At 69.6% G+C, this 57406-nt stretch carries 46 protein-coding genes, 1 tRNA gene and 2 pseudogenes; 19 read left to right on the top strand and 30 right to left on the bottom strand.

All coding sequences use genetic code 11. The features are described from left to right. Positions 1-384: 384 nt before the first annotated feature. Positions 385-534, top strand: a pseudogene (tnpB, locus tag ACTIGN_RS11000) (IS66 family insertion sequence element accessory protein TnpB); the annotation flags it as partial. Positions 535-790: 256 nt separating this feature from the next. On the opposite strand, the gene ACTIGN_RS10995 reads toward tnpB, so the two are convergent. The 3 genes from ACTIGN_RS10995 to ACTIGN_RS10985 all read right to left on the bottom strand — a co-directional run bounded on the left by ACTIGN_RS10995 (position 791) and on the right by ACTIGN_RS10985 (position 1993). Next, positions 791-1156, bottom strand: coding sequence for a hypothetical protein (locus tag ACTIGN_RS10995; RefSeq protein ID WP_439623760.1), 366 nt, complete (start codon positions 1154-1156; stop codon positions 791-793). A gap of 139 nt (positions 1157-1295) precedes the next feature. After that, positions 1296-1679 (bottom strand): SET domain-containing protein, encoded by a 384-nt coding sequence (locus tag ACTIGN_RS10990; RefSeq protein WP_439623725.1) that lies wholly within the window; start codon positions 1677-1679, stop codon positions 1296-1298. A gap of 243 nt (positions 1680-1922) precedes the next feature. Beyond that, positions 1923-1993: transfer RNA gene (locus ACTIGN_RS10985), tRNA-Gln, on the bottom strand. 502 nt (positions 1994-2495) lie between these two features. Between ACTIGN_RS10985 and ACTIGN_RS10980 the strand changes: the two genes are divergently transcribed. Both ACTIGN_RS10980 and ACTIGN_RS10975 read left to right on the top strand, forming a co-directional pair. After that, entirely contained in the window at positions 2496-3854 is a 1359-nt protein-coding gene (locus tag ACTIGN_RS10980) for a DUF1501 domain-containing protein (RefSeq protein ID WP_439623723.1), read from the top strand. 161 nt (positions 3855-4015) lie between these two features. Then, complete coding sequence (locus ACTIGN_RS10975) at positions 4016-4996, top strand: peroxiredoxin family protein (RefSeq protein ID WP_439623721.1); 981 nt, start codon at positions 4016-4018, stop codon at positions 4994-4996. 126 nt (positions 4997-5122) lie between these two features. Here the strand turns inward: ACTIGN_RS10975 and ACTIGN_RS10970 are convergent, their stop codons facing one another. From ACTIGN_RS10970 to ACTIGN_RS10950, 5 genes and pseudogenes are all read right to left on the bottom strand, one after another. Then, complete coding sequence (locus ACTIGN_RS10970) at positions 5123-5641, bottom strand: opioid growth factor receptor-related protein (RefSeq protein ID WP_439623719.1); 519 nt, start codon at positions 5639-5641, stop codon at positions 5123-5125. Between the two features lie 86 nt (positions 5642-5727). Further along, positions 5728-6531 (bottom strand): annotated as a pseudogene (gene ypfJ / locus ACTIGN_RS10965) (KPN_02809 family neutral zinc metallopeptidase); the annotation flags it as partial. A gap of 104 nt (positions 6532-6635) precedes the next feature. Then, positions 6636-7016, bottom strand: a complete 381-nt coding sequence (locus ACTIGN_RS10960) for a DUF2237 family protein (protein ID WP_439623717.1) — start codon at positions 7014-7016, stop codon at positions 6636-6638. Between the two features lie 59 nt (positions 7017-7075). Beyond that, positions 7076-7903, bottom strand: coding sequence for a hypothetical protein (locus ACTIGN_RS10955; RefSeq protein WP_439623715.1), 828 nt, complete (start codon positions 7901-7903; stop codon positions 7076-7078). A 706-nt stretch (positions 7904-8609) separates the two neighbouring features. Continuing rightward, positions 8610-9614 carry a malate dehydrogenase gene (locus tag ACTIGN_RS10950; RefSeq protein ID WP_439623713.1) on the bottom strand — a complete coding sequence of 335 codons (1005 nt, stop codon included), beginning with the start codon at positions 9612-9614 and terminating at the stop codon, positions 8610-8612. Positions 9615-9746: 132 nt separating this feature from the next. Between ACTIGN_RS10950 and ACTIGN_RS10945 the strand changes: the two genes are divergently transcribed. The 4 genes from ACTIGN_RS10945 (at position 9747) to ACTIGN_RS10930 (ending at position 11961) form a co-directional block, all read left to right on the top strand. After that, the gene (locus tag ACTIGN_RS10945; RefSeq protein WP_439623711.1) at positions 9747-10538 is read left to right on the top strand and encodes a DUF6655 family protein; all 792 of its coding nucleotides are present in this window, start codon (positions 9747-9749) and stop codon (positions 10536-10538) included. A 196-nt stretch (positions 10539-10734) separates the two neighbouring features. Next, entirely contained in the window at positions 10735-10926 is a 192-nt protein-coding gene (locus ACTIGN_RS10940; protein WP_439623709.1) for a hypothetical protein, read from the top strand. A 159-nt stretch (positions 10927-11085) separates the two neighbouring features. Then, positions 11086-11262 carry a hypothetical protein gene (locus ACTIGN_RS10935; RefSeq protein WP_439623707.1) on the top strand — a complete coding sequence of 59 codons (177 nt, stop codon included), beginning with the start codon at positions 11086-11088 and terminating at the stop codon, positions 11260-11262. Further along, entirely contained in the window at positions 11263-11961 is a 699-nt protein-coding gene (locus ACTIGN_RS10930; protein ID WP_439623705.1) for an RsmE family RNA methyltransferase, read from the top strand. It begins immediately after the preceding gene. Here ACTIGN_RS10930 and ACTIGN_RS10925 read toward each other — a convergent pair. The 5 genes from ACTIGN_RS10925 to gap form a co-directional block, all read right to left on the bottom strand. Further along, positions 11955-12848: a serine/threonine protein kinase gene (locus ACTIGN_RS10925; protein ID WP_439623703.1), complete on the bottom strand. Its 894-nt coding sequence runs from the start codon at positions 12846-12848 to the stop codon at positions 11955-11957. The two genes, ACTIGN_RS10930 and ACTIGN_RS10925, sit on opposite strands and share 7 nt — an antisense overlap. Before the next feature lie 106 nt (positions 12849-12954). Beyond that, a complete protein-coding gene (gene accD / locus ACTIGN_RS10920; protein WP_439623701.1) occupies positions 12955-13776 on the bottom strand; it encodes an acetyl-CoA carboxylase, carboxyltransferase subunit beta in 822 nt (273 codons plus the stop codon). 107 nt (positions 13777-13883) lie between these two features. Then, on the bottom strand, positions 13884-15092 hold the full coding sequence (locus ACTIGN_RS10915) for a phosphoglycerate kinase (protein WP_439623699.1): 1209 nt from the start codon (positions 15090-15092) through the stop codon (positions 13884-13886). A gap of 143 nt (positions 15093-15235) precedes the next feature. Continuing rightward, on the bottom strand, positions 15236-16192 hold the full coding sequence (locus ACTIGN_RS10910) for a DUF1559 family PulG-like putative transporter (protein ID WP_439623697.1): 957 nt from the start codon (positions 16190-16192) through the stop codon (positions 15236-15238). A gap of 107 nt (positions 16193-16299) precedes the next feature. After that, on the bottom strand, positions 16300-17394 hold the full coding sequence (gene gap / locus ACTIGN_RS10905; protein ID WP_439623695.1) for a type I glyceraldehyde-3-phosphate dehydrogenase: 1095 nt from the start codon (positions 17392-17394) through the stop codon (positions 16300-16302). Positions 17395-17930: 536 nt separating this feature from the next. On the opposite strand from gap, the gene ACTIGN_RS10900 reads away from it, so the two are divergent. From ACTIGN_RS10900 to ACTIGN_RS10890, 3 genes are read left to right on the top strand one after another with little or no spacing between them, the layout of a single operon-like run. Next, a complete protein-coding gene (locus tag ACTIGN_RS10900; protein ID WP_439623693.1) occupies positions 17931-19094 on the top strand; it encodes an FAD-binding oxidoreductase in 1164 nt (387 codons plus the stop codon). Positions 19095-19150: 56 nt separating this feature from the next. Further along, positions 19151-20608 (top strand): (Fe-S)-binding protein, encoded by a 1458-nt coding sequence (locus tag ACTIGN_RS10895; RefSeq protein WP_439623691.1) that lies wholly within the window; start codon positions 19151-19153, stop codon positions 20606-20608. Next, positions 20605-21363, top strand: a complete 759-nt coding sequence (locus tag ACTIGN_RS10890; protein ID WP_439623689.1) for a glycerophosphodiester phosphodiesterase — start codon at positions 20605-20607, stop codon at positions 21361-21363. The genes ACTIGN_RS10895 and ACTIGN_RS10890 overlap by 4 nt, the downstream gene beginning before the upstream one ends. A 113-nt stretch (positions 21364-21476) precedes the next feature. Here ACTIGN_RS10890 and ACTIGN_RS10885 read toward each other — a convergent pair whose 3' ends face one another. The 4 genes from ACTIGN_RS10885 to ACTIGN_RS10870 all read right to left on the bottom strand — a co-directional run bounded on the left by ACTIGN_RS10885 (position 21477) and on the right by ACTIGN_RS10870 (position 28861). Next, positions 21477-24884, bottom strand: a complete 3408-nt coding sequence (locus ACTIGN_RS10885; protein WP_439623756.1) for a beta strand repeat-containing protein — start codon at positions 24882-24884, stop codon at positions 21477-21479. Positions 24885-25212: 328 nt separating this feature from the next. After that, positions 25213-27372 (bottom strand): AAA domain-containing protein, encoded by a 2160-nt coding sequence (locus ACTIGN_RS10880; RefSeq protein ID WP_439623687.1) that lies wholly within the window; start codon positions 27370-27372, stop codon positions 25213-25215. Positions 27373-27471: 99 nt separating this feature from the next. Then, positions 27472-27687 (bottom strand): hypothetical protein, encoded by a 216-nt coding sequence (locus ACTIGN_RS10875; RefSeq protein ID WP_439623685.1) that lies wholly within the window; start codon positions 27685-27687, stop codon positions 27472-27474. A 79-nt stretch (positions 27688-27766) separates the two neighbouring features. Further along, positions 27767-28861, bottom strand: a complete 1095-nt coding sequence (locus ACTIGN_RS10870; RefSeq protein ID WP_439623683.1) for a Nif3-like dinuclear metal center hexameric protein — start codon at positions 28859-28861, stop codon at positions 27767-27769. Between the two features lie 212 nt (positions 28862-29073). Between ACTIGN_RS10870 and ACTIGN_RS10865 the strand changes: the two genes are divergently transcribed. Together ACTIGN_RS10865 and ACTIGN_RS10860 are read left to right on the top strand one after the other, a co-directional pair. Further along, a complete protein-coding gene (locus ACTIGN_RS10865; RefSeq protein WP_439623681.1) occupies positions 29074-29532 on the top strand; it encodes a DUF2784 domain-containing protein in 459 nt (152 codons plus the stop codon). 61 nt (positions 29533-29593) lie between these two features. Continuing rightward, entirely contained in the window at positions 29594-30850 is a 1257-nt protein-coding gene (locus tag ACTIGN_RS10860; RefSeq protein WP_439623679.1) for a glycosyltransferase family 4 protein, read from the top strand. Positions 30851-30854: 4 nt separating this feature from the next. Here the strand turns inward: ACTIGN_RS10860 and ACTIGN_RS10855 are convergent, their stop codons facing one another. The 12 genes from ACTIGN_RS10855 to ACTIGN_RS10800 form a co-directional block, all read right to left on the bottom strand. Further along, positions 30855-31151, bottom strand: a complete 297-nt coding sequence (locus ACTIGN_RS10855) for a zinc ribbon domain-containing protein (protein ID WP_439623677.1) — start codon at positions 31149-31151, stop codon at positions 30855-30857. Continuing rightward, positions 31132-34548, bottom strand: coding sequence for an efflux RND transporter permease subunit (locus tag ACTIGN_RS10850; protein WP_439623675.1), 3417 nt, complete (start codon positions 34546-34548; stop codon positions 31132-31134). The genes ACTIGN_RS10855 and ACTIGN_RS10850 overlap by 20 nt, the downstream gene beginning before the upstream one ends. Positions 34549-34608: 60 nt before the next feature. Then, positions 34609-35835, bottom strand: a complete 1227-nt coding sequence (locus ACTIGN_RS10845; RefSeq protein ID WP_439623673.1) for an efflux RND transporter periplasmic adaptor subunit — start codon at positions 35833-35835, stop codon at positions 34609-34611. A gap of 165 nt (positions 35836-36000) precedes the next feature. Next, positions 36001-37656 (bottom strand): hypothetical protein, encoded by a 1656-nt coding sequence (locus tag ACTIGN_RS10840; RefSeq protein WP_439623671.1) that lies wholly within the window; start codon positions 37654-37656, stop codon positions 36001-36003. Between the two features lie 57 nt (positions 37657-37713). Further along, complete coding sequence (gene pilM, locus ACTIGN_RS10835) at positions 37714-39429, bottom strand: type IV pilus biogenesis protein PilM (protein WP_439623669.1); 1716 nt, start codon at positions 39427-39429, stop codon at positions 37714-37716. 15 nt (positions 39430-39444) lie between these two features. Beyond that, on the bottom strand, positions 39445-41031 hold the full coding sequence (locus tag ACTIGN_RS10830; protein WP_439623668.1) for a hypothetical protein: 1587 nt from the start codon (positions 41029-41031) through the stop codon (positions 39445-39447). Then, positions 41028-42143, bottom strand: a complete 1116-nt coding sequence (locus ACTIGN_RS10825) for a prepilin-type N-terminal cleavage/methylation domain-containing protein (protein WP_439623666.1) — start codon at positions 42141-42143, stop codon at positions 41028-41030. Before ACTIGN_RS10825 ends, ACTIGN_RS10830 begins: the two co-directional genes overlap by 4 nt. Beyond that, entirely contained in the window at positions 42140-42574 is a 435-nt protein-coding gene (locus ACTIGN_RS10820; protein ID WP_439623664.1) for a type IV pilus modification PilV family protein, read from the bottom strand. Before ACTIGN_RS10820 ends, ACTIGN_RS10825 begins: the two co-directional genes overlap by 4 nt. Beyond that, entirely contained in the window at positions 42571-43113 is a 543-nt protein-coding gene (locus tag ACTIGN_RS10815) for a pilus assembly FimT family protein (protein ID WP_439623663.1), read from the bottom strand. The genes ACTIGN_RS10820 and ACTIGN_RS10815 overlap by 4 nt, the downstream gene beginning before the upstream one ends. 39 nt (positions 43114-43152) lie before the next feature. Continuing rightward, positions 43153-43578, bottom strand: coding sequence for a prepilin-type N-terminal cleavage/methylation domain-containing protein (locus tag ACTIGN_RS10810; RefSeq protein ID WP_439623661.1), 426 nt, complete (start codon positions 43576-43578; stop codon positions 43153-43155). 388 nt (positions 43579-43966) lie between these two features. Further along, positions 43967-45193: a type II secretion system F family protein gene (locus tag ACTIGN_RS10805; RefSeq protein ID WP_439623659.1), complete on the bottom strand. Its 1227-nt coding sequence runs from the start codon at positions 45191-45193 to the stop codon at positions 43967-43969. Positions 45194-45313: 120 nt separating this feature from the next. Continuing rightward, complete coding sequence (locus tag ACTIGN_RS10800) at positions 45314-47083, bottom strand: GspE/PulE family protein (protein ID WP_439623657.1); 1770 nt, start codon at positions 47081-47083, stop codon at positions 45314-45316. A 339-nt stretch (positions 47084-47422) separates the two neighbouring features. On the opposite strand from ACTIGN_RS10800, the gene ACTIGN_RS10795 reads away from it, so the two are divergent. The 3 genes from ACTIGN_RS10795 to ACTIGN_RS10785 all read left to right on the top strand — a co-directional run bounded on the left by ACTIGN_RS10795 (position 47423) and on the right by ACTIGN_RS10785 (position 51237). Beyond that, positions 47423-48088 (top strand): Uma2 family endonuclease, encoded by a 666-nt coding sequence (locus ACTIGN_RS10795; RefSeq protein ID WP_439623655.1) that lies wholly within the window; start codon positions 47423-47425, stop codon positions 48086-48088. A 19-nt stretch (positions 48089-48107) separates the two neighbouring features. After that, positions 48108-50375, top strand: coding sequence for a spermidine synthase (locus tag ACTIGN_RS10790; protein WP_439623653.1), 2268 nt, complete (start codon positions 48108-48110; stop codon positions 50373-50375). Between the two features lie 187 nt (positions 50376-50562). Further along, the gene (locus ACTIGN_RS10785; RefSeq protein WP_439623651.1) at positions 50563-51237 is read left to right on the top strand and encodes a Uma2 family endonuclease; all 675 of its coding nucleotides are present in this window, start codon (positions 50563-50565) and stop codon (positions 51235-51237) included. Here ACTIGN_RS10785 and ACTIGN_RS10780 read toward each other — a convergent pair. Then, positions 51218-51637 carry a response regulator gene (locus ACTIGN_RS10780; RefSeq protein WP_439623649.1) on the bottom strand — a complete coding sequence of 140 codons (420 nt, stop codon included), beginning with the start codon at positions 51635-51637 and terminating at the stop codon, positions 51218-51220. The two genes, ACTIGN_RS10785 and ACTIGN_RS10780, sit on opposite strands and share 20 nt — an antisense overlap. 55 nt (positions 51638-51692) lie before the next feature. Between ACTIGN_RS10780 and ACTIGN_RS10775 the strand changes: the two genes are divergently transcribed. From ACTIGN_RS10775 to ACTIGN_RS10760, 4 genes are all read left to right on the top strand, one after another. Continuing rightward, positions 51693-53204: a class I adenylate-forming enzyme family protein gene (locus ACTIGN_RS10775; protein WP_439623647.1), complete on the top strand. Its 1512-nt coding sequence runs from the start codon at positions 51693-51695 to the stop codon at positions 53202-53204. 606 nt (positions 53205-53810) lie between these two features. Further along, on the top strand, positions 53811-55340 hold the full coding sequence (locus ACTIGN_RS10770) for a hypothetical protein (RefSeq protein WP_439623645.1): 1530 nt from the start codon (positions 53811-53813) through the stop codon (positions 55338-55340). Beyond that, positions 55337-56329 carry a hypothetical protein gene (locus ACTIGN_RS10765; RefSeq protein WP_439623643.1) on the top strand — a complete coding sequence of 331 codons (993 nt, stop codon included), beginning with the start codon at positions 55337-55339 and terminating at the stop codon, positions 56327-56329. The genes ACTIGN_RS10770 and ACTIGN_RS10765 overlap by 4 nt, the downstream gene beginning before the upstream one ends. Positions 56330-56599: 270 nt before the next feature. Next, positions 56600-57334, top strand: coding sequence for a hypothetical protein (locus ACTIGN_RS10760; RefSeq protein WP_439623641.1), 735 nt, complete (start codon positions 56600-56602; stop codon positions 57332-57334). The last annotated feature ends 72 nt before the right edge of the window (positions 57335-57406 follow it).

The following is a 57406-nucleotide window of genomic DNA, read 5'->3' as shown; positions in this document are numbered from 1 at the left end:
GTCTGAACGTCCGCGACTTCTGCCGCGAGCCCCGACTCACCGAGCCGTCCTTCGACGCGCGGCGGAGGGAGATCGCGGCTCGTGACGGCGCACCGACGGCCGCACGCACTCACTCCCCCCCGCGCCAGCCACTTCGCCCCGTCGTAGCTCGACACGCGCCCGCGTCGCACCGTGTTGGGGTCGGCTCGGGTTCCGCGCCCGAACTTGTTGACTCTGTGTGTCGTACCCAACACCCCGTTGGAACAGGTGCTCCGGTCCGGGCACGTCCTCCGGGGCCCGGCGGGGTACGACGCGGCGCACCTGCGTGCCGTGGTCGCCGCCCTCGATACCGCGTCGTGCTGAACTGGGCACTGCCCGGGCGGGTGTTCGTCTACGCCCACGGACATGCGCAAGAGCTTCGGTGGGCTCTCGGCCCTCGTCCGCGCCCACCTCCGGCGGGACCCGCTCGCCGCCGCCCTGTTCGTGTTCGGCAACCGTCGCGGGGACCGACTCAAGTTCCTGGACCGGGACGAGCACGGCCTTAATTTGGGGTCTGTGGATCTGGAAGTCGCGGGTTCGAATCCCGTCAGTCACCCCTTCAACACCTCCCAGCCCGATCCGGGGCGGGTAATTCTGCCCGACCCCTCCGGGTCGAGCCTACTTCCCTCGACTCCAACACCCAAAACTTGCAACGCGGGCGTGGAAAGCCCCGCACCGAACCCGTTGCGAACGGCCGGACGGCGCGAGCAGATCGAAGCGCGCGAAGAGACCGCCGGAGTTAATCCGGCGGTCGCTTGTCGTCGCACGGGGATTAGCGGAAGCGACGGCCGCCCGAGTAGCGGTTGCCGTAGCCGCGGTTTCCGTAGCCGTAACCGCGATTCCCGTAGTTGCTGTACGAGCGGTAGCCGTAGTTGCTGTACCCGCCGTAACCGTAGTTGTTGTACCCGCCGTAGTAGCCGGGCGAGTAGCCGTAGTTGTTCCCGCCCAAGACGGAATTCAAGCCGAGTTGAAGCAGACCGCCGTTGCCGATCGACAGACCCGTGCCGTAGCCGTACTGCGAGTACCCGCCATAGTACGCCGGGTAACCCCCGCCCACAATGACCTGTGCACTGGCGACCGACGGGGCGGCAACCGCGAGTGCGGCGGCGGCAGCCGCCGTGAAGATGAACTGACGCATGCGTGTCTCCTCTTGGGGCGACGTCCGCTGGCGTCAGAAAGTTATGCACTTCGTGTGCCGAAGCCGATGACCCAGAACTGGTCAGCACTTGCGAATCGCGGCACGTCGAATCAGCCGAACACTGAAGGCGCGCGACGGGCTACTCCACAGGAGCGCGGAACGCGGCGTAGTCCTCCTCGGTCCACTCGTAGTCGATGACGATCTGCTCGCCTGCTGCGATGTCGCGACTGGCCCGAAAGACGATGTCGTCCCTCGCGGTCCGCGGGGAGAAGCGCGCGTTGGGCGTCGGGGAGTGGTTGTACAGCGACCCGTACCCCAGTGCGACGGCCAGGGCCTCGCCGCCCGGTCCCCACTTGAAGACGTAGTGATCCAGTACCCCGAGGCTCCCGACGGGGGCCGAAGGCATGCGGATGACCGGGCACACCTCGATGACTTCGCCCTTGCGGAACGCGCGCCCGGCGAACACGCCCCGGCCCATGCCCCGGGCCTTGCGGACGATCAGGTCTGGTTGCGTTGCGTTCATGGGCCTCGCACTCTCCGGGTGCAGGGCAACATCGATGCGTGCGGGCGGCCGACTTGAGGTGGATTCACCGATCCGGTCCCGGTGCAGCACCCGTCGGCTGCCAAGACCCGCGTGACCCGTTCGCTCCTTCGTTTCGCTCGACCACGGGGGAGCGGCGGGGTAGCCGGGTGTGGGGCGTGAGTGTGGCCCGTGCGGCAAACGAAGAAGCCTCACAAGTCCTTGCACTTGTGAGGCTTCCGGCAGTTACCCCGCTAGGATTCGAACCTAGACAAACAGAATCAGAATCTGTTGTGCTACCGTTACACTACGGGGTAGGCGATCAACTCGACACTGGAAGGATAACAACCGCCTCGGGGCGTGACAAGTGCTCCTAATCGAGAGGCGTCCGGCGTCAGAGCCGTCGGTCGCGACTCGCTCGGCCGAGGATCGCGCTGGCCCCGGGAGAGTACGGTCGAGTGCCACGCGGTTCGGAATTGGAGCGGAACGGTGCGTACCAGTTCGGGTTGGATTCCCGTCGGCGGCGCAACCCGGCGCGGTTTCTGGACTTTTTTCGTGCGGGATCGGGAACTCCCGGTTACGGTGTGCGTCAGAAGAAGTGTCGAGGGCCAAGCGAACTCGCCGAAGCAAGCCACAACCAACTGCACCGGCCCGGCTTGAAACGCAAGCCTCCAGCTCAGCGAACACGGATTTCAGTCGCGAATCACGAAGTCGGTTGTCGGTTGACGGAGCTTGAAGAACGCCGAAACCGTCGAACTGGTTCTTTCCCGCCTGCCGCCGTGCCTGACCGCACGCCGGCGAAACCTCGGAGCGCATCACATGTTCGGGACCACCGATCGTCGGCACTTTCTGCAGCACGCCGCGGCCAGCACCGCGGTCACCCTCCCCGGCCTGAACTTCCTCGCGAAGGTCCGCGCCGCGGCCCCGGAGATGAAGAAGAAGCAAAAGAGCCTGATCATCCTGTGGATGGCCGGCGGCCCCCCGACGATCGACCTGTGGGACCTGAAGCCCGAGAGCCAGAACGGCGGCCCGCACAAGCCGAAGCCGACCGCCGCCAGCGGCGTCGAGATCAGCGAGCACCTGCCGCTGGTCGCCAAGCAGTTCAAGAACCTGTCGATCATCCGCTCGCTGAACTCGCGGGAAGGTGACCACGACCGCGGCACCCGGATGATGAACACCGGCCGCGCCCCGAACCCGCTGCTCGACTTCCCGTCGATCGGCTCGGTCCTGGCCTACTACCAGGCCATGGACATCGAGGCGATGAAGAACGCCGACCTGCCGGCCTCGATCTCCGTGGGCGGCCCCCGCGGCGGCGCCGGCTTCCTCGGCATGAAGTACGCCCCGTTCAACGTCCAGAACCCGGGCACCCCGCCGGAAAACATCGCCGCCCCCGCCGGGATCGACGAGGGCCGCATGGCCCGCCGCGCCGCCCTGTTCAACCGCGTCGAGGGCAGCTTCAGCACCGGCATGCCGATCGACAGCAAGACCGGCAAGCCGATGGTCCTGGACGCCGCCCAGGCCCACAAGGAAGTCTACGAGAAGGCCCTGAACCTCGTCGTCTCCACCCGCAAGGACGTGTTCAGCCTCGACAAGGAGATCGACGGCAAGCCGATCGACCCGAAGCTGAAGGAAGAGTACGGCAACGACCAGTTCGGCCGGTCGGCCCTCCTCGCCCGTAAGCTGGTCGAGGCCGGCACCGCCGCCGTCCAGATCACCCTCGGCGGGTGGGACCTCCACGCCAACACCCACCAGACCCTCGCCACCCAGCGGCTCCCGGTGCTCGACAAGGCCATGGGCACCCTGGTCAAGGACCTGGAACAGCGCGGCAAGCTGAAGGACACCGTCATCGTGTGGATGGGCGACTTCGGGCGCACCCCCCGCATCAACCAGAACGCCGGCCGCGACCACTGGAGCCGGTGCTGGTCGGTCGTGCTCGGCGGCGGCAACATCAAGGGCGGCGTCGCCTACGGGGCCACCGACAAGGACGGCACCAGCGTCTCCGAGAACGAGACCAGCGTGCTCGAACTGTTCGGCACCCTCTACAAGGGCCTCGGCATCGACCCGACCCCCGAGACCAACGCCAGCGTCCGCGACAACCTCGGCCGCCCGTACTACGTCGCCGGCGACAAGCCGAACGAGAAGACCGGCAAGCTCTGGATCCCGGCCCTCGTCAGCTGAATGGGCTAACTTGATCGAACCGAGCCGGCCCACCCGCTACAACGGGTGGGCCGGCTCGCGTTGCGGGGGCAGCGGCCCGCCACATTTCGCCCGGTGGTCCTCGCCCGAGTAGAATGTCCCCGCCCCCGGCCCGACGGGCCCCAACGTCAAAGAGGTGAACTGTGACGCCCTTTCCGCTGCGGTACCTCGTGTCGTTCAGCGCCACGCTCCTCCTCTCGCTGTGCGCCGGCGCCCAGGACACCGCCCCCGACTTCCCACTCGGGCGCTTCGCCGACGGCAAGAGCTACCAACTGAGCGACTACCGCGGCAAGGTCGTGGTGCTGTACTTCTACGAGAGCCAGTGCCCACGGTGCAAGGGGGCCGTTCCCGAGCGGAACGAGGTGGTGAAGGCGTTCGAGGGGAAGCCCGTCAAGTTCATCGCGGTCGGGGCCGGCGACACGCTGGACGCGGTGACCGGGTACGGCCGCGAGACCGGGCTGAAGATGCCGATCTTCGCCGACAGCCTGGGCCTCATGGAGGCGCGCTACGGTCAGAAGATCTCGCTGGAGAACATCTGGCAGTTCCGCGTGATCGGCCCGGACGGGGCCATCGTGGGCAACACGATGGACAAGGCCACAATCGAGAAAGCGCTGGAAAAGGCCGCCTGGAAGTACGACCCTAAGGACTACGACCCCAAGCTCAAAGCGGCTCTCGACGCATTCGAGTGGAACCAGTGGGACGCGGGGATGAAGCTGCTCGCGCCCCTCCGCCGCAGCCCGGTCAAGCCGGTGGCCGAGTCCGCCAACAAGCTTTACGACGCACTCAAGGCCGAGGCCGACGCCTGGAAAACCGAGGCCGAGAAGGCCGTCGAGACCGACCCGGTGGCGGCCTACGACCTCTACACCAAGGTCACCACGCACTTCCCCACCGAGGCGAACTTCAAAGGCGCGCAGGAAGCGAAGCAGAAGCTCGCCGTCAACAAGGCGGTGGTGGCCGAGTTGAACGCGCGCCGGGCGTACGCCCCGATCGGGACCGCTGTCGCCGCCGCGACGGCCGCACAAAAGGCACAGGTGCTCCAACAGCTCCGGACGTTCACGAAGAAGCACAGCGGCACGCCAACGGGGGACAAGGTGTCCGCCCTCGTCAAGGAGTTGGAAAAGTAGGCCCGGTCACCCGCGGCGGAACGATGTTGGAACGACCGATCCCTGGCCCCTTCAACGCGAAAGAGCCCACCCGACCTCGGGTGGGCTCTCGGCCTTCCGGCACGCGGCGTCAGCCGCAACCCGGCGTCACGCCTTCGCCGCGGCGCGCCAGTGGCGGAGCGTGTCGTCGCCGATGCCGAACCGGCGAGCGGCAACGCCCTCCAGGAACTCCAGCAGGTGCGTGGCGTCGTCGCGCCGGCCGAGGAGTCGCAGGCACGTCAGTACACGGGTGATCCGCAGCCAGTTGTGGTTCGGGTGCGCCCAGACGCCCAGGTTCGGCGACTCGGCGAAGCAGAACGCCCCCGACGGGTCGCGCTCGACGCCGGCGAACCGGAGCCACCGCGCGAACGCCGCTTCCAGGTTCGCGCTCAGCAGCGGGTCGGTGGGCCAGAGGGAAGTGATCGCGGGGGTGAGGACCGGCGCGCCCGGGTTGTACGCGCTCGGTTTGTCGTTGGGGAACACCCACTGGATGAAGTCGTGGACCTGCTCCCAGGTATCGTCGGACCAGTCGAGGACCGCCTGGAAGCTGTGGCCGCGGAGGTTGTGGGCCTCGCCGCGGTAGAAGGCGAGGAACTCCTCGTCCGTGGGCTTCGCGTGGGTTAACATGAGGGTCACCGGAAGAGGGCCGAGTCGAGTTCGGCGGAGTGCGCGTCGAACGCGACGGTGAAGAACTCGTCGAGCTTGGCCTTGGACGCGTTCCCGGTGCGCATCCCGGCCGAGAACGACGCGAGGCGCTGGTCGGCGGTGCCGTGGTTGAAGCTCTCGGGCCACGCCTTGCGCCCCATCTTCTGCATGATGCGGTCGTCGCCGATCGCGCGGGCCGTCTTGAGCGCGTCGTCCACGTCGCCGGGGCGGATGAAGTTGAACTGCTTCTGCCCGTGGTACGCCCACACGCCGGCGAGGTAGTCGGCCTGCAACTCCAGGCGGATCGAGTACTCGTTCTCCTGCCGCGTCTTCCGCTTCGAATCGACGCGGGCCGAGTACCCGAGCAGGTTCTGGACGTGGTGCCCGTTCTCGTGCGCGATGACGTACGCCTGCGAGAACTCGCCCTTCGAGCCGCCGAGCTTCTGGACCAGTTCGTTGAAGAACGAGGGGTCGAGGTAAATGGTTTTGTCGGCCGGGCAGTAGAACGGGCCGACGTCGGACGGGGCGAACCCGCACCCGCCGGTGTTGACGCCCGAGGAGAACAGCACGAGCTTGGCGTTCTGGTACCGCTGGTTGCCGTACCCGTTCGACGGCTTGCCGAACTCGTCACGCCACACGGTCTCGATGGTGCCGAGCACCTTGGACACGAACGGCTTGTAGTTGTCGCTGGGCGGGGGGCCGTCCTGCGTGCCACCGCCGCCGGTGACGCCGAGCTTGTTAAGGTCTACGCCGAAGATCAGGCCGATGATGACGATCAGCAGCCCGCCGCCGCCCGCGATCGCGCCGCCCGTCGCCCGCATCCCCCGCCGGTCCTCGACGTTGCCGCTCTCGGGTGCGCCGCTCAGGTCCATGTGGTGACTCCAGACAGGTGCGGGCCGGACGGTCGCGCCGGTGCCCGCGTGGTCGGAACGTAGCGATTTTGGTGCCGGGAACGCAGGGCGCCAAACGGGAACGGTCACGCACCGGGCTTGAGGGCCACGGCGTGCCGCTGGAGGTCTTCGAGGTCCACGAATTCGAGGGCGTGGATGTGCGTGGCCTCGAGCACGACGGGGCACGCCGTGCCGGCCTCGAGCGACTCCTTCCACCGGGTGATGCACACGCACCACCGGTCCCCGGGCCTGAGCCCGGGGAACCCGTACATGGGGAACGGGGTCGACAGGTCGTTGCCGATCTCCCGCTGGTGGGCGAGGAACTCGGCCGTGACCTGGCAGCAGATGGTGTGAAGCCCCTCGTCGTCGGGCCCGGTGTCGCAGCACCCGTTCCGGTAGAACCCGGTGAGCGGGTTCGTGGAGCAGGTTTGCAGCGGGCCGCCGAGGACGTTCTTCGCGTTGGGCATGGTGGTCTCCGGGACGCATCGGTTCCCAGGAGCCGTTTTACGCACGAGCGGCCGGCAAGTCACGCCGCCCGGGACCGGGATTCGCGCCGCACCGCGTCCTCGGCGAACACCTCGGTCGCCACCGACCCGCGGCCGAGGCGGATCCCCTTCGACACGAGCATGCGCCGGCGGAGCTGCCGGAACGGCACCGCGACGAGTCGGTGCATCTGGAGCCACGCGGGGATTTCCGGCTTGGCCGCGTCCCCGGCGCACCCGGCCGTGCGGAAGGCGTGCTTGTCGAGGTGGTAGCGGTCGCCGGCGCACAGCGCGTCGAACACGCGATCGACGCCGGGAATCCAGCGGACGCGGGGGTGGGTCGCGTCGAAGCAGATCTGGAAGTCCACGAGGTACGGGCGGCCGTCGCGGCCGACGATCACGTTCTCCCGCTTGTGGAGGTCGACGTATGCGATCCCGCGGTCGTGCATCGCGCGCAGCGTCGCGCGGAGCACCGGGAAGAAGTGCGGGCCGACGACCTCGTCGCTGGCGAGCGGGTGCCCCGGGATGTACTTCCGGGCGACCGCGTTGCGGTGCAACTTCCCGCCGGCGTACACCGGCCCGAGCGGCTTGGGGATCGCGTCGAGGTCCGCGAGGCGGGTGAGCGCCCGGTGCTCGCGCGCCGCGAGCCGGCGGCCGAGCCACTGCGTCGAGACGCCGAGGATCGGCTGCGTGCGGTTGAACTTGCACACGATCTGCCCGACCGGACCCGAGTACAACGCGGTCGCGGCCCACGAGTCGTGCTTGTAGATCTCGGTCCTGGTGAACACGCCGCCGTCGACTGCGACTTCGGCGGGCGGGTCGTTGGCACCGAGGGCCCGGAACAGCGGGGGACGCGGGCGCGCAGCGGTCATCGCCGACTCCGGTTCGTGTCGCAGGGATTCCACATCCTGCATCGACTACCGGGGCTGGCGAACTCGCGAAATTACGGCGAAGTGTGTCGGTTCCCGCGGGCGGGAGAAGCGGCGGGTTCTGAGCGTTCGGGTCGCGGGTTTCCGTGGCGGCTCGAACGCCCGAGTGCTCTCGTGCCAAGTTCGATCGACTCGTGGGCGTTCTGTCGCCGGCCTCTGTGAGGCCGGGCCTCGGAGCCTTCCCCAAGCACCGGCATCACAGAGGCCGGCGACAGGAGCACAGCACCCAACGGACGACCGGACAGAACCCTTGGGAGGGCCGGCTTTCGTCCACCGGCCCTGACTCGGGGCGGATGACCCGCACGGAGCGTCGAACTCCCACGTCGGTGGGGTCTGCGACGGAGGAGTTGAGGTCCGAACTATCGCCTGAAAAGAACGATTCGTGCGGAGAGTGGGCCTCGCTTGCGAGGCTCTCCCCCCCGTTCGCGAGGAGTTGGTCTCGTTCGCGAGGAGTTGACCGTCTGTGCGAGGAGTCGGCGTCGATTGCGGAGACCCCTCCCCCAACTCGCCGCACAGAGCTTCACGCCCCACCTCAACGGCCCGCCGGTCGGAGACGCGGGCTCGGGACGCGCGGGCAGAGGTGTGTGGCACACGGTGGGTGCCACATCCATGTGGTGCCGGGGCTCTCTCCGGGAATCCGAAGTTGAGATCAGCTCGGGAGCAGATCCTTCACGACCTCCTGCTCCTTCAGCAGTTCGTCGAGCGTGGCCTTGAACTTGGACTGGCCGAAGGCGTCGAGCTTGAGCCCCTCGACGACCTTCCAGTTGCCGTCGCCGCTCGTCGTGCAGGGGTAGCCGAACACCAGCCCGGCCGGCACGCCGTACTCGCCCTTCGACACGACCGCGGCGCTCGTCCAGTCGCCCGCCGGGGTGCCCGTCACGAGGCTCTTGACGTGGTCGATGGCCCCGTTCGCGGCCGAGAACGACGACGACACCTTCGTTGTGTCGATGATGAACTTGCCGCGGTCCTGGTTGGCCGGCACGAACGTGCTCTCCAGCCACGTGCGGTCGGTGATCACGTCGGTGACCGGCTTCCCGTTGATCTTCGCGTTGGTGAAGTCCGGGAACTGCGTGTTCGAGTGGTTGCCCCAGATGGTCATGCAGGTGACCGCGGCGTTGGGCACGCCGGCCTTCAGCGCGATGGCCGAGACGGCCCGGTTGTGGTCGAGCCGGGTCATGGCGTGCCACCGCTCGGCCGGCACCTCGCGGCCGTTCCGCTGGGCGATGAGACAGTTCGTGTTGCACGGATTGCCGACGACCAGGACGCGGACGTCGCTGGCGGCCTTCGCGGCGATGGCCTTGCCCTGGCTCACGAACCCGGGGCCGTTCTTGCGGATCAGGTCGCTCCGCTGCTCGCCCGGCCCCCGCGGGGCCGCGCCGACCAGGACCGCCCAGTTCGCCCCGTCGAACGCCTTGTTCGCGTCGTCGGTGATGATGACGTCCTTGAGCGTCGAGAACCCGCAGTCCTGCAACTCGTACATCGCCCCTTCGAGGTTCTTCATCGCGGCCGGCGCGACCGACGCGGGGAGTTCGAGGAGTTGCAGAACCACCTGGGTGTTCGGGCCGAACACCTCGCCCGACGCGAGCCGGACGATGAGGCTGCTGCTGACGCGACCGGCCGCCCCGGTCACCGCGACGCGAACGACTTTCGACATGAGACGCCCCGTAGTTGGAGAGCTGTTGAGTGGTGCAGGTAGCCTAGCGACGCGCCCCCGCGGCGGCGAACTTCGGCTTGCTGCGGGCCGCTGACCAGATATAAGCCACGCCCCCATTCAACGGACCACGCGATGACCCGACTGCGACCGAGGCAGTTCAGTGCCGCACTGGCGTTCGTCCCGTTCCTCGCCGCCGGGTGCGGGACGACGCGGATGACCGACACCCCACGGTCCGCGACCGAGATGCTCCTCGTGTCGCAGGCCGCGGACCGGGCCGTGGCCCAGATCGACTTCTCGGCGCTCGTCGGCAAGACGGTGTTCCTGGACGCGACCAGCATCTCGGAGAAGGAACTCGACAAGGGCTACCTCGTGAGCCTCGTTCGGCAGCAACTCCTCGCGACGGGCGCGCTCATTCAGGACGAGAAGCCGCGGGCCGAGTACGTCGTGGACCTCCGCACCGGCGGGCTCGGCACCGACCGCCGGTCCACGCTCGTGGGCACCCCCGCGGTGCAGCTCCCGAGCGTGCTGCCGGGGATGCCGACGAGCATCCCCGAGATCGCCCTGCTCAAGAAGAACGACCAGCGCGGGATCGCGAAGGTCGGCGTGTTCGCCTACAACCGCATCACCGGCCGGGCGCTGTGGCAGTCCGGGACCGTCGAGGCCGAGAGCCGCGTGAACGACACCTGGGTGTTCGGGGCCGGCCCGTTCACCCGGGGGACGATCCACAAGCAAACGGAACTGGCCGGCGAGCCGCTGCCGTCGGTCCCGCTCCTGAACGACGTGAAGCCGGCCTCGGCGCAGAACCCGCTCGGCGAGCAGTACTTCCCCAACTCGCAGGCCCCGGCCCCGGCGCCGGTGGTCCCCGGGGCGCTCCTGGGCGTGACGGGTGCGGCGGCCGTGGGGGACCGTCCGGTCGCACGGTAGCGTCGGATTATTCCGCGCGGGTTCCGGTCGCGCTCCGAGTATCAGGAGAGAAGGCCGCATCTCGCCGCGTCCCCAGCCCGATACGTGTGGGGTGGCGGCAAAGCCACCCGGCCCGAGACAATTCCGGGCCGCGCACTCTCCAGGGCGGGTTTGTTCCACAGTTCAGCGTCCCCTCGGGGACTCGGGAGAGGATCACATGCAACCGACATCTCCTCTGGCGGCGAGCGGCGCACCGAACCTCGAAGTGCTCCGCAGCAAGGGCTGGTCCGTGGGCAGTTTCACCGGCGACTACTGCGTCGCCTGGCGCGGCCGCGACGAGGTGATCCTCGAATGGCGGGCCGGCGGGTGGCACCAGGTCGGCGGCCGCGGATCGGTCGGCGACCTGTGACCGGAGCCCCGGCCGCTGCCGCGCGGACCGCCGCGTCACCCGTTCCCCCAACCCGCCGCTCGATCCGACATTCCCGGGACGGTGGTTGACCCGGCGGGGGCGCTCGGGTTAGGGTAACTGTTGCCCATCCGCGTCGCCCCAACACCCAGGGTCCACACCATGCGCTCCGAACCCCGCGAACCGGCGGCCGCAGAGTCGTACCCCACGTTCTGGGTCAGTGACGCGGCCCCCGCCCCGGTCCTCGTGCCCGCGGTCCTGCCCGAGGAGGCGTACGCCGCCTTCGTGGACTGCACCGAGGACGAGTTCCCCGCGGACGCGGTCCCGAGCACCGCTTGAATGGCCGACCGCTTCTACACCCCGGACCTCCTCGCTCCCGGCGAGTACACCCTCACCGGGAGCGAGGCGCACCATCTCGCGTCGGTCCGGCGGTTCGTCGCCGGCGACCGGGTCACCCTCTTCAACGGCGACGGCAACGACTACCCCGCGGTCGTCCTCGGCACCGGCAAGAAGTCGGTCTCGCTGACCGTACTCGGCGTCGAACCGGCCGACCGCGAACTCCCCTTCCCCCTCGTCGTTGCGTCCGCACTTCCGAAGGGCGACCGTGCCGACTTCCTGATCGAGAAGCTCACCGAACTCGGCGTCACCCGGTTCGTGCCGCTCGTCGCCGCGCGATCGGTGGTCCAGCCGAAAGAGGCCGCGGTCGAGAAGTTCACACGGGCCGCGATCGAGGCGAGCAAGCAGTGCGGCCGCAACCGCATCATGAGTGTGGACTCGCCCCGAACCTGGGCGGCGTTCCTGAAGCTCCCGGACCTGCCCGAGCGGCGGTTCGTGCTGCACACGGCCGCGGGCGCGACCGGTCGGCTGGTTCCCGGCGCGTGCGTTGTGGCGGTCGGCCCCGAGGGGGGGTTCGCACCCGAGGAAGTGGACGCGGCCGGTGCGGCGGGGTGGCTGGCGGCGAGCCTGGGGCCGCGGGTGCTGCGCGTCGAAACCGCGGCCCTTGCGGCCGCCGCGCTCGTCGCCGGAGCGGGTCAGTAGTCCTGGTTCTCGACCTTGGCGAGTGCGGTCTTGAAGGCGTTGGCCGACGGGTACCGGTCGACGGGCTCGCGGGCGATCGACTTGAGCAGCACCGCGGCGAGGTCGTCGCCGATCCCCTTCTTCAGTTCACGCGGGTCGCGGGGCGGCGTGTTGAGCCGTCGGCGGAACGTCTCCTCGCTCGACGGGGACCGCTCCCACGGCAACTGGCCCGTGAAGACCTCGTAGGCCGTGACGCCGGCGGCGAACAGGTCCACCCGGTGGTCGGTCGTCTTCCGCTTGATGATCTCGGGGGCGAGGATGTCGGCCGTGCCCGTGCGGTTCCCGCCCACGGTGAACGCGGGGGTGTACGGCACGCACAGGCCCAGGTCGATGATCTTCACGACGCCGTCGGTGGTCACCATCACGTTGCGGGTGCACAGGTCGCGGTGCAGCCACTTGTTGTCGTGCATGTATTGGAGCGCGTCGCACATCTGGGCCGTGTAATTCATGCGGTTGCCGTTGAGCTGGGCGCTCTTGGTCTCCACGAGGTAGTTGAGCCCGCTGCCCTCGACCCACTCCAGGATCACGTACGGGTCGCCCTTGGTCGTGGTGCCGAACTCGAACGTGCGGACGATGTTGTCGTGCCGCAGCGCCAGGGAGATCTCCCCCTCGCTGGGCTTCTTGAGCCCCTTGAACCGCTCCTCGAACTTCTTGGTCTTCTCCCTGTCGAGGAGCTTGAGGCACACGTTGCGGCCCAGGTCCCGGTCGTACGCGCGGTACACCTTGGACATGCTCCCCTGGCCGGTCCGGCCGCTCAACTCGAACCGCTTTTCGACGTTGACCCGGGTCGGGTTGGCCCCGGACTTGGGGGACTTGGTGCCGCCGAAGAGGAAGTCGAACAGGCCCACGGCTCACCCAACTGTTGATTGAGGGGGTAACGAGCGGGACGCCCCGGCCGCTCGTCGCGTCCGTGAATTGTACCGCGAACCGCGGCGGGGTGTGAGCCCCCGCGGGTCAGGACCTGATCTGGCAGTAGTCGATGATGCGGGCGACCTCGGTCCGCAGGTCGCGGCGGTGGACGATCCGGTCCACGAACCCGTGCTGGAGCAGGAACTCGCTGGTCTGGAACCCCTCGGGGAGTTCGAGGCGGATCGTGTTCTTGATGGTCCGGCGGCCGGCGAAGCCGATCATCGCGCCGGGCTCGGCCAGGGTCAGGTCGCCCTGGAGGGCCCAGCTCGCGGCGACGCCGCCCATCGTCGGGTTCGTCAGGATGCACACGTAGAGCCCGCCGATCGCGTCGTACCGGGCCAGGGCGGCCGAGACCTTCCACATCTGCATGAGGGACAGGATGCCCTCTTGCATCCGGGCGCCGCCCCCGGACCCGCTGACGAAGATGAGCGGCAGCTTCAGTTCCGTGGCCCGCTCGGCGGCCCGGGTGAGCTTCTCGCCGACCACCGACCCCATGCTCCCGGCCATGAACGCGAAGTCGGTGATCCCCAGCACGACGCCGCGGCCCCGGATGAACCCCTTGCCGGTCACGGCCGCGTCGAGCATCCCGGTCTTCTGCTGCTCCTCGACGAGCCGCTGGTGGTACGGGATGCGGTCCACGAACCCGAGCGGGTCGCACGGCCGCAGGTCCGCGTCCCACTCCTCGAACGTGCCCTCGTCGAGGATCTGAGCGATCCGGTCCTTCGCGGGCATGGTGAAGTGGTAGTCGCACTCCGGGCACACGTGGTGCCGGGCCTCGACCTCCTTCTTGTAGACCGTGGCCTTGCAGTTGGGGCACCGGATCCACAGCCCCTCGGGCACCCCGCGGCGGCCCCGTTCTGTCGTCATTGCGTCACCCGAGGGTGGGGTCCGGTGCTCGGTCGTCGGTAGGAATGACATACGCTTCGTCCCGGTGCGATCGGTATCGGAACCCGGCGGCCCGTCGGTCAGACCCGTCACGCCCGGTCGTCGATCTGGGCCAGGCTCTGGAACTTCTGGCCCTCGACGTAGGCGAGGAACGCGCCGCCGCCGGTCGAGACGTGGCTGATCTTCTCGTCGAACCCGAACTGCTCGACGGCCTGAGCGGTCTCGCCGCCGCCGACGACCGTGGTCGCGGGGCTCGCGGCCATCGCCTCGGCGATCCCCTTCGTGCCGCCGGAGAACGCCGGCTGCTCGAACCAGCCGACCGGCCCGTTCCAGATGACCGTGCCCGCCGTCTTCAAGAGGGCCGAGTACGCGGCGACGGTCCTCGGACCAATGTCCACGCCCTCGAAGCCGGCCGGGATCGTTCCCTCGCACACCTGCGTCTGAGTCAGGTCGTCGCTCTTCGCGGCCAGGGAGTCCACGGGGAGGGTGATCTTCTTGCCGACCTCGGCGAGAAGCGGCGTCGCGGCCGCCAACTCCTCGTCGGCCACCCGGGTGCCGCCGACGTCCCCGCCGCCGGCCTTCAGGAAGGTGTAGGTCATCTTCCCGCCAATGAGGAGCGTATCGACCTTCTGGAGCAGGACGCGGATAAACGCGATCTTGTCCGACACCTTGGCCCCGCCCATGATCGCGATCATGGGGCGCTTGGGGGCGGTGAGGAGCGTGTCGATGACCTCCAGTTCCTTGGCGACGAGTAGGCCAACGGCCCGCGGCTTGCCGGCGGCCTTCAGTGCCGCGGGGACGGCGACCATGCTCGCGTCCTTGTCGTTGTGGCACGTGCCGAAGGCGTCGTTGACGTAGGCGTCGCCGAGTGCGGCGACCGCGGCGGCGAACGCCGGGTCGTTCTTCTGCTCCCGCGGGTCGAACCGGAGGTTCTCCAGGAGGACCACGTCGCCCGGCTTCATCGCCGCGACGGCCGCGGTGACCGCCGGCCCGACCACCTCGTCGGCGGCCTTCGTGACGGGCCTGCCGAGGAGGGTGCCGAACGCCGCGGCCACCTGGTCCATTGTCAGGTTCTTGCGCTCGTCGGGCGTGGCCTTCTCGGGCCGGCCGAGGTGGCTCATGGCGATCACGCTCGCGCCCGCATCGAGGAGCTTGCGGATCGTCGGAAGTGCCCCGCGGATGCGGCGGTCGTTCTTCACCGCACCGGTCTTCTTGTCGAGCGGCACGTTGAAATCGACCCGGACGAGAACCCGCTTGCCGGCAAGGTTCCCCAGGTCGTCGATCGTCTTCTTCGGCATGGTTGCCCCGAGTAAGTCGCGGACGCTGTGCGACCGCCGAGCGGTTGCGTCCGTTGTACTCCACCCGGCGGGGCGCGGCGATATGGGGGGGAACAAAGAGGAGGCGGCAGAGGCCGCGCACCCGGGTCGGCGGCCCGATACTGTCAAAAGTCGCCCGGAATGTCGCCGCGGCTCGGCGTCAGGATCGGCCACCACACCGCGGACACGCTTACGGATTCGGAGATGCTGCGGACGCTCCCGTCCGCCAGGACCACGAGGATCACGCCGGTGTGCATCCCGGACGCCTTTCCGCAGTCCGCCGCCGCGGGACGGACCTGGAACATGGCGTCCGCCCCGACCCGGCCCGCCTGGGTGGTCGCCGCGACGTTGTTCGGGGAGACACTGATCGGGGCCCACTGAGAGGCCCCGTCGGCGGGGCCGACCGCGAACACCGCGGAGTAGGTGCCGTCCCAGCCGCCGTGCGCCCACAGGTTGTGACGGTTGGTCGTGGTCCCGAGGCCGTTTTGGGAGCACTGGGCGATCTTCTCGGCGAAGAGTACGGTGGCCGATGTGCCGTCTGCGAACCCGGAGGTGAAGCTCGAGCGGCCGATCCCGTTGGCGAGGAACGCGTTCCCCGCGGCCGGGTTGCCAAACACCTGAAAGTTCAACCCGTAACTGGTGGACGACCAATCGCCCTGGGCGGTGCCGCCCTGGTAGGTCGTGTCGGAGGGGCAGCCGAACACCGGCACGACCCCGGCCCGCCCCGTGCCGGTGGAGCGGTTCCCAGTGGTCAAGACAATCGGGTTGCCGAACGATTCGAACAGGGCGGCCTGCTCCAGGTAGGGCAGGAGCATCACGAAGGCCTGCTGCCGAACCGTTTGTGTCGAACTTGAGCCCGTGAACTGCTCGTAGTAGGCCGGGAGCCGGTTGTTCGCGTTCTCGAAGCCGTGGGCCGCGAGCCCGAGTTGCTTGAGTTGATTGGCGCACTTGATGCGTGCGGCCGCCTCGCGGACCTTCTGGACCGCGGGCAGCAGCAGGCCGATCAGGACCGCGATGATCGCGATCACGACGAGCAACTCGATCAGCGTGAACGCGCGACGGGGGCGGGCGGGGGCGGGCATGGTGGAAACTCCGGGTCTGGCGTGCGGCCGGTGCGACCGCGTGACGCCAGACGGTTCGGCCGGGGGGGCCGAAACCTAACACCGGAGGTTCGAGGGCCGGGAAAAAATCACGCCTTCGAGATCATGTACTTGAGCAGGTCCACGCAGCGGTTGCTGTAGCCCCACTCGTTGTCGTACCACGAGACGAGCTTGAAGAACTTGCCGTTCAGCTCGATGCCGCTGCCGGCGTCGAAGATGCTGCTGGCCGGGTCGTGGATAAAGTCGGTCGAGACCACCTCGTCGGCGGTGTACTTGAGGATCCCCTTCAGGTACGTCTCGCTCGCCCGCTTCATCGCGGCGCAGATGTCCTTGTAGCTCGTCTCCTTCGTCGTCTTCACGGTCAGGTCCACGACCGAGACGGTCGGGGTCGGCACGCGGAACGCCATGCCGGTCATCTTGCCCTTCACCTCGGGGCAGACGAGGGCCACGGCCTTCGCCGCGCCGGTGCCGCTGGGGATGATGTTGATGGCCGCGGACCGGCCGCCCTTCCAGTCCTTGGCGCTGGGGCCGTCAACGGTCTTCTGTGTCGCGGTGTAGCTGTGGACGGTCGTCATCAGGCCTTCGTCGATGCCGAAGCCCTCCTTCAGCAGCACGTGGACGACCGGGGCGAGGCAGTTGGTCGTGCAACTCGCGTTGCTGATGAGGTGGTGCTTGCCGCCGTCGTACTTCTCGTGGTTCACGCCCATCACAACGGTGATGTCTTCGTTCTTCGCCGGGGCCGAGATGATGACCTTCTTCGCGCCCGCGACGATGTGGCCGTAGGCGGTCTTGTTCGGGTCGATCTGGTCGGCGCCGGTGCCAACGTTCTTGTTGCACTCGGTGAACAGGCCCGTGCTCTCGATCACGTACTCGACGCCCAGCTCCTTCCACGGCAGCGCGGCCGGCCCCTGGCGGACGGCCAGGCACTTGATCTCGTGGCCGTTCACGACGAGCGTGTCGTCCTCCTTCGCCGACGCCGACGACTTCTTGCTAGTCACCTCGCCGTTGAACTTGCCCTGCGTCGAGTCGTACTTGACCAGGTACGCGAGGTTGTCGGCCGGGACGAGGTCGTTGACCGCGACGACGTCGAGTTCTTTGCCGAGGAGCCCCTGTTCGACCAGGGCCCGGAACACCAGCCGCCCGATCCGCCCGAACCCGTTGATCCCGACCTTTACGCCAGCCATCGGTCTCTCCGTTGCAGAAGTCACACGGGACTCACGACCACTGGGCCGTGGGAGCCGGTGCGCGTTCACCGGCTACGGTATGATTTCTGCCCCGGGATTCCAGACCGCGTGCCGGTCACCGGAGCCCAAGGGGTGTGCCACGGGGTTCCGGGGGCGTGCGACCTCCGCACGCTCCGGTCCGGTCGATCTCACCGCAAGAGCTGTGGGGCGGGGACAATGCGGCCCGCGGGCACTGCTCGCCGGACAGTCTGACACTATTTCTTCCGGGCGAATGGGATGGTTCCGGACTTCATAATGGTTCCGGACGTGGGGTGGGGGAGTCGCCCGGAACCATTTTTGTGCCCGCAACACCGCTCTGCTACGGCTCATCCTCAACAGCCCGGAATCCCGTGGCACGCCCGACCCCAAGGGTGAACTCCGGGGGACCCGATGGCACGGCACCTCGCTTCCCGTAGTCGCGTCTTGCGCGACCCGCCGCGTTCCCATACAACACACTCGTTACCCACGATCTACTCACCGGCTAGTACCGACCACCCGTGGACACCCTCTCCATCGACCAGTCCGAGCCGCTCCCCGTTCGGACGCCCGCGAGCGTCGCGGACCTGAGCGCCCTCGTGACGCAGGCCCGCGCCGCGAAGCACGGCGTGTACCCCGTCGGGGGCCGCACGACGCTCGACGTGGGCCTCCCGCCGATCAAGCCGGGCGTCGCCGTCGACACGACCGCGCTGAACCGTGTGATCGACTACCCGGCCCGCGATATGACGATCACCGTCCAGGCCGGGAGCACGGTGGCGGCGGTGCAAGCGGCGCTCGCGAAGGAGGGCCAGTGGCTCCCGGTCGACGTGCCCGCCCCGGAGCGGGCGACCGTCGGCGGGGCGGTGGCGGTCAACCAGAGCGGCCCGCGGCGGTACGGGTACGGCACGCTCCGCGACTACGTCATCGGCATCTCGTTCGTGACCGACGACGGGGCCGAGGTGAAGGCCGGCGGCCGCGTGGTGAAGAACGTCGCGGGCTACGACCTGATGAAGCTCCAGATCGGGGCACTCGGCACGCTCGGCGTCGTCACTCAGGTCACACTCAAGGTGAAGCCGAAGCCCGAGGCGTCGGCGGCGGTGGTGTTCGGGTGCGACGCCGCCGCGCTCGGCCCGGTACTGGACCTGCTGCACGACTCGAAGTCGCGGCCGGTGGCGGTCGAGGTGCTGAACGCGGCCGCGTGGCGGGCCGCGGGGGTCGCGCCCGCGGTCGCCGCCGAGTGGGTCGTCGCGGTCGGGTTCGAGGAGAAGGCCGCGACCGTCGCGTGGCAGCGCGAGACGGTCCTCGCGGAACTGAAGACCGCCGCGGTCGCGCAAGTAGCGGAAGTCGCCGACGCTGCCGGGCTGTGGGCAGCGATCACCGAGTTGCAACTCCGGAACGATTCCTTACACATCCGCAAGGCGACCGTGCTGCCGAGCAAGACCGCCGAGGCGCTTGTGAAGCTCCCCGAAGGTTTGGTTCACGCCCACGGACTCACCGGTGTTTTGTGGTATCACGGCGACGCCGCGGTGGCCGGCTCGGCCATCCGCCGGAGTCCGCCGCTGACGAAGAAGGCGGCCCCGGTGTGGGGGACCCCAACACCCGACTGGGAGCTGATGCGACACGTCAAGAAGACGCTCGACCCGGATAATGTGTTCAACCCCGGCCGCCTGTTCGGCGATCTCTGACACGGCCCCGCACGACCACGGGCAACCCTCGTTCAACACAACCCCGACCTCACGATATGGCCGCCACCACCCCCAAGCTCGCCGACTCGGAAGCGCAGCGGACGTCGCTGCCGGTCTACCCCGCGAACGTGGACGCGCCCGCCGCGACCGGAACGGCGCTCGCCGCCCCGCCGCACAACCACGGGTGCGGGTCGCACGGGCCGAACATCGACTACGAACTCGTGCTCGACTGCGTCCACTGCGGGCTCTGCACCGCGAGTTGCCCGACGTACGTCGAGACCGGCAACGAGGCCGACTCGCCCCGCGGCCGCATCTACCTCATGCGGCAGGTCATCGACGGTGCCCTGGAACTCGACACCGACGTCAAGCAGCACCTCGACCTGTGCCTGAACTGCCGGGCGTGCGAGACGGCGTGCCCCTCGGGCGTCCAGTACGGCAAGCTCATCGAGCCGTTCCGCGCGTTCATGAACGAGAAGGAGCCCGGCCGCCAGACCGAGTCGCTCAACGCCCTCCAGAAGTTCCTCCTGTTCAACGTTTTCCCCTACCGCTGGCGGAACCGCATCGCGCTCGCGCCGGCGCGACTGATGCAGTGGACCGGGCTCGACTGGCTCAGCGAGAAGTCCGGGCTCACGGGCCTCCTGCCGCGGTCGCTGCGGAACATGAAGAACATGCTCCCCGCGTTGAAGCCGCACTACGGGAGCCTGCCGGAGGTCCTCGAACCGATCGGCAAGCCGCGGGCGCGGGTCGCGCTGTTCCTCGGGTGCGTCGCCGACTCCCTCTACCCCGAAACGAACTACGCCACGGCGAAGGTGCTCCAGGCGAACGGGTGCGAGGTGTGGATCCCGCGGGCGCAGACGTGCTGCGGGGCGCTGCACTACCACGCCGCCGAAGAGGCCGAGGCCCGGACGTTCGCGGCCGCCAACTGTGAGGCGTTCGGGGCCACGGACCTCGAGCGGTTCAAGGGCGTGGACGCCATCATCTCGAACGCGGCCGGGTGCGGGTTCCAGCTCAAGGACTACTCGCACATGATGCACGACACGCCCGAGGCGGAAGCCGCGGCGCGGTTCCAGAGCAAGGTCCGCGACGTCAGCGAGTTCCTGATGGAACTCGGCCCGGTGAAGCCGAAGCACGAACTCCGCGTGCGTGCGACGTACCACGACGCCTGCCACCTGCGGCACGCCCAGCAGATCTTCAAGCAACCGCGGCAACTCCTGGAGATGATCCCCGGGCTGGAGCTGATCCCGCTGCCCGAGAGCGAGCTGTGCTGCGGCGCGGCCGGGAGCTACAACCTGACCCAGCCCGAGATGGCCGCACGGCTCGGCGACCGCAAGGTCGCGAACATCGCCTCGACCGCGGCCCGCGCCATGTTCACCGGGAACGTCGGGTGCCTGATGCAGATCACCCGGCACCTGAAGGCCGCGGGTCAGAACGTGTGGGCGGCCCACCCGGTCGATGCCCTGTGGGCCAGCTACAGCGGCGAGATGCCCGCGCAACTGACCGCGGCCGGCGTATGACGGCCCCGGCGCGCGTCGAGATCATCGGCCACCGCGGCGCGTCGTTAGACGCGCCCGAGAACACGCTCGCCAGCTTGCACCTCGCCTGGGCACAAGGGGCCGACGCCGTCGAGTTCGACGTGTGGCAGACCCGCGACGGCCACATTGTCCTGTTCCACGACGCGACTCTGGTCCGCACGGCCGGCGCTGAGGGCCGCGTCGCCGATCACACTCTGACCGAACTGCGCCTCCTCGACGTGGGTCGGTGGAAGTCGCCGGCGTTCGCCGGGGAGCGAATCGCAACGCTCGCCGAGGCGCTCGCCACCGTTCCCGCCGGTAAGCGCGCACTGATCGAGGTGAAGTGCGGCCCCGAGGTCGTGCCCGAGTTGGACCGCTTGCTGACCGCGAGCGGCCTTCCCCCGCAGCAAACGCCCGTAATCAGCTTCTCGGCGAACGTTGTCGCGGCGGTGAAGCAGCGGCGGCCGGACTTGCCCGCGTACTGGGTCGTCGACCTCGAAGAGCGGCCGCGGGCACCCGAGGAACTGCTCGCCGGCGCGAAGTCGGTCGCTGCGGACGGGTTGGACCTCTCGGCATCGCCCGAGGTGCTCGACGCGACGTTCGCGGGGAAGGTGCTCGCGGCCGGGTTGCGGCTGTGCGTGTGGACCGTGGACGGCGTCGAACTGGCGCAGCAGATGCTCGGGGCGGGCGTCGAGAGCCTTACGACCAACCGCCCGGGCTGGCTCCGGGGCCAGCTTGCGTGCGGAGCCTCGACCTAACCCCGTCCCGGTCGGGTCGAACGGTTCGTAGCGTGAGTGGCGGCCCCGGGGCAGAAGGTTACCCCGGGGCCGGGAAGTCAGGAGGGCGACCAGCGGCCCTCCTTGAAGCACTGCTACAGGCCGCCGAGGCTGACGCCGCCGATTGGAACGGCCAGCGAGAACCCGCCGGTCTGGACGGCACCGGTGAGGGCGTTGAGGAACTGCACCGTGCCGTTGGCACCCACCGCGGAGAGCAGGGCCAGGTTCTCGGCCGGCGCGGTCGCCACCACGTCCGACGTGTCGAACGACACCGACACACCCGCGCCGACCGTGTAGCTGCCACTCGGCCCGGTCCCGGTGCTGACCACGGAGGCCGGCCCGTTCCCGGGGACGTTGAACGCCGAAATGCGGACCGTGTTTCCGCCGCCCGGGATCGTGAACGGGTCGATGGCCGAGAACACCAGCGAGTCCTTCCCGTCCCCGTCCTGATCCACGAACGCCACCCGCGCGTCGCGCCGGATGGTCCCCGCCGCGAGCCCGGCGTACGGGGCCAGCGGCACCTTCGTCGTCCCGTTGGCGTTCAGGCCGCCGCCGGTCAGGTCGATCTCCTGGAGGGTCGCGCCGCTCAGGCGGACGACCTTGAGCTTCATCGACTGGACCGCCGGGTTCGAGCTGTTGACGGGGCCGCCGCGGGTCACCCCGATCTCGGCCGTTGTGAAGCCCGCCCCGTTGACGGCGCCGTCGAGGTCGCCGGCCGCCGCCACCACGCCCTTCTGATAGGTCGTGCCGAACGGGAAGATGCCCTGGGACCCGGACCCGATGAAGGTGTCTTGCGACCCGTTGGCGGCCGCCCCCTGGGCGACCACGATGAGCCGGCCGTACTCGGCCCGCCCTGACGTGGTGGTCCCACCGCGGGAGCCCGCGATCAGATCGACCTTGCCGTCCCCGTTGACGTCCCCGGCGGCGATGTTCAGCCCGTTGATGTACGCCCCAGTGGCCAGGCCGGGGCCGTTGGAGTTCAGGAACGGGGTGAACGTGTGGTCGAGCGTCAGCTTGCCGTTCGCGAGTTCGAGCCCGTCGTACACGAACACCTTGCCCGCCGCGCTCGTGCTCAGCCCGGCGACGCCGGCCGGCAGGGCCGCGGCGACCGCCAGGTCCGCCGTGCCGTCCCCGTCGAAGTCGGCGAGGGCGACCGACACCAGCCCGGTGTACCCCGCGATCGGTTGGAAGCTGTTCACCAGCACCCCGCTGTCGTCCAGCAACCGAACCGCCCCGTTGGCCCCGCCGACCGCGAATGACGCGAGCTTGGAGCCCGCCGCAACGAAGGTGGTACTCGGCCCCGCGGCGGGCGCGAGGTTCCCAGCCACGTCGACCGCCGTCCCCGCGGCGATCGAGATCCCTAGTGTCCCGTCGCCCGTGATGTTGCTGATGGTCACCGTTCGAACGGGCCCAGTGCCCGCGCTCACGCTCACGGTGCCGTTCGCGGTTCCCGTCTTGTTCAGGGTCACGTTCGCCGCCGTGAGGCTGCTGGCGGTGAAGTTCGCGTCCGTGTACGTGATCGTGAACGTGACGGGTGCCCCGACCGTGAACGGGGCCGACGGGGCACTGATTACGACTGTGGGGGCCGTGCTGTCGAAGGCGAACGTGGCCCCGACCGCGGGGGCGGAATTCCCGCCCGGGGTGGTCACGATAACCGGCGACACGGCTGCGACGTGGGCCGGCGTCGTGGCGGTGATGGTGGTGGCGTTGACGACGACGACGTTGGTCGCGGCGGTCCCGCCGATGGTGACCGCCGTGGCCCCCGTGAAGCCGGTCCCCGTGATCGTGATCGCCGTCCCGCCGGTTACCGGCCCGCCGGGCGGGGTCACCGAGGTCACCGTCGGGGCAGCGACGTAGGTGAACTTCGACGCGGCCGAGGTCGCGGACGGGCCGCCCGGGGTGGTGACGATGACGTCCACGATCCCCGCCGTCCCCGCTGGGGTCGTGGCGGTGATGGTGGTGGCGTTGACCACCGTGACGGCGGTCGCGGCCACCCCGCCGACCGTGACGCCGGTCGCACCCGTGAAGTTCGTACCCGTGATCGTGATCGTGGTGCCGCCGGCCGCCGGCCCGGTCGCGGGGCTCACCGCCGTAACCGTCGGGGCGGCAACGTAGGTGAAGTCGTCCGCGGCGGTGTTGGCGGACGGGCCGCCCGGGTTACTGACGACGACGTTCGCGATACCCGCCGTTCCCGCGGGCGTCGTCGCGGTAATCGTCGTGGCGTTGACCACCGTGACGGCGGTCGCCGCCACCCCGCCGACGGTGACGCCCGTCGCACCCGTGAAGTTGGTGCCCGTGATCGTGAGCACCGTCCCGCCCGCCACTGGCCCTGCCGTCGGGCTCACCGCCGTCACAGTTGGCGGCGCGACAAGGACGTAGGTGTAGTTGTCCGCTGCCGTATTCGCAGAAACACCGCTCGGCGTGGTGACGATGACGTCAACGCCCCCTGCCCCTCCCGAGGGGGTCGTGGCGGTGATCGTTGTGGCGTCAACCACCGTAACCCCAGTGGCCGGCGTACCCCCGACCGTCACCGTCGCGCCGTTGTAGAAGTTGGTGCCCGTGATCGTGATCGTGGTACCGCCGAACGTGGCCCCCGTGTTCGGACTCACGCCGGTGACTGTCGGCGCTGCCGCGTAAAGGTAATTGTCGGCAGCGGTGTTGGCCGACATTCCGATGGCGTTCGTCACCGACACGTTCACGGACCCCGCTGCGCCCGCGGGGGCCACGGCCGTGATCTGGGTGTTCGAGTTGACCACGTACGACGCCGCGTTGACCGCCCCGAACATGACGCTCGCAGCCCCCGTCAGGGCGGCGAACCCGGTGCCCGTGATGACGACGGAGTTGCCACCCGCGATCGGGCCACCGCCCGGGCTGAGGGCCGTAATCGTCGGGATCGCGAGGTACGTGTAGTCGTCCGCGGCGGTATTGGCCGACGTCCCAACGACATTGGTCACGGTTACATCGACGGTCCCCGCCGCGCCCGCGGGGGCGACGGCGGTGATCGAGGTGTTCGAGTTGACCACGTACGACGCCGCGTTGACTGCGCCGAACTTGACCGCGGCTGTGCCGGCCAAGCCGGCGAACCCGGTGCCCGTAATGGTGACCGAAGTCCCACCCGCGGGCAGGCCACCAATCGGGCTGAGGGCAGTGACGGTGGGCGTCGTGATGTACGTGTAGTCGTCCGCCGCCGTGTCGGCCGAGGCCCCACCCGAGTCGGTCACAATCACATCGGCCACGGAGTTGGCTGCACCTACCGGGGAGGTCACGGTGACCGAGGTCCCCATTGGGTTAAAGCTTGTGACCGTTGCTGGAACCCCCTCGAACGTGACCGCGAAATCTGAAAGCATCGTACCAGTGAACGTACCGGAAATAACGACAGTCGTGCCTCCGAGGGACGTGCCGCTGATGGGGCTCAAGCCCGTCACCGTGGCCCAGAGGTCGCGAGCCTCAAGGTCCTCGATGTGGGGGCGAAACCTCGCGGCCCGGTCGGGGGACGCCGTCATCCAGTCCAGGAGCTTTTCCACTGAGATCGGCCAACGGGAGAGGGTGCGGGCCTTCGGCATGATCGTTCCGGTTCGGGTGGTGGGTGTTCGCTGGTGGCTCAGGACGTGCGGCGCAGTGCTCACAGCAATAAAGTCGCAAGGCGAATCACGATCTTGCGACCTGTCACATAGCATTCGTCTGAATGATACGAGAGCTGATCTTCACAGATCGCCTCCGAATTGCAAGCGATTAATGGGCGCAGTTGGGATCTTGTGGCACGAGAGCCGGGGACAACGCAACGCCTCTGGCAGTGCCCCGCTCAGAAACCGCACCCTTCTTGAGATCACGCTATTCCGCTCCCGAGTCGGCCAACTCCCACACACTGCGGTAAGCGCCGATCCCCTCGAAATACGCGAGCATCCGCTGGTAGAACGGATGGTTCGAGAGGGTCGCACTGTCGCCGATCACGACGAGCTTGCGCCGCGCCCGGGTGAGCGCCACGTTCGTTCGCCGGGTGTCGCTCAGGAAGCCGATCTCGCCCTCGGTGTTCGACCGCACCAGCGACACCACGATGGCCTCCTTCTCGCGGCCCTGAAACCCGTCCACGCTGTCGATCTCCAATCCCTCGACGTCGGCGAGCAGGTCGCGGAGGTGCCGCACCTGCGCCCGATATGGTGTGATGAGACCGATCTGCGTGGCCCGCACGCCCGCTGCGAGGAGCGCGCGCACCTGGCGTGCCGCGAGGCTCGCCTCCCGCACGTTCCGCCGGCTGCCGGTGTCCTCTTCCAGTTCCTCGTCGTAGCTCGCCCCGGCGGTGTCCAGGAACTCGGCGGGCGTCTCGGTCAACGGCTCGGCCCGGACGCCGTCGAGACCGGGGAGGGTGTGACTGGCGACGCTGTCGTGCGCGACCAGTGCGTTCTCGTAGAACTCGGCGTTCGAGAACCCCATGATCGCCGCGTGCATGCGGTGCTGGATCGTCAGAAGCCGCGAGGCGTCCGGGCCGAACAGCCCGACGAGGCGCTCCATCAGGCTGACGGCGAGGCCGTCCTCGGCGGCCTGCGGCGACAGGACGGTCGGCGGCAACTGGCAGTGGTCGCCGGCGAGGACGACGCGGTCCGCACGGAGCAGCGGGAGCCAGCACGCCGGCTCGGTCGACTGGCACGCTTCGTCGATCACGCCCAGCGCGAACCGCCGCTTGCCGAGGAGTTGGCTGTCGAGACCGGTGAGGGTCGCGCACACGATCCGGGCCTCCTCCAGCACTCGCTCGATCGCAAGCGCTTCGAGCCGCCGCGACTCGCCGAGGAGCTGGCGGGCCTCGCGGCGCAGCGCGGCCTTCTCGCCGGGCTGCGGCTTGTCGCGGGTCCACCTGTCGGCCTGCCGGAACAGCGCGAACGCCTCCTTCGCGACCTTGCGGGCCTGCCGGGCGTCCGGGTGCTTTTCGGCGAGGATGTCGATGGCCCGCGACCGCAACTCGGGCATCACCCGGGCCGGGTGCCCCAGCCGCACGGGGAGTTCACCGGCGGCGAGGAGCTTTTCGAAGAGGTTATCGACCGCGTGGTTGCTCGGCGCGCACGCGAGCACGGTGTCGCCGCGTGCGACCGCCTGCCGGATCAACTCAACCAGCGTCGTCGTCTTCCCGGTGCCCGGCGGGCCGTGGACGATCGCCACGTCCTTCGCGGCGAGCGCGAGTGCGATCGCTTCGACCTGGGGCGAATTCAGTTCACTCGCGAGCAGGGGATGTGAGTCTTCAGGTGCGGCGGGACCCGCGAAGTCCGGGGGCCGCTCGCCGAGCAGGACAGCTCGCAGTTCGGCGAGACGGTCGCCAGTTGCGGCCGCCGCGCGCTGGAGCGCGTCCTGTTGCCGCAGGCGCGAGACCTCGTCGGGCGACAGGTCGAGCCGCCACACGGCCTCGTCGGGAATTTCGTCGTCGGGCGGGTCGATGGCGACGCCGATGGTGGCCGCGTCGCGGTCGAACACGACCCCACGGTACGACGGCACTCGGCGGTTCACGTGCGTCTGGCTTAGCATGACCGGCGAGCCGGGTTGGAGCCGTGTCGGCGGGAGCCGGTCGCCGGCCTTGCGGGTGAAGGTCAGAAGCAACCGGCCCCCGAGACCGAACTCGGCGTCGCGGAGCGCCAGCTTGATGAGGGTGGTGCCGTCGCCGACGGGCGAGCCCTCTTCGGCCTGCGCGCGGCGGCGGGCATCTTCCTGCTCGGCGGCGGCTTCGAGGTCGAGGAGTTTGGAGAGTCGTGCGAAGTGGTCGGCGTCGGTGAAGTCGGCCTTGCCCGCGAAGCGGACCCGCACGGGCCGCTCCTGGACCCGCGAGCCGTCGAGCGCGGCAACGGCCGCGGCGGCCTTCGCGTCGGCGATCTCCACGGTCGCCCCGCGGCCGACGAACGCGATCTTGCCGACGTGCTTGCGGTCGAGCCCCGTGCCGTTGCACACGAACGCGAGGACGACGCCGGGCGAGCACTGCCGCGGGAGGGGCTCGATGTGGATGAGGGCCATGCGATCAACCGGGTGCGACTGTGACGGACCGAGCGTCCCGCTCGCCCCATCATAAGGCCGCACCCGCAGTTGTCTGCCCCACCCGTTGCGAACGCGGGGTCAGCGCTTCAGCGCGATCTGCTTCCAGTGGCGGCTGGCGTTGGTCCGGTAGCGGGCCAGCGCCTCTTCCTGAGTGCTGCCCGCAGCGACCGGCTCCGCCTTCAGAACCGCGTCCGCACCCTGGGCACGGGCCACGCTTTCGCACGGCCGGCACCACGCCCACGCCGACACGCCGCACGCCACGGCGAGACCGAGAATTACGTACCGAGCGCTCATCGTCACCTCCGGCTTCCTTGCCTGGTCCGCGGCGAATACCCGGCCCGCCCGCGAAAGTCAACGCCTCGCGAGGCCCCGCTCAGGCGAGCGGGTCCCGCTCGACGCGGCTGGCCCAAGCGGTGACCCCGGGCCACTCGGCGGCGAGCCGTGCGGCGAGCTCCTCGACCGCCGGCCGCTCCGTCGCGTAGTGCCCGGGAACGACGACGCACACGCCGGCGCTCCGTGCCGCCAGCGCGTCGTGGAACCGCAGTTCGCCCGTGACGAAGACATCGGCACTCGCCCGTATCGAATCTGAGAGAAACTCACCCGCCGCGCCGCACGCGACCGCCACTTTCCGCACGGTCCGGCTCAAGTCGCCGACCACCTGAACCGACGCTGCCGCGAGCTGATCCTTCGCCCGTGCGACCAGTTCGCCGAGCGTGACGGGCTGCGCCAGGTCGCCGATCCGCCCTTCGCCGCCGGCGGTGCCGGGCTTGAGCGGGTACACGTCGAACGCCGGCTCCTCGTAACTGTGCGCCGTCCGCATCGCGGCGAGAACGGCCGCGACGTTACGCTCGGGCACGACCACTTCGAGCCGCCACTCGTCCACGTCCTCGCGGCGGCCCTTCTGCCCGACAACTGGGTTGGTCGCCTCGGTCCCGAAGAACGTCCCCTTCCCCGCGAGCCGGAAGCTGCACTCGCGGTACTGGCCGATCACCCCCGCCCCCGCGGCGAACACCGCGTCCGTCACCTTTTGAAGGTCCGCGTCTGGTACGAACACGACGAGCTTGCACTGCGCCGCGGCCGTGCGGGGCCGCAGCGGGACCAGGTTCACGATTCCGAGCCGCTGAGCGAGAGAGTCGTTGATGCCGCCCGCACAGTTATCGAACGCCGTGTGCGGGGAGTACACCGCGACGCCGGCCTTCATCAGCGGGAACACGACCTTGCCGTCGCTGCTGTTCGCGGTCAGTTTCTTGATCGCCCGGAAGAAGATCGGGTGGTGCGAGACGACGAGGTTCGCCCGCTCGCGGACGGCTTCCTCCGCAACGTCCGGCGTGAGTGTGAGGCACGTCATGATGCGCTCGACGCTCGCGGCCGCGTCGCCGAGCAGGAGCCCGACGTTGTCCCACTCGGCGGCCGTGGCGCACGGTGCGAACCGCTCCAGGTACGCGGCGAAGTCTGCGACGGTGGGCACGGGACAATCCTCCATCGGGGCGGGCGGCCGATGGGTCAGATCTTACGGGAGTCGCAGGCCCAGTGGAGGAGCGCCCGCCGCTGCCGCGGCCGGAGGGTGCGCGGTCCAGAGCGGGGGCGGAATCGCGGAATAAACGTGCGGCGTGGGGGATCAAACTTACTGAACGCAGCACTTCTGCGAACAACACTCGGACGCCATCCCAAGGGTGCGGTATGTGGTACGGCTTGTGCGCCGACCTGGTGGTCGGCATTCACCTCGCGTACGTCGCTTACGTGATCTTCGGTCAGTTGCTCATCATCGCCGGGGCGGCGCTGAAGTGGCAGTGGGTGCGGAACCCGTGGTTCCGCTACACGCACCTCCTCGCCATCGCCATCGTCGCGGTCGAGGCGATCAAGGGCTGGCCGTGCCCGCTCACCGTCTGGGAGGGCCAGCTCCGCGAACTCGCCGGCCAGACGTTCAACGGCAGTGAGTCGTTCATGGGCAAGCTCCTGCACGACCTGCTGTTCTTCGACAACGTCCCGCAACTCGCGCTCGACGTCGGCTACGTCGCCACGATGGTCCTCGTGCTCCAGGGGCTGATCATGTACCCGCCGCGGTGGTTCCGCACCGGCACCCGGTCCGAGGCCGTCGCCCCCGCGGAGTACCCGGCCGGGGCGGTCGCGACCGCGTAACCGCACTTGACACGCCCGCCGATTTTCCCGACCCTCCGCCATCAACGCGGAGGGTCTCGCAGTGTCACTCGTCGCCCACGTCGGGCTCGCGGTCCGTGCGGTGCGGCTCAAGTTCCGCCTCCTCACCGCCTACGACACGTTCTGGCCCGCGGCGGCCCGCGGCGGCCGCCTGCTCCTGAGCGGCCGGGTCGGCACCTTCACCCGCAAGCTGTTCAACGAACTCCCCGACGCCCGCGACGCCGCGCCCGTCGAGGCCCGGCGCGCCGGGCCGCCACTGTTCCTGGCCGGTCACGTGCTCGGCCTCGGCGGGTACGACCACCTCGTCCTCAACATTCTGAAGGGGCTGACGCACGCCGGGATCAACGTGTGCCGCGACCGCCGGGCCTGCTTCCGCAAGCAACTCGTGCCGGTCGAGCTGCGGCCGACCGAACAGCGCCGCCGCTCGCACAACGTCCGCCTCGCCGTCGCCCCGCCGCACCTCCTGAAGCGCTACCGGCCCGACCACCGCACCGCCGCGTTCACCATGTGGGAGACCGACACCCTCCCGCCCGGATCCGTGCGGCAACTGAACCGCTGCGGGTTGGTGCTGGTGCCGAGCGCGTGGGGCCGCCGGTGCTTCCGGGCCAACGGGGTGCGCGTGCCGATCGAAGTCGTGCCGCTGGGCTACGACCCCGCCACGTTCTCGCTCCTCCCCGATGTGCCCGCACCGGTCCGCGGGCGACCGGTCACCACCTTCGGCACCGCCGGCGCTCTCGACGAGGGCGGGCTGCGGAAGAACGTGCAGCGGGTGATCGACCTGTTCCAGCGCGAGTTCCCGTCGGACCCGGGCGTGCGGCTGCGGGTGAAGATCACGCCGAACTCGCCGCGGGTGGAAACGCGCGGCGACGCCCGCGTCGAGGTGCTCGACACGCACCTCTCCCCGACCGAACTGGCGGACTGGTACCGCTCGCTGAGCGTGTTCGTTAACGCCTCGGCCGGCGAGGGTTTCGGCCTGCACCTGCTGGAAGCGATGGCGTGCGGGGTGCCGCTGATCTCGTCGCGGTTCGGCGGGGTCGGGGCGTTCTTCGACTCGCGGTCGGGGTACGAGGTGCGGTGGCGGCCGGCCCGGGCGCAGAACGCGGTCTACGAGGGGACGTGGTCCGACCCGGACGACGGCGACATCCGGTCGGCGATGCGGTTGGTTTATCGAGACGGGGAAACGGCTCGGCTTCTGGGAGCCGCGGCCGCGGAACGGGCCACGCAGTTCCGCTGGGACGACACCGCGAAGCGGCTCGTGATCGCCCTCATCCGGCACGGGTTCATTCAGCCACAGGGCTGACCGCTCACCCGATCCCCAGCACCGTCAACAGAATCGCGACGAGCATCAGAACGAGGACGACCCACGCGGTTCCCGACACCTGGCGCGGCGCGTCCTCGGCCGAGAGGTACTCGCCGCACCGCGGGCACCGTTCCGAGTCCTCGAGGATCTCGGCCCGGCAGTGCGGGCACGGGACGGTAGCGGGTCCGTCGTCGTCGTACAGCCCCGCGGGATAGGTCTCCGGGTCTTCGGGGTCGTAGTCGTCCCCGTCGTCCCAGTCCTCTTCGTCCTCGTCCGGTTCGTCACGGCGCGTGCGGGACATCGGCGGCCCCTCCCGTCGGCGCGGGCGGGGGTGCCGCGGGCGCGGGCTCCGTCGCGGCCGGCCTCGGGGCGTCCGGCTTCAGCCGGCCGATGACGTAGGCGAACACCGGCGTGAGCATGACGCCGAAGATCGTGACGCCGAGCATGCCCGAGAACACCGCGACACCGAGCGTCGCCCGCATCTCGGCCCCGGCCCCCTTCGCCAGCACCAGCGGCACCACGCCGAGGATGAACGCCACGCTCGTCATCACGATCGGCCGGAGCCGGGCGACGCTCGCGTCGATGACGGCGGCGCGGAGCGGTTCACCGGCGGCCCGCTTCTGGTTCACGAACTCGACGATCAGGATGGCGTTCTTGGCCGCGAGGCCGACGAGGACGACGAACCCGATCTGCACGAAGATGTTGATGTCCACCCCCGCGGCCCGCACCCCGACGATCGCGGACAGGATGCACATCGGCATGACCAGGATGATCGCCGCCGGCATCGTCCAGCTCTCGTACATCGCCGCCAGGATCAGGTACACGAGCACGACCGCCCCGACGAACGCCCAGATGGCCGAGTCCCCTTCGAGCAACTGAAGGTAGAACAGCTCGGTCCACTCGGTCGTCATCTGCTGCGGGAGCGTGTCCTTGGCGACCGTGTCGATGATGCGGATGCCGTCACCAGAGCTGGTGCCGGGGTCGAGGCTCCCGTTGATCGCCGCGGCCGGGTACATGTTGTACCGCTGCACGAACGCCGGCCCGGTCGCGTCGCGGATCGTGGCCACCGACCCGAGCGGCACCATCTCGCCCTTGATGTTCTTCACCCGCAGGTTCTTGACGTACTCCGCCGATGCCCGGTACGGCGCGTCGGCCTGCACGTTCACCTGCCACGTCCGCCCGAACAGGTTGAAGTTGTTCACGAACGTCGAGCCCAGGTACGACTGGAGCGTGTCGAACACGTCCGAGACGCTCACCCCCATCTGGATGCACCGGGTCCGGTCGATGTCGGCGTAGAGCTGCGGGATGGCCGCCTTGAACTGCGTCGAGGTGGTGCCGATCCCCGGCGTCTTATCTGCCTTGCGAACCATCTTCAGGGTCTCGTTGTCGAGTTCGCCGTACCCCATGCTCCCGCGGTCCTGGACCATGATCTTGAACCCGCCGGCCGTGCCGAGCCCGTCCACCGGCGGCGGCGGCAGCACGAGCACGGCCGCGTCCTGGATCTCGCGGCGGAGCTTGTCCTGGAGCCGGAACAGGATCGCGAACCCGTTCTTCTCCGGGTCGTCCTTGCGGACGTCGAAGTCCTCCAGCACCACGAACATGCTCGCGTAGTTCGACCCGTTCGCGCTCAGCAGCAGCGAGTACCCGCCGATGCCGATGGTGTGGGCGACCCCCTTCTCGTCGCGGCAGATCTTGTCCACCCGGGCCAGCACTGCGGAACTCCGCTGGAGCGAGGCGGCGTCGGGCAGTTGCACGCTCACGACGAGGTAGCCCTTGTCCTGCATCGGCACGAACCCGACTGGGGTGTGCGTCAGCCCCCAGAACGTCAGCCCGATCAGCCCGCCGTACACCACCAGGACGATCAGCGCCAGCCGCAGGAACCCGGCGATGGTGCGGCCGTAGACCCGGGTGACGACGTCGAACCCCTTGTTGAACCACTTGAACACCCACGCCAGGAAGGCGTTGATCCGGTCCGCCGCGAACCACCCGATCACGACGCCGGGGACCGCGTAGGCCGCCTGGAGCGCGTACCCTTTCGCCCCGGCGGGGTGGTGGAAGAAGTGGTCGAGGACGACGACTGAGAGCCACCCGAGCAGGGCGCAGATGCCCCACCACGGCAGCGCCTCGGTCCCGTGCCCGTGGCCCGCGGCCGCCCCCTGCTTGTGCGCGTGCCGCTCGCGGGCCGCGAAGATCGCCACGGCCCGGGCCGGGGTCATCGTCATGGCGTTCGTCGCCGAGATCACCATTGCCGCGGCGATGGTCAGCGCGAACTGCCGGAAGAACTCGCCGGTGATCCCGGGGAGCAGCGCACTGGGCAGGAACACCGAACTCAGCACGAGCGTGATGGCGATGATCGGCCCGGTCACCTCGTCCATCGCCTTGATCGTCGCCGACCGCGGGTCGAACCCCTTCGCGATCCACGTCTCGATGTTCTCCAGCACGACGATCGCGTCGTCCACGACGATGCCGATCGCCAGTACGAGCCCGAACAGCGTGAGGTTGTTCAGACTGAACCCGAACAGGAACATGACCGCGAACGTGCCGGTGAGGGACACCGGCACGTCGATCATCGGGAGGATCACGGCCCGCCAGTCCTGAAGGAACAGCAGCACCACGATGGCGACGAGGATGATCGCGTCCCGCAGGGTGTGGAACACCTCCTCGATCGACTGCGTGATGAACGGCGTCGTGTCGTACCGGATGGCGTACTTGATCCCGTCCGGGAACCGCTTCGAGAGGCTGTCCATCTTGGCCTTCACGCTGTCAGCGACGTCGAGCGCGTTCGACCCCGGGAGCTGGTAGATCGCGAGGCCGATGGCCGGGCCGCCGTCGAGCGTATTCTGCTGGTCCATGCTCTTCGCGCCGAGCACCACCCGCGACACCTGGTCGAGCGTGACCGCCGCGCCGAGGGTGCCGTCCGAGTTCGTCTGCCCGGCCTTGACCACGATCTTCCCGAACTCCGCGGCGGTGGTGAGGCGGCCCTGGGTGGACAGCGTGAGCTGGAGCGCCTGGCCGGGCGGGGCCGGCTCCTGGCCGATCTGCCCGGCCGCCACCTGGACGTTCTGAGCCTGGATCGCGTTCACCACGTCGGTCGTCGTGAGCTTGAACGAGTTCAGCTTGTCGGGGTCCAGCCACGCCCGCATGCTGTAGTCCTGCTGGCCGAACAGGTTCACGTCGCCGACGCCGTCGAGGCGGGCGATTTCGTCCTTGAGTTGGATCGTGGCATAGTTACTGAGTTCGAGCTGGGTGTGGCTGCTGTCCGGGCTGTACAGGCTGACGACGAGCAGGATGTTCGGCGACTTCTTCTTGATCGTCAGCCCCTGCCGCTGCACCTCGACGGGGAGCTGTGCGGTGGCGAGTTGGACCCGGTTCTGGACGAGCACCTGGGCCATGTTCAGGTCGGTGCCGAGCTGGAACGTGACGGTCAGGTTGTACGACCCGTCGTTGGCGCTGACGCTCGACATGTACAGCATCTTCTCGACGCCGTTGACCTGCTGCTCGATCGGCGCGGCGATCGTGTCGGCCACGTCCTTCGCGTTCGCCCCGGGGTAGGTCGCGGACACTTGGACCGACGGCGGGGTGATCTCGGGGTACTGCGCGACCGGGAGCGTGACCGCGGCGGCGAGCCCGGCCAGCACGATCACGATCGAGATGACCCACGCGAAGATGGGGCGGTCGATGAAGAACCGAGCGAACATCGTGCGTCCTTGGGGTCGGCGGGGCGGGGCGCGGGAGGCGCGGCGGGCGGGGCCGCCGCGTCAGGGCTTCGCCCCCGGGTACTCGATGGTCCCCGCCTCGGGCTCGACCGGCTCCCCGGGCTGCACCCGCTGAATGCCGCGGATGATGATCCGGTCGTCCTTGGTGAGGCCAGACTCGACGAGCCGTAGCCCCTTGCTCAGCGGCCCGAGTCGGACCGTCTTGGCGACGACCTTGTTGTCGGGGCCGACGGCGTACACGAGCTTGCGATCCTGTTCCGTGGCGACCGCCCCGTCGGGGATGAGCAGCGCGTTGTCCATCGGCTTGCCGAGGGGCACCCGGCCGCGGACGTACCGGTTCGGCACCAGGAGGTGGTCGGAGTTCTCGAACACGCCGCGGACCGACAGCGTCCCGGTGTTCGGGTTCAGCGCGTTGCTGGCGAAGTCGACCAGCCCGTGCCGGGTGTACTCGGTGGGACCGTACTGGTTGTAGTTCTCGTCGCCGAGGAGCTTGATGTCGACCCGGATCTTGCCGCCCCGGTCGGGCTGCTCCAGTGCCCGCTCGTTGAACAGCCGCTGGTAGAACGCGACCGTCTGGTCGTCCACGTCGAAGTAGACGTACATCGGGTCGGTCGAGTTGATGGTGGTGAGTACCGTGCCCTGGGTCTGGCCGCCGACCACTACGTTCCCGCGGGTCAAAAAGGCCTTGTCGGTCCGGCCGGTGATCGGCGCCCGCACGAGCGTCCACCCGAGGTTCTGCTTAGCCACGATGACCGGCCCGGCGGCCGCGTCGAGGCTGGCCCGGGCGACCTTGGTGTGGGCGGCGTAACTTTCGTAGTCCTGCTGGCTGGTCACCCCCTTGTCGTAGGCCACCTTGGCCCGCGACTCGTCGGCCTTGGCGAGTTCCAGCTTCGCCTGGAACACGGCCTGGTCCCCGAGGGCCTGGGTCAGGTTCGCCTGGTAGGTCACCGGGTCGATCTTGAACAGCGGCGAGCCACCGTACGGGACCCCGAGGAGGGTGAACGGCCCGATCGCGATCTCGCCCTCCTTGAACAGCACGTCCTGGATGAACCCGCTGACCCGCGGGCGGACCTGGACCGACTGAGGGGCCGCGACCGACCCGGTCAGGTCGGTGAACACCGTCACCTTGTCGACCTTCGGCGTGGCCACGGTGACCTTGAGGAGCCCCGTGTCGACGATCGGGTGCGGCCGCTTCCCGCAGCCCGCGGCCGTGACGAGGGCGGCCGCCAGCAGGGCGAGCGCAAGGCAGAATGGCCGGCGTGCGTTCACGGTCGGTCCCGCGGGTGAGTGGGTGGCTGGTGTCGGAGTGGCGAGGACAGGCTAGGCAGTGCGACGGGCGGCGGCAACCCGCCGCCCGGATGAGAAGGGGTGCGGAGGTCGAAGTGGGGGCCGCGGTGAGCGGCCCGGACGACCCGCGGCGGAGCGAGTTTCGTTTTACTTGTCGGCCGAGACGGTCGCGTTCACGACTGGTCCGTCGGCCGCGACCCGCTTCAGGATCGCCTTCGCCTCGTCGGGCGACAGCTTGCCCAACTCGCCGAGCGACTTCCCGAGGGTCCAGCGGTACAGGGTGGGGGCCGGGACGGCCGTGGCCAGGTTCCCCGCGACCACCGCGAGTGGCTCGCCCGGCCCCTGCTTCGGGACGCTCGAACGCGAGCTCCCGGGGCGGCGCGGCCCTTCGGTCTTTGGCGGCTCCGCGCGGCCGGACTCGGACACCACCACGGCGTCGCCCTCGAACGCGACGACCTTGAACGTCCGCTTAGTGGCCGAGAAGTCGTCCGCGAACGCGAGCACGCCGGCCGGGTGGTCGTAGTCCAGGTCCTTCTTCCACGTCTTCCCGGTCGCCTGCCAGAACCGCCGGACCTCGACCCGCTTGCCGGTCGTCGTGACCTCGTACTTGAACGGGTTGGCGGCGTCGTAGATGACGGCCTTGAGTCCCCCGTCGGAGCTGCCGGAGAGGATCACCAGGCGGATCGCCGACGCGATGTCGGCCTTGGGCTTCGCGGGCTCGGGCTCGACCGGCTTCTTCGCAATGGACACGTCGAACGACCGCTTCACCGTCGCCCCGTCGGTCGTGGTCGCGACGACGGAGATGGTGGAGGTCACGCCGTCCGGCGTCTCCTCGGTCCCGGCACCGGGGATGGCGATGGTGCCGGTCTTCGGGTCAAACCTCAGTTCGCCCTCGGGCAGCAACTTCCCGGACGCGGTGGCGACCACCTGCGCGACCGTCGCCCCCTCGCCGGTCAGCCGCACCTTCACCTCGGCGGGCTTCTCGTCGCGGCCGAGGGTGACACTGTCGATCCGACCGAGCGTGAGCGGGGCGACGTTCGGCGGCGGGAGGATGCCGTAGAACATGTCCTTCCACGCCAGGAACGAGTAGTCGCGGGGCGTGCTCGCGAGGACCGCGGCGGGCACCGGGTCCGGCGGCAGGAGCGTCTTCCGCGCGTCCGCCCGGTCGAGGATGATCGCCTCGATCGTGAGGTGGACGTCGAGCCCGTTGCGGGCGTCGGTCGGCTTGTTGTCGCGCGTGATGTTGAGGAACGTGATCTGGTGCAGCAGGTCCACCGAGTAGAACGCCTTGAGGAAGTCCACCACCTGCCAGATGTCGGCCCTCTTGACCTCGACTTTGAACTCGAGCCGGGAGTACGCGGGCTTCTTCTGGGCCTTGGGGGCGGCCAGGGTCGGGGCCCCGGCCGCGGCCGGTAGTGCGGTCCCCGCGGGCGCGACCGGACTCGCGACCACCAACTCGGGCGTCGCCGGCGCGCGGCTGTCGAGGATCCGCATGTCGGGGATCTTGTGGTCGGTGAGCTTCGCGTCGCGGAGGAGTTGTTCGAGCAGGAGCTTGTACTGGGCCTTGGCCTGGTTCACGTCCGGCGGGAGGCTCTGCCGCTTCACGGCGGCGATCCGCGGCCGGGCGGCCATCACGGCGGCCGCCTTGCTGTCGAGGTCGCCGGCCTCGTCCTCCAGTTTCTTTGCGGTCGCCCGCTTCTCTTCGAGCGGCGCGTACACGAGGAAGTAGCCGAGGACGCCCCCGCCGCCGAGCGCGATGAGGCCGAGGAGCAGGATCGCCAGCGTTCGTTCGCGGGAGGTCATCGGGTCGGAACCTTGTCTCGGGGTCGGTGGGATTCGGGGGACCGCTGCGGTCGCGGGTCACTCGGCCCCACCCTTGTCCTTCTTCTCCTTCGGCTCCTTCTCCGCCGGCTCCTTCGGTCGGGGGGACGGGGCCTCCTTGTCCTCCTTCGCCTCCGCCGGATCCTTCTCCTTGACCTCCTTCGCCACCGGCCCCGGCGGGTACCCCTTGCGGGACGGCGGGGTGAACGCCGCGGTGCGGGTGAACAGTGCGGCCGGGCGGTTGTTTACCCGGGCGAACACGGTGTAGTCCCGGGCCCCTGCCTCGCCCTGCGACGGCCCGCCGATGGTCTTGTCGGCCCCGACGTAGAACCGCGGCGGCCCCTTGGGGTCCTTCGGGTTCTTCGGCGGCGGGCCGACCGAGTCGCCCTCGATCTTGTAGAGCAGCGCGTTGACCGGCTCGGGGCTCCGGGCCGCCACCTTCACCTCGACGGCGGCCTGGTTCTCCTGCTTGCCGGTCTTCGGGTCGGCCGGCAGCGCCTTGCCGACGAAGCTGCTGGCGTGGAACCCGCCGGCCACCGGGAACCGGTCGGCCATGTCGTACAGCTCGTCGAGCCACACCACCTGGCGGGCCCTCCAGTCCTCGGCCGCCTTGAGCCGCTTCGCGTCCTGCTCGAGCGCGTCCCACTGCTGCTTCGCGTCGTCCCGCTGCTTGGTCTTCAGGGCGATGTCGTCGTCGGCCGCGCTCAGCGCCATGAAGCCCAGGAGCGCGCCGCCGACCAGCACAGCGGCCGCAACGAGCCCGACGAGGACGAGCTGCCGCCGGACCGGGTCGGCGTCGGCCTTGGGCGCCCGCGGCTCGGCGAAGTTGATCGGGAGCGCATCGGCGGCACGGGCCGCGAGGAGCCCGGCCGCGCCCGCGAACCGGCCCCGCTGCGCGTCGGGGACCGCGGGGACCTCACCCGCGAGCGGGTCGTACTCTTGAACGGCGACGCCCAGCGAGGTGCCGAGGCGGCCCGCCGTTTCGCCGCCCGCGTCGGCGACGTAGACCGCCTGCACCGGGCGGCCCGGGTTCGCCCCGGCGTACATCGTCAGGTTGCGGCGGACCTCGGAGAGCAGCAGCGACTCACTCGCCACGACCGCTCCGGCCACGCTCCGGGTGAACGCGACCTCGCCGCCGCGGCTCACGGTGAACTCGCCGCCGCCCGGCCCGACCGCCAGGACGGCGACCGTGCCCGTCTTGAGTTCCCCCTCGGGGGCCGCACCTGTTGCGAGCGCCCGGACCAGCCCCGCGGCGACCGCGTAGGGCCGGGGCGTGACCGAGGCGAGGCGCAGGTTCGCGGCCTCGCACATCAACTGCACGGCGCGGAACAGGTCCTTCCGCACGGCGACCGCCATGCTCCGCCGCTCGCCGCTCGCCGAGTCGCCCCCCAGCGGCGCGTAATCGAGGACGACGTCCTCGGGCGCGTCGGACAACTCCTTCATCGCCTGGAACCGGACGACGTTCGGCTCCTCGGGCAGCGGCACGGCCGGGTACCGGAGTTCCTTGAGGATGACGCGGTCCCGCGGGACGGAGACCAGCACCGGGGCCGGCACGATGCCGGCCTCCCTGAGCCGGTCGCGGAGCTGCTCGCCGATCCGCCGCGCCGATTCGGGCGTAAGCGGCCCCGGACCGCCCTCGGCCTCGGTCCCGACCCACGTAATCGCCTGCTCGACCTTCGCGTGCCCGCCCCGGGCGGTGCCGCCGACGGCGAGCAGCCCCTGCGGGTCCAGGTCGATCGCGATGAACTTCGACACGTCGCCGCCTCCGGGTTACTGCTGCTGTTTCGCGGGCGGCTGGAAGCCGCGGGGGGCGTCGAGGTCCCCGAGGTCGCGGAAGTAGATCACCCGCGGCGCGCCGAGGTTGGTGTCGATCACCGCCTCGACCCGGGCGACCGGCCCGCCCCCGGCGAGGTAGCCGATCGACTGGACGCGGTACACCATCGACCGGCCCGTGACGTACTTCTCGATCGCCTTGAACTTCTCCGGGGTCAGGTTCGCGGCGGTCACCAGCCACGCCCCGGTCGCGTACTCAGCGGTGCCGGGCACGACGCCGTCCCGCGCCCCGACAATCACGTCCGCGTCCGCGTCGGTCAGCCCCGGGAGCCCGAGGATCACCTCGCGGGGGGCCGCGTTCACGTTGAGCCGCGGGACCACCTCCACGGCCTCCTTGGTGGCGACCCGGTCGAGCAGCACCGGGAGCAACTCGCGGAGCTTGTTCGGGTCGTTGAGCGGCGAGTTGTACACGACCGTCGCCGACTGCCCGCCGCCGCTCGCGGTGCCGGGGAGCGTCACGCGGGTGTTCACGAGGTCGATCACCGAGTTCACCGCCCGGCCGCTGCTGGTCGTGCTCCCGAGCTTGGTCTCCACGGCGCTCGTGAGCTGGTCGAGCGAGGCGACCTCGACCTTCTGCTGCCCGCCCTTCCCCTTGCCCTTCTGAATCGGGTTGCCGTTGGCGTCGAGTTTCGTCGATCCGAACAGCTTGACGGCCGTGATGTACGCGGCGACCTCCGAACCGACCTCGCTGCCCTGGAGCGCCGCGTAGATCGCCCCCACGTCGTCGCCGTTGATGTACACCTTGAGGCGCCCGGTCGAGTCGGTGCCGACCTCGCGGCCGTAGATCGTGAGGTAGTCGGACCACCCGCGGGACAGGGACGTGGTGCCGCCGTCGTCGCCCGCCCCGTTCTGGTTCTGGTCGGTGCCGAACAGCAACTGCGGGGTGACGCCCTTGACCAGCAGCAGCTCCTCGATCGAGTTGAGCGGCCCGTTCTTGCACTTGTAGGGGTTGCCGAGCGACTGGTAGGTCGCGCTCTCGGCCCCGTTGATCCGCGGGGTGTCGTCGGCGTCCACCCAGTCGACGATCGCGTCGGCGGTGTCCGGCGACATGTCGGGGATCTTGAGGAGCGCGTTGTAGAGCACCTCGCCGGTCTTGTCCTGGGCGATCAGGGCGTTGATGTTGAGCTTCGCGCCCTCGTCGATCACGGCCGCCCGCTGCTCGTAGGTGCCGGACCCGGTCATCGCCACCGCCACGATGCGGAAGCTAGCGTTCCGGCCGGGGTTGTTCGGGTCCACCCGCACGGGAACTGCGCCGAACATCTCGGCGTTGTCGAGCGTCGGGTCGCCGCCCAGGTAGTTGGTGAACGCATCCGGGTCGGCGAGGAGCGCGGCGGCGTAGTGGACGCCGGACGCGGCGGCGGCGCGGGCCTGCGCCGCGTCGGACACGCGAACGGCCGCCCTGTGCTCCGCCGACATCGAGTCGGTGAACCGGTACGCGGCGAGGCTCAGCACCACGATCACGACCAGGACCGCGATCAGGACGTAGCCGGGGCGCTCTGTGCTGCGGTGGTGAGTGAGGATCATCGCCCGCCCCCCTTTGTGCCGCCCGGCGCACCACCGGTGCCGCCTGTCGTCCCACCCTTGGGAGTGGTCCCGCCGGTACCGCCCTTGGGTGCCGTCCCGCCGGTGGTACCGCCCTTGGGCGTTGTCCCACCCGTGCCACCGGTCGGCGTCGTGGTACCCCCAGCGGGCGGGGTCGTCGTACCGCCGGCGTCCTGCGCCGCCGGGCCTTGCTCGGTGGTAGTCGAGCCGCTCGTGATGACCGGGTCGACCAGTTCGGGGACGGTCGCGCCGGGGGCGGTGCGGACCGGGATCGTTTGCGAGACGGTACGCGACTGCGCCGCGGCCCCTGGCGCCCCGGGCCGCGAGAACGCGAGCGTCACGCGGACGGCCGCCGGGGGCGTCGGGATCGTGCCCGAGCCGCCCTCCCAGGTCTCGACCCAACTCGTGCCGTCGTAGTACTCGAACAGCACCTCGGTCACCTCGTCGGCGATCAGGCTCACGGCCTCGTTCGCCTGGTCGAAGCTGAACGTGTTGCCGACCTGGTCGGCGGTGACCCACGGCCGCTCCTGCCGGCACAGGCCGCCGGACCCCTTCCAGTAGTCGATGCGGACGAGGTCGCTCGCCCCCTGACCGCCGCCCGACGTGCCCAGCCCGCCGGGCGAGCCGAGCACGTCCGGCACCCGGCTCGCGAAGATCGTCAACTGCGTCGCGGTGCCGAGCACCCCGACCTGGAACGGGAAGTTCTGGGTGCCCCCCTGCGGGTCCATCGAAGCCGAGGACGCACCGGTCGCGGCCGGGTCGGTCGCGGCCGGGTCGGTCCCGGTGTCGTCGGTCGGGGCCGTTGTCTCGCCGGTCGTGGTGCCGCCCGTGGTCGCGCCGGTCGTCGAACCGGTCGCCGGGGTGCCGCCGGACTTCGGCGGGGCCGGCCCGAGGACGTTCGCGAGGTCGAGGCCGACCTTGTTGAACACCGCCCGCGACGTGGACTCGGCGTCCATCGCGTCGCGGCTCGCCTGCGTCTGGTTCACCGTCATGTTCATGACGACGTACAGCCCGGCCAGGATCATCGAGCCGATGACCGATGCGAGGAGCAGTTCGAGGATCGTGAAGCCGCGGCGGCGCGTGCGCGTGGTCACTGGCCACCTCCCGAGGGGTCCGGTCGAGCGGCCTCCGCGGCCGCGCCCTTCGCGGCCGGGTCGAGCACCATCTGGGCGAGGGTCAGGGTGAACGGCCGGCCCTTCAGGTCGCGGGTCACGGTCACGCTCACGAGGTACAGGTTCGTGCCCTGGAGTTCCGAGGTCACGGACCACGACCACCCGGCGTCGCTGTCCCCGAACTCGCCGCTCGCACTCTCGCTCATCGCCTCGATGCCGGTCTCGAACTCGGCGAGCTTCGCCTGGGCGAGCCGGGCACCGGTCGCGTGCAACCGGGCCTCCAACTCGTAGTCCGTCCCCATGTCGACGAGCCGCGAGATGGCCACGATCGCGATGAAGAAGATCGTCATCGCGAGCAGTACTTCGATGAGCGACAGGCCGGGCCGGCGCGACTGGCGAGTGGGGAGCGTCACTGCTGGCCCCCGGGGGTTTGGGGCACGTTCCGGCCCTGGCCCGTCAGCCCGCGGACCTGGATCACGATCGGGGCGAAGTTGTTCTGCTTGATCGTCACGGTGCAGGAGCGGGCTTCCTTCGAACTGCCGTCGGGCCGCATCGTGGCGACCGTGCTCCACTCGCTCCCGTCGGACGGCCGCTCGTCGCCCTCTTCCAGTTGCAGTTCGATGGTGGCCTCGTCGAGCGTGTCCTCGGTGACGAGCGAGCCGTAGCTCGGCGGGTCGTCGGCCGTTCCGGTGCCGAAGTTCTCGGTGTCCGGGGCGACGCGGACGCGGGCCTTGTCGCTGTGGACGGCGACCCGGAACGGCGTGCCGCGCTCCATCGCCTTCGCCCGCGCCTCGGCGAGCCGGGTGCGGAAGATGTCGGCGGCCGCCTTCTGCTTCGTGTTGCCGTAGAACCCGGCCAGCGACGGCGCGATGACCGCGCCGAGGATCACCAGCACCGCGAGAACGGCGACCATCTCGAGGAGCGTGTAGCCGGTGCGGCGCTGGCGGGGCATGGGTACGATCTCCGGGCGGGGCGAGGTCAGGCGTCGCGACTAGCGACCGGAGTTGACGTCGGGGACGACGATCTGCGGCTTGTTCGGCGGCTGGCACATGACATAAACGCGCTGAATGCTCGTGCCGTCCGACTGCGGAACTTCCTCGACCGTTGCTTGATACGTCACGCCCGGCCACGGGCTCTGGAACGCCTCCGCCCCCTGTTCGAGGAGCGGCGTCACCTCCGACGGGTCCTGCGGCCAGCGGGACTGCTGGGTGTAGAAGGTCTCGTAGGACTTCTTGATGGCGAGCATGTCGTTCTTGGCCCGGCCGACCTTGGCGTCCTCCAGGTAGCGGAACACCGAGATGCTCGCGACGCCGGCGAGGATCACGAGGATCGCCACGACAACGAGGACTTCGAGGAGGGTGAAGCCGGCCCGCCGCATGGCGCTGCGGCGGGTGGTCTGAACGGTCGTCAGCAGCATCGGAGAAGTCTCCTGGTTCGAGCGCCCGGTTCGGGCAGCGTTCCGGGTGGTGTCCTGGCCCTAAGTATATTCGCGCCGGGCGTTAACCAATCATGAGAGAGCATTCTCCTGATCGTTATCGCTATCGAAAAGCTGCGCTGCGTTCACCCGATTGAGGGCGGGCGCGACGGTTGCGGGGAGTTGGGGGAGGGGTCCCCGCAACCGATGCGAACTCTTCGCACAAGCCCCGAACTCTTCGCAAACGAGTTGAAGAGCCCCGCAATCGATCGAAACCACCTCGCGGGCAGCCAAATTCAAGCGGCCAATCTCGACCATTCAGCTTCCGGTTGAGGTGCCGCCACAAACCGGCTTGCCGAGGAAGTTTGCCCCTAACTCGGAGCCCGAATCACTACCCTACCGCACTGCCCATCTTGAAAACCGGCAGCAGCAGGCCCGCGACGATCAGCAGCGTGATGCCGGCCATCACGAGCAGCATGATCGGTTCGAGGAGCTTGACCATCAGGTCCAGGTTGCGGGCGGTGCGCTTCTCCAGGCCGTTGGCGACGTTGATGAGGACCGTTTCGAGGCTGTTCGCCTCCTCCGCGATGGTGATCATTTCCACGACGTCGCTCGGGAAGTACCCGGAGCGGCGGAGCGGGTCGGCGAGTTTCTGGCCGGCGGTCACGTTCTCGGCGCTCTTCTCGATGGCCAGCGACAGCACCTTGTTGCCGGTCGAGTCCTTCGCGATGTGCAGCGCCTTCAGGATCGGGATGCCGTTGTGGAGCATCGTCCCGAGGATGCGGCAGAACCGCGACAGGGCGAGGTTCAGGAAGATCGGCCCGAACAGCGGCAGGCGGATCTTCCATCTGTCAGCCCAGGCCCGACCGCTCCCGCGGGTCCACCGCACGAACGCGATGACCCCGACGATCCCCCCGACGATGGCGGCGATGCCCTGCCACGTCCGCAGGAAGTCGCTGAACGCCATGAGGTAGGTCGTGAGGGCCGGGAGCTCGCCCTTCTCCTTGAGCTTCTCGAAGATCTTCCCGAACTTCGGCACGAAGAAGATGATGAGGATGTTCAGCACGCAGAACCCGGCGACCGCGAGGAACATCGGGTACGCGAGCGCGCCGACCACCTTCGCCTTCAAGTCCTCCTGGTGCTCGACGAACGTCGCGATGCGCTGCAGCACCTCTTCGAGGAACCCGCCCTCCTGGCCGGCCCGGATCATGCTGATCGCGAGTTCGCCGAAGACGTGCGTGTGCTGGCCCATCGCCTGCGCGAGCCCGGTGCCGTCGGCCACCTTCCCCCGCACGTCGCGGATCACGGCCTGGAGCGTCGTGTTACTGCTCTGGCGCTCCAGGAGTTCGAGGGACCGCAGGAGCGGCACACCGGAGTGGAGCAGGTCGGCGAGCTGCGAGTACATGGTCGCGAGCTGCCGGCCCTTGACCTTCTTGGCGAAGAACCCGCCGCCCTTCCCGCCGCCGCCGAGCGGCTGGTTCCGGGCGAGGTCGATCTTCACCGGGAACAGCCCGCGGCCGTCGAGGATGAGCGCGACCTCGCGCTCGCTGTTGGCAGTGAGCGTCCCCGTGGACTTGGTCCCGGTGCGGGCCATCGCGGTGAAGTTGAAGTCTGGCATCTTCGATTGCGGAATGCGGAGTTCGGAATGCGGAATCTCAGACAATCGACAGTCTAACCCGCGGGGGCCGAATGCTTCTCGGGTCTCAGCGGCTTTTCATTCCGCACTCCGAACTCCGCACTACGAGATGTCCCCCGCGGTCGTCCGGGTCACTTCCTCGATGGTTGTGGTACCGGCGAGCACCTTCCGCCAGCCGTCCTGTCGGAGGGTGATCATGCCGGCCTTGAGCGCCTCGAGGCGGATCACGCCGGCGTTGACGCGCTGGCCGACGAGGTCGCGCATCGCGTCGTTGTTGACGAGCAGTTCGTGGATGCCGGTCCGGCCGCGGAACCCGGACTGGCGGCACGCCCGGCACCCCACCCCCTTGAGCAGCGTGCCGTCGTGGTGGGCGGCCGCGCCCATCATCTCGACCATCCCCTGCTGGATGGCGAAGTCGGCGGCGGGCTTCAGGGCGTTCGGGCGGAGCGGGAAGTCGAGCGGGAGGGTGTCCGGGTCCGGGACGTAGGTGGTCCGGCACTCGGGGCAGATGGTGCGGACGAGCCGCTGCGCCATCACCCCCTCGACCGTGCTGGAGACGAGGAACGGCTCGACCCCCATGTCGATCATGCGGGTGAACGCGCTGGCGGCGTCGTTCGTGTGGAGCGTGCTGAACACCATGTGGCCGGTGAGCGACGCCTGGATCGCCATCTCGGCGGTCTCGAGGTCGCGGATCTCGCCGACGAGGATCACGTCCGGGTCGTGCCGCAGGATCGACCGCAGCGCCGCGGCGAACGTGAGCCCGATCTTCGCGTGCGTCTGGATCTGGCTGATGCCGTCCTGGTGGTACTCGACCGGGTCCTCGACCGTGATGATCTTGGTGACCTCGTCCTTGATCTCGTTGAGCGCCGAGTAGAGCGTGGTGGACTTGCCCGAGCCGGTCGGGCCGGTGACGAGGACGATGCCGTGCGGGCGGTCGATGAGCTGCTTGAACGTGCTGTGGACGTCCGGGAGCATCCCGCAACTGGACAGGTTGAACTTCATCCGGCCCTTGTCGAGGAGCCGCATGACGATCCCCTCGCCGTGGGTCATCGGGATGATCGACACGCGGACGTCGATCTCGCGGCCCTGCACCTTCATCTTGATGCGGCCGTCCTGCGGGAGCCGCTTCTCGGCGATGTTGAGCCGGGCCATGATCTTGATGCGGCTGATGATCGCGGCCTGGAACCGGTTGATCTCCGGGGGCAGGTTCTGGAGTTGGAGCAGGCCGTCGATCCGGTACCGGATGCGGATGCCCTTCTCCTCGCACTCGACGTGGATGTCGGACGCCCGCTCGTTGGCCGCTTCGACGAGGATCTGGTTCACGAGCCGGACGACCGAGGCCTCCTGGGCCTGCTTCGCGAGTTCCGAGTCGTCGGCCTCGATCCCCTCGAGGAACTCGATGTCGTCCTGGCCCTTGGCCTCCTCCGCGAGCGCCGCGACGGTGTCGCCGCCGACGCCGAAGTGCTGCTTGATGAGCCGGCTGATCTCGCGGTTCGGGGCCAGCACCGGCATGACGTGCAGGCCGGTGAGCGTCTGGAGCTCGTCGATCGCGTAGGCGTCGAACGGGTCACCGGTGGCGACGACGAGGGTGCCGTTGTGCCGCGACACCGGCATCAGGTTCTTGCGGTGGACGAGCTTCTGCGGCATCGCCGCGAGGACGCTCGGGTCGATGGTGGCGCGGGAGAGGTCGACGAGTTCGAGGCCGAACACCTCGGCGAGCACGGGCAGGAGCGCGTCCTCGCGGACGAACCCCTTGTCGATGAGCACCTGGTGCGGGGGGTACTCGGGTGCGTTGCGGATGGCGTCGGCGGCCCGGGTGCGGTCCGCGTCGAGCAGGAGACCGCGGGCGGAGAGCGTTTCGAGCAACTGCATGGCGACCCCGTGTGCCTGGACATACCCGCGGGGGGCCGCGAAGGTTTCGCGCGCCGTCTCGTGTGAGCCTAAACGATTCTAGTTCCTCAGAAATGAGAATGTGCTGAAACGGGGCAAACGGTGCGGCCGCGCCGCCCGCACGAACGCTACCGGCAAAGTAGTAGGCACACTCCGTGTGCCGTTCGACGCTCGTCGTTCCGACGGCACACGGAGTGTGCCTACTACTTTGTGCCGTTCGACGGACTCGGCCGGCGTGGAACGCCGTTCGGATTTCGGGTAGATTGTGGCCACAGGAGGCCGACGGCGGATCTCCGCGTTCAGGATGTGTGGAGCGGTCGCATGGACACGGTCATCGTCACCGGCGAGCAGCAAATCGACATCCCCGCGTGGGTGGTGGACTTCGAGTCGTTCCGCCGCTGGTTGGAGTCGGAGGAGTTCCCCGAGCAAGGAAAGGTCTGTTTCATCCACGGCAAGGTATGGGTGGACCTGAGCATGGAAGAGTTCCTCAGTCACAACATGCTGCGCACGGAAATCGGGGCGGTCCTCCACACGCTGATGAGGCAGACCAAATTCGGGCGGTTCGTGAGCGAGGGGATGCGCTACGTCCACGCCGAAACGGAACTCTCGACCGAGCCGGACGGCATGGTCATCTCGGACGCGGCGCTGCGCGACGGGCGGGTTCACCTCGTGGGCGGGAAGAAGGGCGACCAGACGCAGGTCGTCGGCTCGCCGGACATCGTCATCGAGGTCGTCAGTCGCAGTTCGGAGGTGAAAGACGCGGAGTGGGCCATGGCCGCGTACTTCGATGCCGGCATCACCGAGTACTGGGTGATCGACGGCCGCGACGAGGACGACTTGCGGTTCGACATCTTCAAGCGGAGTAAGAAAGAGTTCACGGCCGCACGCAAACAGGGCGGGTGGGTGAAGTCCGCCGTTCTGGAGCGGTCGTTCCGCCTCGTGCTCGCCGACGGTGAAAGACCGGAGTTTACGCTCGAAGTTCGCTAACCCCTCGCCACGGTGCCGCGTGCCACTGCTGTTCTCTCTCACGCTCTTCTGTAGCGCGTTCCTGCTGTTCCAGGTCCAGCCGATGGTCGGCAAGATGCTGCTGCCCAAGCTCGGCGGCACGCCCGCGGTCTGGAACACGTGCATGGTGTTCTTCCAGGCCGCCCTCCTACTGGGGTACGCCTACTCGCACGCGCTCTCGACGTGGCTCGGCAGCCGCCGCGGGTCCGTCGTTCACCTCGGGGTCATGCTCGTGCCGGCGCTCGTGCTACCGATCGCCATCGGCGACGACGCCTTCCGCTCGGCCGCCGCGAGCAACCACCCGGTTCTGGTGATCCTCGGCCAGCTCAGCCTCGGCGTCGGGCTGCCGTTCTTCGTCCTCTCGACGACCGCGCCGCTGCTCCAGCGGTGGTTCAGCGACACCGGGCACCCGTCCGCCCGCGACCCGTACTTCCTGTACGCCGCGAGCAACGTCGGCAGCATGGTCGCGCTGCTCGGCTACCCGCTCGTGGTCGAACCGGTCCTGCCGCTCGACGTGCAGAGCTGGTACTGGATGTGGGGCTACGCCGTGTTCGCCGCAATGGTGGCCGCGTGCGCCGCGACGCTGTGGCGGAACCGAAGGCCCGCCCCCGAGGCGAGTGCCGCGGCGGAACCGGAGCGCGCCGCCGACCCGCTGAATTGGCCGCGGCGGCTGTGGTGGGTGTTCCTGTCGTTCGTGCCGTCGAGCCTGCTGCTCGGCTGCACGACGTACATCTCGACCGACCTCGCGCCGATCCCGCTCCTGTGGGTGGTGCCGCTCGCGCTGTACCTGCTCACCTTCATCCTCGTGTTCGCCAAGCGGCCGCCGATCCCGCACCGGCTCGCCAGCCGCGTGCTGCCGATCGCGGTGCTGGCGCTCGTCCTGCAGGTGCTGATGGTCGCGACGCAGTTCCGCGGGCTGCCGTTCTGGGTGCTGCCGCTGATCCACCTGTTCACGTTCTTCGTCGTCGCGCTGGTCGGCCACGGGGAGCTCGCGAAGGACCGGCCCGCCCCCGTTCACCTCACCGAGTTCTACCTGTGGATGTCGGTCGGCGGCGTGCTGGGAGGGGTGTTCAACGCGCTCGTCGCGCCGGTCGTGTTCCAGCACACCGGGCTGACCGAGTACCCGCTCGCGCTCGTGCTCGGGTGCCTGCTGCGGCCGCGGGGGAGGAACGCCGACGGCACCCCGCACCGGACGAACGTCTGGGACGTGATTCTGCCGGCGGCGCTGTGCGCCGGCACCGTCGGCCTCCTGCTGCTCACCCGTGCCCTCGACATGGAGCCCGGCCCGGCCCGCAACGCCATCGCGTTCGGGCTCCCGTGCGTCATCGCCTTCACGTTCGTCGACCGGGTGCCGCGGTACGCGCTCGCCGTGGCGGCACTGTTCGTCGCCGGGGCGCTGAACACGAACCAGGACCGGCTCACCCTGGAGCGGAACTTCTTCGGGGTCGTCGCGGTCGTGAACGCGAAGTCCGAGGACGACGGCTCGCACTTCCGCCAGATGATCCACGGGAACACGCTGCACGGGCAGATGCGGGGGGACGCGACCGACGCCGACGGCCGGCACGAACCGCTGACGTACTACTACCGCACCGGCCCCGTGGGCACCGCGATGCTCGCGTGGCAGAAGTCCCGGCCGCCCGGCGCGTCGGTCGGCGTGATCGGCCTCGGCACCGGCTCGCTCGCGTACTACGCCCGCCCCGGCGACGCGTGGACCTTCTACGAGATCGACCCGACCGTCGAGCGGCTCGCGGGCGACCCGCGGTACTTCTCGTTCCTGGCCGAGTGCCGGGCCTCCGACTCGCGGGTCGTCCTCGGCGACGCCTACCTGCGGTTGCAGGAGGTGCCGCCCGGCACGTACGACTTCCTCGTGCTCGATGCGTTCAGCTCCGACTCGATCCCGGTCCACCTGCTCACCCGCGAGGCGCTCGCGCTGTACCGCTCGCGGATGAAGCCGGGCGGCGTGATGGCGTTCCACATCTCGAACCGCTACCTGAACCTCCGGCCCATCCTCGCGAAGCTCGCCGAGGACGCGGGCATGGAGGTCCGCGGGTGGCGCGACATGGCGAGCGACGAGGAGAAGAAGCAGGGCAAGAGCGAGTCGGAGTGGGCCGTCCTCGCCGACCGCGAGGCCGACCTCGCGCCGATCCTGCGGCCCCGCGGCCCCGACGCGATCCCCGACCCGCGGTGGGAGAAGATGACGTCGCAGCCCAACACCCCGCTGTGGACCAACAACTTCTCGAACCTGCTCAGCGCGTTCCTCCACGACTGACACCAGATCTGCTGGATTCGTTTCTGTCTGGTGGGGCAGGCATTCTTGCCTGCCTCCAGTCGCGTCGGGAGGCAGGCAAGAATGCCTGCCCCACCAGGGCCAACTGATCCACGCGACCGGTATGACCGGTGCGCTCGCCTTGGAGCGCGAGCGGCACCGGTGGTAAACTGCGGCGAAGGAGGGAGCCATGTCCACGGTGCTTTCGCAGGAGTACGGCAAGATTCACATCCCCGAGGGGCTCACGACCCTGGCGGCGTTCCTCGACTGGCTCGACACCACCGAGTTGCCGGAGAAGCTGCCGATCCGCTTCCACAAGGGCGAAGTGTGGGTGGACCTCATGGAAGAGATGTTCTCGCACAGCCGCGTCAAGTCGGCCCTGGGGATCACGCTCGGGGCACTCATCGAGAACGCCGATCTCGGAATGTACGTGCCCGACGGGATGCTCCTGACCAATGAGTATGCGGAACTCGCGACGGTGCCGGACGCGATGTTCCTCTCGAACGCCGCGCTGAAGGCCGGGCGGGTGCGGTTCTCGGCCGGGAAGACGCGCGGAGCCGTTGCGACGCGGGTCGTCGGCACACCCGACATCGCCGTCGAGATCGTGAGCCCGAGTTCCGAGGGCGTCGATTCCGAGTGGCTGATGGCCGCGTACCACAACGCCGGCGTGCCCGAGTACTGGGTCATCGACGCGCGCGACAAGGCCGAGGTGCGGTTCGACATCTACAAGCGGAAGCCGAAGGAGTACGCCGCGGCCCCGCGGCGCGCCGGGTGGGTCAAGTCCGCGGTGCTCGACCGCTCGTTCCGGCTCGTCCGGACCGCGGGAACGAGCGGCACGGCCCGGTTCACGCTGGAGGTGCGGTGACGGCCGCGCGCCCCCAGCGGGCGCGGCGCAGCAGCGCCCGCAGGCGCGCCACCAACTCCTGCGCGTCGGGCAGCTTGATGAGGTAGTCGTCGGCCCCGGCGTCGAGCGCCTCGGCCTTCGTGAAGGGGTCGTCGATGCTCGACATCATCACGATCGGCACCGTCGCGGTCCCGGGGTTGTCGCGGAGCCGGCGGATCACCTCCAGCCCGCCCACGCCGGGCATCACCATGTCCACGATCACCGCCGCCGGCAACGCCGCCCCTACCTCGGCCACGGCCCGGCACGGGTCCTGGCAGTAGTGCATCGCGAACTCGGGGGCGGTCGCGAGCAGCCGCCGCATCGCCGCGGCCATCAGGGGCTGATCGTCGATGAGTAGGATCGGGATCGGGGCGGTGGACATGCCTGCCTCGGAACGCGGCGCGTGGGTGGGGTCCCGCAATCATACAACGGCACACATGGACTTCTCCACCATCCTCGACGAGTCGGCCCGGAAGTTCGGCGACCGGGTCGCCCTGACCGCGGCCGGCGAGTCGCTCGCGTTCGCGGACCTGGCCGACCGCGTTGCTCGGCTCGCGGGCGGCCTCGCGGCCCTCGGCCTTTCCCCCGGCGACCGCCTCGCCACGCTGGTCCCGAACGGCTTCGACCTCGTCGCGACGCTCCTCGCGGCCGCACGCGCCGAGCTGATCTCCGTGCCCCTTCCCCCGCGGTTCGCGCCGCCGCAGATCGGTTACGCGCTGCGGCACAGCGCGGCGCGCGCGCTGGTGACCACGCCCGCCCTGCTCGCGAACGTCCCGGCGGACGCCCGCGCGTCGCTCGATGTCACCGTGGCGACCGGCGACGCGCCCGACACCACTCTCCTTGCCGATTTGCTGAAGGGCCCGCCGGCTCCCCCGGTCCGGAGCGCCGCGGACCCCATCGGCCTGCTGATGTACACGTCCGGCACGACGAGCCGGCCGAAGGGGGTCGCGCACTCGCAGCGCCGCATGGCCCGCCGCGTGGACCTTTTCGTCGGCGAGATGGGCCTGACAGCCGCGGAAGCCACCCTCGCGGTCGCCGACGCCGGCCGCCCCGCGGTGCTTCTGGGCCAGGTGCTGCCCATGCTCCGGGTCGGCGGCCGCACGCACCTCCTCCCCCGGCCCGACCCCGCCTTGTTCTGGGCGCAGTACGCGGCCGCGCGCCCGACCTACCTGTTCACCCCGCCGGGGGTCGCGTTCGACCTGCTCGACCACGCCGCGGCGAGGGGCGCCGACCACGCCGCACTTCGCGCGTGGGTGACCGGCGGCGACAAGGCCCCCCCCGCCTTGCACCGCCGCATGGCCGAGGTCGTCGGCCGACCGCTCCTCGAAATGTGCGGGATGACCGAGACCGGGTTCTACGCGATCAACCCGCCGGGCGGCCCGATCAAGGTCGGCTCGATCGGGCTGGCGATGCGCGGCGTCGCCGTGCGGTTGGTCGCCCCCGACGGCAACGACGTTCCCCCGGGCGAGATCGGGCACATCGTCGTCCGCACCCCGGACACGATGGTCGGCTACTGGAACGACACGCTCCAGACCCACCGCGTCCTGCGCGACGGGTGGCTCGACACCGGCGACCTCGCACGGGCCGACGACGACGGCTACCTGTGGTTCGTGTGCCGCGACAAGGACATGATCTGCCGCGGCGGGTCGAAGGTGGCCCCGGCGATGGTCGAAGAGGTTCTCGCGGCGCACCCGGCGGTCGCCGCGGTCGCGGTCGTCGGCGTCTCGGACCCGCGGTACGGTCAGGTGCCGTTCGCGTTCTACCGCACCCGCCACGACGCCCCCGACCCGGAGAGCGACGCCCTCCGCGCCTGGGTCGCGGCCCGCCTCGACGCGCCGTCGGTTCCCGCGGGGTTCGCGAAGCTCGACCACTGGCCCGTCACCGACCAGGGGAAGCTCGACCGCTCGCGGCTCGTGTGGATGGCCGAGGCCGGCGGGTGCGAGATATGAAACCGCTTGGGTGTCCGGGAGGTGAGGTTCTACCCGTCTGGGGAGCAAGTTGAGGGGTACTTCCGGCTTCGCCCTCTCCCCTTGCGGGAGAGGGCAGCGAGGCTTTGCGAGCGGGTGAGGGGTCAAGCGGCAATATCTCGGAAGGTTCACCCCCTCACCCGGCCGCGAAGCGCGGCCACCCTCTCCCGTAAGGGAGAGGGCCAGAACCAAGACCCCAGCCGCCTCGGTTGCAACGGGTAAAACTCCAACTCCCCTTGTGTCCGTGGCGAGCCGCGAGCGTCAGCGACCGGAGTTCCGCACGCAACTCCGGTCGCTGACGCTCCCGGCTCGCCGTGCCGCTGGGTTTATCTCGAATGTCGAAGGCGAACGCAGCGATTTCGCTTCTAAGCCGCTTCCAATTTTCCACTTGCGACGCACCCGTCCGTCCCCACCGCCTCTCAAAACCCGGGTGCCTGTCTCGGAAAAGCGACTGGCGAGCCGCTTACGTTCGCGCCACGCCAGAATCTGACCCCAGCAATACGGTTTGACTGGACAGGTACAATTCGCGAAACGGCCGCTGCCTCGACCAAGTACCCGCCCTTGCTTGAATCCGTCAGGAGGCCCATCGTGGACGCCCACGCTCTCGGGGAACTCACCGCCCGCCTCCGCGACCGCGTTGCGGCCGTTCGGGGGAAGCGGCACGACGCCGGCAGCCTGATGCCCGACGAAGCCGAACTCGTTCGCGAGCTGGCCGCGCTCGCCGCCGAGTGCCCGCCGGACACCGAGCCGCTCGCGTTCTGGGTCGTCGTCGGACTCTTCCTCTACGGGAAGCCGAACGCGCCCCTCTGCCCCGCCCGCGTCGCCCACGCCACGGCCTATGCGACCCGGTGGCAGCGCCGCGGCGGCGCGATCGTGTTCCGCGACGGCGGGCTGCTCCAGCTCGTGTTCCTCTACGGCCTCGGCGTGCGGCGGCCGGCCGGGGCGGTGGGGGACGAATCGCTCGAGCAGGCCGCGGTCTGGGGCGCGGCCCCGTGGCCGGGCGCGCTGCTCGCGCTGCGGCGGTTCCTGGTCGGCCTCGCGGTGTGGCTCGTCACCGGCCTGCGGCGGCTTGGGTTCCGCGACGTGGACCTGCTCGGCGAGTTCGCCGGGAGCCGCAGCAGCCGCCCGGCCGACGCCTTCGGCCGGAGCCTCGCGGACCACACGGTCGGCGTGCTGCTCGGGCACACCCGGTGCCTGTGCGCCGAACTGTTCCGCGACGCGAACCCCGGCAGCCCGGCCGGGTGCGCCGAGCACCGCCACGAGCAGCGGCACCTGCTCACCGGCTACCTCGACGGCCACTGGCCCGCCGGCCGCAACTACGCCTCGCAGCCGTTCCCGCTCACCGAGCACGTGTTCCGCGCCGCGTGCGGGGGCCAGCCCACGCGGCCCCGCGCCCTGGAAGAGGGCATCTGGTTCTCGCTCATCCGGGCCACCAGCGCGTCGCTGGTCGTGCTGAAGGTGCTGGTGTGCGAGACGTGCCGGAACCACCTGTCGCGGCTCGATGAGTGCGGCACGTGCGGGACCGCGTGGCCGCGGAACCGCATCATCGACTGGCTCGCGACCGAGGACGACGAGCGGTTCCGCCCGGCCGAGGGGAAGGAGTGCCGGCGGTGCGGCCGGCTCGCTCCGGTCGGGCAGGCGGCGTGCGCGTGCGGGTCCGCCGGCGTCGGCTTCACCCGCGTCATCAAGGGGACCGGACAGGTCGCGTGCGTGGCGTGCGACAAGCGGCTCCCGCGGACGCTGCACGCCTGCCCGCACGCCCCGTGCCTGAACGCCGACTACGGCGGGGTGACGCACTTCCACCTGCGGCTCGACGAGGCCAGCGTCGAGACGGTCCCGGTCTGCTCCGGCCCGCACCGCGGTAGCGGCGTGTTCCGCCGGCCGATCCCGCGGAAGGTCGAACTCGCCGACGGGTTCGCGGACCCGCACGCCGAGTCGCCCGACGGCCCGGCCTCGACGCGCGCCGCGGACATGACGCAGACACCGCTGCCGCTCGCCCTTCAGGATGCGCGGCGGCCGGTCGTCGAGATCGCGGTCGAACCGGCCGATTCCCTTCTCGCCCCCACCGTCGCCCGCACCAAGATGTCCGCCGCCCTCGCCCTGGGGAGGGAGTCATGAACCGGGCCACCACCCACTCTCCGACCGTGGCCGAACGCGCACGGGCCGTTCTCGACGGCCTGTCCCTGGTCGCCGGTGAGCCGTTCTACGCCGCGGCCGACGGGGTCGTCGTGACCGGCGCGCCGCTCCCGGCCGCCGAGGCCGCGGTGTGCGGGGCCGACCACGAGGTCACCATCTCGACCGGGTTCCCGCCCGACCCGGCAACCGCCGGCATCACGGTCTGGGTGCAGCGCCGCGGGCCGACCGGCGGCCAACTCGAACGGGTCGGCGAGACCGACCGGTTCGGCACCGTGCTGTTCCGGGCAGGTGCAGCGGGGACCGAGTACCGGCTGACTGCGAGCCGCGGGTCCGGGGTCCGGCCGCTACCCCCCGAAGCCGCTGCGATCCTGCCGTTCCCGCCGGCCGCGAAGCCGGCGTGCCCCGTGTGCAACGGGCCGGCGATGGGGTGGGTCGCGAAGGTCGCCGGGCTGCGGGCCGGGCTCGCGGCGGGGCACCCGGTGTGCCGCGGGCACCTGACCGGCCCCGACAGCGTGATCCTCGCCGCGGCGCACGACGGGTGGCAGCGGAACGCCCCCGAGGTGTTCGCCGCCTGCACGGAGTTGCTCGGCGACCTGCTCGACGAGCACGACCCCGCGCACCGCGGGTTCCTCGCGCTCTACCCGGCCGAGGAACAGGCGCTGGCGTTCAACGAGGTCGCCGGCGTCCTCTCCACGGTGATCGCCGTAGGGTACGTCCTCGCCCGGCGGCCCGGTCGGGCCGCCGCAGCGGGACACGCCGCCGCGGTCCACCTCCAGTCGGTCGTGCGGGCCGGGTGGTCGGCGTCGCGCCCGGCACCCGCCCGCGAGGCCGGGCCCCCGCAGCCGGTCGAGAGCCTCCTCTCGCGGCTCGCGACGCGGCTCCGCCGGGGCTGGGCGGACGGGTTCCTGGAGTTCCGCCGACTGTGCGCCGCGATCACCCGCGAAGACGCCGTGCGGCCCGAGAGCGTGTGACCGCGGATCGCCTGGATTCGTTTCTGTCTGGTGGGGCAGGCATTCTTGCCTGCCTCCAGAGGCGGTTGGAGACAGGCAAGAATGCCTGCCCCACCGGAGCGACGTCGGGCCAAAAGCCGACAGTTCGCTCCCCACTTCCCGTTCCCCGGACGGTTGCTCGCACAATTGGCATCCCGCGTGCAACCGTTCCAGGCACCCGGCACCACGCTCTTTCCGCGCACGGTGTGCGCGCCGGGGTGCCGGTTCCCCCAATTTCAACAGGACTCGCAAATGGCCACGACTGTGAACGATGCCGCCGAACGGCACGACTTCGCGCCCGACATCCTGGGCGTCAAGAGCCGGGTGTCCTGGTCCGCCATCTTCGGGGGCACGGTGATCGCCCTCGCGACGTACATCGTCCTCACCATGCTCCTCGGCGCGATCGGCATCACGCTGACCGACGCGGGGGTGCGGGGCAACGCCGTGGGCACGGGCGTGCTGGTGGCGATGATCGTGACGATGGTCGTCGCGCTGTTCCTCGGCGGCTGGGTGTCGTCGCAACTGACGGCCGGCGAGAACCGCCAGGAGGCCGCGATCTACGGGCTGCTGACGTGGGCCGCCGTGACCGGCGCGACCCTGATGCTCGTGAGCATGGGCGTCCGCGGCGGGTACTTCGCGATCGTCGGCGGGTCGATGGTGGCCCAGAACAGTGACCGGGGCGCGTCGTGGGAGGAGACCGCCCGGCAGGCCGGCGTGCCGCAGCAGCAGATCGACTCGGCCAAGGCCGCGGTCGACCCGAACCGCGTGCGGGCCGAGCTGAACGACCCGGCCAACCAGGAGCGGGCGATGAACGCCGCCGTGACCTCGTCGTGGGTCGCCCTCGTGGCCACGATGCTCTCGATGGCCGCCGCGGTGACCGGCGCCATGGCGGGCCGCGGGGCCGCGTTCCGGCTGTTCCCGGCGGGAACTGGCGCGGGGATCCGCCGCAGCTCGAGCGGCCCGCAGCTCATCGTCCCGAACGCCTGATGCCCCGGACCACGCCGGTGGTGGGGAACCCGGATTCCCCACCACCGGCGAACCACCGCACAGGTCGCGCGG

The sequence above is a fragment of the Gemmata sp. genome, assembly GCF_051859125.1.
Taxonomy (GTDB): Bacteria; Planctomycetota; Planctomycetia; order Gemmatales; family Gemmataceae; genus Gemmata.
Note: the sequence above shows the minus strand (reverse complement) of the source record. Positions and strands in the feature narration are given on the sequence as shown.

What these genes read in the sequence shown, in the direction of transcription:
- ACTIGN_RS10995 (WP_439623760.1), bottom strand. Translation starts at nt 1,156, where the DNA reads ATGCGTCAGTTCATCTTCACGGCGGCTGCCGCCGCCGCACTCGCGGTT.
- ACTIGN_RS10990 (WP_439623725.1), bottom strand. Translation starts at nt 1,679, where the DNA reads ATGAACGCAACGCAACCAGACCTGATCGTCCGCAAGGCCCGGGGCATG.
- ACTIGN_RS10980 (WP_439623723.1), top strand. Translation starts at nt 2,496, where the DNA reads ATGTTCGGGACCACCGATCGTCGGCACTTTCTGCAGCACGCCGCGGCC.
- ACTIGN_RS10970 (WP_439623719.1), bottom strand. Translation starts at nt 5,641, where the DNA reads ATGTTAACCCACGCGAAGCCCACGGACGAGGAGTTCCTCGCCTTCTAC.
- ACTIGN_RS10960 (WP_439623717.1), bottom strand. Translation starts at nt 7,016, where the DNA reads ATGCCCAACGCGAAGAACGTCCTCGGCGGCCCGCTGCAAACCTGCTCC.
- ACTIGN_RS10955 (WP_439623715.1), bottom strand. Translation starts at nt 7,903, where the DNA reads ATGACCGCTGCGCGCCCGCGTCCCCCGCTGTTCCGGGCCCTCGGTGCC.
- ACTIGN_RS10950 (WP_439623713.1), bottom strand. Translation starts at nt 9,614, where the DNA reads ATGTCGAAAGTCGTTCGCGTCGCGGTGACCGGGGCGGCCGGTCGCGTC.
- ACTIGN_RS10945 (WP_439623711.1), top strand. Translation starts at nt 9,747, where the DNA reads ATGACCCGACTGCGACCGAGGCAGTTCAGTGCCGCACTGGCGTTCGTC.
- ACTIGN_RS10940 (WP_439623709.1), top strand. Translation starts at nt 10,735, where the DNA reads ATGCAACCGACATCTCCTCTGGCGGCGAGCGGCGCACCGAACCTCGAA.
- ACTIGN_RS10935 (WP_439623707.1), top strand. Translation starts at nt 11,086, where the DNA reads ATGCGCTCCGAACCCCGCGAACCGGCGGCCGCAGAGTCGTACCCCACG.
- ACTIGN_RS10930 (WP_439623705.1), top strand. Translation starts at nt 11,263, where the DNA reads ATGGCCGACCGCTTCTACACCCCGGACCTCCTCGCTCCCGGCGAGTAC.
- accD (WP_439623701.1), bottom strand. Translation starts at nt 13,776, where the DNA reads ATGACGACAGAACGGGGCCGCCGCGGGGTGCCCGAGGGGCTGTGGATC.
- ACTIGN_RS10915 (WP_439623699.1), bottom strand. Translation starts at nt 15,092, where the DNA reads ATGCCGAAGAAGACGATCGACGACCTGGGGAACCTTGCCGGCAAGCGG.
- ACTIGN_RS10910 (WP_439623697.1), bottom strand. Translation starts at nt 16,192, where the DNA reads ATGCCCGCCCCCGCCCGCCCCCGTCGCGCGTTCACGCTGATCGAGTTG.
- gap (WP_439623695.1), bottom strand. Translation starts at nt 17,394, where the DNA reads ATGGCTGGCGTAAAGGTCGGGATCAACGGGTTCGGGCGGATCGGGCGG.
- ACTIGN_RS10895 (WP_439623691.1), top strand. Translation starts at nt 19,151, where the DNA reads ATGGCCGCCACCACCCCCAAGCTCGCCGACTCGGAAGCGCAGCGGACG.
- ACTIGN_RS10890 (WP_439623689.1), top strand. Translation starts at nt 20,605, where the DNA reads ATGACGGCCCCGGCGCGCGTCGAGATCATCGGCCACCGCGGCGCGTCG.
- ACTIGN_RS10885 (WP_439623756.1), bottom strand. Translation starts at nt 24,884, where the DNA reads ATGACGGCGTCCCCCGACCGGGCCGCGAGGTTTCGCCCCCACATCGAG.
- ACTIGN_RS10880 (WP_439623687.1), bottom strand. Translation starts at nt 27,372, where the DNA reads ATGGCCCTCATCCACATCGAGCCCCTCCCGCGGCAGTGCTCGCCCGGC.
- ACTIGN_RS10875 (WP_439623685.1), bottom strand. Translation starts at nt 27,687, where the DNA reads ATGAGCGCTCGGTACGTAATTCTCGGTCTCGCCGTGGCGTGCGGCGTG.
- ACTIGN_RS10865 (WP_439623681.1), top strand. Translation starts at nt 29,074, where the DNA reads ATGTGGTACGGCTTGTGCGCCGACCTGGTGGTCGGCATTCACCTCGCG.
- ACTIGN_RS10855 (WP_439623677.1), bottom strand. Translation starts at nt 31,151, where the DNA reads ATGTCCCGCACGCGCCGTGACGAACCGGACGAGGACGAAGAGGACTGG.
- ACTIGN_RS10850 (WP_439623675.1), bottom strand. Translation starts at nt 34,548, where the DNA reads ATGTTCGCTCGGTTCTTCATCGACCGCCCCATCTTCGCGTGGGTCATC.
- ACTIGN_RS10840 (WP_439623671.1), bottom strand. Translation starts at nt 37,656, where the DNA reads ATGACCTCCCGCGAACGAACGCTGGCGATCCTGCTCCTCGGCCTCATC.
- ACTIGN_RS10830 (WP_439623668.1), bottom strand. Translation starts at nt 41,031, where the DNA reads ATGATCCTCACTCACCACCGCAGCACAGAGCGCCCCGGCTACGTCCTG.
- ACTIGN_RS10815 (WP_439623663.1), bottom strand. Translation starts at nt 43,113, where the DNA reads ATGCCCCGCCAGCGCCGCACCGGCTACACGCTCCTCGAGATGGTCGCC.
- ACTIGN_RS10810 (WP_439623661.1), bottom strand. Translation starts at nt 43,578, where the DNA reads ATGCTGCTGACGACCGTTCAGACCACCCGCCGCAGCGCCATGCGGCGG.
- ACTIGN_RS10805 (WP_439623659.1), bottom strand. Translation starts at nt 45,193, where the DNA reads ATGCCAGACTTCAACTTCACCGCGATGGCCCGCACCGGGACCAAGTCC.
- ACTIGN_RS10800 (WP_439623657.1), bottom strand. Translation starts at nt 47,083, where the DNA reads ATGCAGTTGCTCGAAACGCTCTCCGCCCGCGGTCTCCTGCTCGACGCG.
- ACTIGN_RS10795 (WP_439623655.1), top strand. Translation starts at nt 47,423, where the DNA reads ATGGACACGGTCATCGTCACCGGCGAGCAGCAAATCGACATCCCCGCG.
- ACTIGN_RS10785 (WP_439623651.1), top strand. Translation starts at nt 50,563, where the DNA reads ATGTCCACGGTGCTTTCGCAGGAGTACGGCAAGATTCACATCCCCGAG.
- ACTIGN_RS10780 (WP_439623649.1), bottom strand. Translation starts at nt 51,637, where the DNA reads ATGTCCACCGCCCCGATCCCGATCCTACTCATCGACGATCAGCCCCTG.
- ACTIGN_RS10775 (WP_439623647.1), top strand. Translation starts at nt 51,693, where the DNA reads ATGGACTTCTCCACCATCCTCGACGAGTCGGCCCGGAAGTTCGGCGAC.
- ACTIGN_RS10765 (WP_439623643.1), top strand. Translation starts at nt 55,337, where the DNA reads ATGAACCGGGCCACCACCCACTCTCCGACCGTGGCCGAACGCGCACGG.
- ACTIGN_RS10760 (WP_439623641.1), top strand. Translation starts at nt 56,600, where the DNA reads ATGGCCACGACTGTGAACGATGCCGCCGAACGGCACGACTTCGCGCCC.